This window comes from Motilimonas sp. 1_MG-2023, assembly GCF_030547455.1.
GTDB lineage: Bacteria > Pseudomonadota > Gammaproteobacteria > Enterobacterales > CBDFNC01 > Motilimonas.
Genome location: NZ_JAUOPX010000001.1, coordinates 115,343 through 173,013, shown reverse-complemented (window position 1 = coordinate 173,013; position 57,671 = coordinate 115,343). Strand labels below are relative to the sequence as shown.

The following is a 57,671-nucleotide window of genomic DNA, read 5'->3' as shown; positions in this document are numbered from 1 at the left end:
TATATTCCATGCGTAGCGATGGGTCAGTTCAAGGGCTTCAATATTAAAGCCATTCAGCATCAGCAAGCTTTCTAACTGTTTATATACTTCTAACACTTCTACCGAGCTTTGGTTTGGCCCGTATAAATACACCAACTGCTCAGTAATTTTATCTTGTGGTGCGTTGAAGACCTCACCTTGGTTATTCAGCAAATCCTCTTCATTCCAATACGCACTTACTGTTTGCTCTTGTAAAAACACTTTTAATCTATCTGGCCAACGCTTACGTATTGACGCAGAATAGACCCAAGGCAGTGATTCTAAGTTTTCTTGCAATTGCGCCACATCTAAGGTGAAAAAGTTCTGCGACTCAGGGATTGCCAATAATACTTGGCGAACCTCATCATCACTCACGTATTGACGATCGCCCAACACAATAAGTTCACTCATTGGCAACCTTTTCTGGTCTGTCAACCAGTGTGCCACTGTTAATCCTGTCCAATACAACCCGGCAAGTACCAATAAAAAGAACAATAAGCCAGCGAAAAAAGCAGCACGACTTTGTGAATGTATGACCACTGAATCAGATTCATTAGCCACATCAGCACGGCTCTTTTTTTGCTTAGCGACAGGTTCAGCCACTCATTTCCCTTTTACCGATGTTATGAACAAAAATTACGCCTTGTTTCTACTTCAAAAAGCCGTTAAACGCTGCATTATATCGAGCATTATTCTGGGTTCAATGTAATTACTGCGTCAAAACACAACAAAACATTCAAATCTGAACAAACTATGAGTAACAGATGCTAATCTAACACTGCTGAGCGTTTCATTGCTGCAACATTTAACTCAAATTCAGCTAATTCTTTTACTGCACCACCAATATTGCCGGCTCCTTGCGTCAATACCAAATCGCCATCTTGCATAATATCAGCTAATACCGCGGGCAACTCTTGCACCGTGGGAACATGAATGGGCTCTCTATCACTACGTTGTCGTATGGTTCTGCATAAAGCGCGACTATCCGCACCCGGTATTGGTTGCTCACCCGCGGCATAAACATCAAGTAAGATTAACTGATCAACTTGCGACAACACATTAGCAAAATCTTCATATAAGTCACGTGTACGGGTAAAGCGATGAGGCTGATAAGCCATCACTAAACGACGCTCTGGCCAGCCCGCTTTTGCTGCTTTAATGGTCGCCAATACCTCACTAGGATGATGACCATAGTCATCCACCAGCATAACTTTGCCTTTGCCCGTTTCAAACTCGCCATAATGCTCAAAGCGACGGCCAATACCAGCAAATTTTTCCAGAGCAGCAAGGATCGCATCATCTTCAATATTGTCTTCGCTGGCCACAGCAATCGCCGCTGCCGCATTTAGAGCATTGTGACGACCCGGCAAGTTCAAGGAAATGGCCAATGGCTCTTTATCTTTACGATGAACATTGAACTGACAGGCACTTGCTGTTTGTACAAAATCCGAAATACGTACATCAGCTACATCCGAAAAACCGTAAGTAACATAGTGACGGCCAACACGAGGCAGTAAAGATTCCACCACTTCGTCATCAACACATAATACCGCCACACCATAAAATGGCAGATTATGTAAAAATTCAATAAAGGTATTTTTCAGTACCTCAAAATCACCTTGGTAAGTATCCATGTGGTCAGCTTCGATATTGGTCACCACAGAGACCATTGGCTGCAGGTGCAAAAATGAAGCATCGCTTTCATCAGCTTCTGCAATCAGGTAACGACTAGCCCCTAATTTTGCGTTAGTGCCCGCACTATTAAGCAAGCCCCCAATAACAAAGGTAGGATCTCGCTCAGCTTCACCATAAATACTGGCGATTAAGCTGGTTGTGGTGGTTTTGCCATGAGTACCCGCAATCGCAACACCATGGCGATAGCGCATCAATTCCGCCAACATTTCGGCGCGGCGCACAATCGGAATTCGTAGTTCTTGAGCGGCTATAATTTCTGGGTTTTGCTTATCAATGGCAGTAGACACCACCACCACAGAAGCGCCGGCAATATTATCAGCACCATGACCAATGGTAATGATTGCACCCAATCCGCGTAAACGCTGCACTACTTGGTTTTCACCTATATCAGAGCCGGTGATCTTGTAACCTTCATACAATAACACCTCAGCGATGCCGCCCATGCCTGCACCACCAATGCCAACAAAATGGATATGCTCGACACGGCGCATTTCAGGGATCATGGCTCTAATTTTATCTAGTTCAACGTTAATCATTACTTCTTCTCAGTTAATTCATTACATATTGCAGCAACACGCAAGGTCGCATCCACAATCCCTTGCTCACGTGCTTTAGTTGCCATTTCAAGCAATTGCCTTGGCTGCTGGGTCAATTTGTTTATTTCGTTAGCAAGTGAGTTTGCTGTTAGTTCAGTTTGTGGCATTAAAATAGCAGCACCACTGGTTACTAGGCTCAGTGCATTTTTGGTTTGATGATCGTCAACAGCATGGGGCAAAGGCACAAAAATAGCGGGCAATCCGGCGACCGCCAACTCCGAAACCGTTAACGCGCCAGCACGGCAGATAACTAAATCAGCCCAGTCATAAGCCTGCGCCATATCATCTATAAAATCAGACACTTCAATTGTTGGTATTGTTGCATCTGCCTGATAATTAGTTTCAGCATAAGCTTGCAACACCGCCGCACTGTTACCACGCCCTGTTTGATGGCGAATATGAACACAGGGATTAGCCAAATGGGCTAAAACCTGTGGCAAAGTGTCATTTAGTACTTTAGCCCCCAAGCTACCACCTACCACTAACAGATTTAACGGCAAGCTTGGCTCTGATAATGACAGCTTGCCTAGGGCGACCACTTCTTGACGCACCGGGTTGCCCACTCGCTCTGCTTTAGGTAAATTTACCGTATTGGCAAACGCAGCTAAAACCCGCTTGGCAAACTTCGCTAAAATGCGATTAGTCATTCCTGCCGCGGCATTTTGCTCATGAAGTACCAAGGGCACACCACTCAGCCAAGCCGCAATGCCACCTGGGCCACTAGCAAATCCGCCCATGCCAAGCACCACATCTGGCTGCTGTTCTTTTAATACCTGACGCGCTTGCAAGATAGATTTAACAATTCTAAATGGCGCTAATACTAACCGCTTTAACCCATTACCACGCACGCCCGCAATGTCGATAAAGCTGATGTCGTAACCGTGTTTTGGTACCAATTGCGCTTCCATTCTGTCGGCTGTGCCCAGCCAGTGTATGCGCCAACCTTGCTGCGCTAACTCTTTGGCAACCGCAATGCCAGGGAACACATGGCCTCCGGTGCCTCCAGCCATCACTAATAAGGTTTTGTTACCAGACTTATTTGTCATGCTTTACCTCTCGCGCTTGGCTAGTATCACGGCGAAACTCATAATCAATGCGCAGCAAAATAGCTACCGCCAGCGCCATCATTAACAAACTCGATCCCCCATAACTGACCAAAGGTAAAGTCAATCCTTTGGTTGGTAGAATACCGGCTGCCGCGCCAATATTTACTGCGGTTTGAAAACTAAACCAAATGCCAATCGCCATGGCTAAATAGCCACTGTAAAGCTGATCGTGCTGTAAGGCTTTTTTGCCGATTAATAGCGCTTTAATCGCCAACCAAAGTAATAAGCTCAGCACTACAACTACGCCAATAAAGCCCATTTCCTCGGCTAAAATAGCAAATACAAAGTCGGTATGAGCTTCAGGTAAATACTCAAGCTTTTGCACTGAATTACCTAAGCCTTGGCCAAACCAGCCGCCGCGGCCAAATGCCATTAAAGATTGTGTTAATTGATAGCCACTACCAAAGGGATCTTGCCAAGGGTCTAAAAACGAGGTGACACGGCGCATCCGGTAAGGCTCAAGCACGATCAACAAGATCACGGCTGACACCCCGGTGATAAAAATCGCGATGAATTGACCCAGCTTAGCGCCCGCCAAAAACAATAAACCGATAGTGGTTACCATCATCACCACCACCGAGCCAAAATCCGGCTGTGATAGTAATAAAACAGCTAATACAAACAGCACTATCAAAGGCTTGAAGAAGCCTTTTAGGGTTTCTTGTACCTCTTGCTTACGACGTGCCAAATAGCTTGCCAAGTAGGCAAACAAAGCAAACTTAGCAAATTCAGCAGGCTGAATATTAATCGGTCCGACGCCAATCCAGCGCACCGCCCCATTAACACTGCGACCGATAACCAACACCGCAATCAGCATCACAATAGCCAGCAACAAAAACCGGCCACTGTTTTCTTGCCAAAAACTCACTGGCAGCATTAATACCAACGCGCCAACCACTAAGGCGGCAAACGCAAAAATGGCATGGCGTTTTACAAACATCATCGGGTCGTTATTGATTGCAATACCTTCAGGGATCGACGCCGAAGCCACCATGATCATCCCAATCACAATTAAACTGAGCGCCAACACCAACAACTGGCGATCATATAAGCTGCTTGTGGTCGCTGGAAAAAGCCAGCTTTTAAAGCTGCTTAGTGACATGGCAACTCCTCGACCAACGCGCGAAAGGCATCGCCGCGAGCCATGTAGTTAGTAAACATGTCTAAACTGGCACAGGCTGGCGATAACAATACCCAATCTGCTGGCTGTGCCACTTTGGCGCAATAAGCCACCGCCTCAGCTAAATCATCCACCACCGCACATTTACTGTTCAAGCTGGCGATTTGCTGCTTGTCTTGACCAAAACAAACAACACTGGCAATTTGTTGTTCAAAAGCTTCTTTTAACGGCGAAAAGTCACCGCCTTTACCATCACCACCGGCAATCAAGTGCAGCTTCCCTTGGATCACTGGCGCTAAGCCATCAATGGCCGCTAACGTCGCTCCAACATTAGTGGCTTTCGAATCGTTGATCCAACGAACGCCATTCACCTCTTTAATAAATTCACAGCGATGCGCCAATCCAGTGTAGGTTTTCGCGGCGCGAAGTGCGGCTTGACGATCAACACCCGCAGCATCGACAAGGGCCAACGCCGCCAGCACATTGGCGATGTTATGAAGGCCTGAAAGAGCTAATTCATCAGCATAAAGCAATACCTCACCACAATGAGTCAAACCAAGTCCACGCTCAGTGGCGCGCAGACCATAATCTGACTCGGCATCGGTACCAAAAGACACTAACTGTGCTGATGTTTTTTCCGGGAATGTCAGTGGGTCATCACGGTTAATTAATACTTGCTGCGCCCCTTGATAGATGGTTAATTTAGCTTGGCGATAAGCATCAAAGGAATCATAACGGTCCATGTGATCTTCGGTCACATTCAATACCGTAGCGATGCAAGGCTGCAAACTATGAGTAGTTTCGAGTTGAAAGCTAGACAGCTCTAACACATACAAGTCGCAATCTTGCTCCAACAACGATAACGCAGGCACCCCAATGTTACCGCCAACGCCCACTTTTACACCGGCTTGCAACGCCATTTCACCCACTAAGCTGGTCACGGTACTTTTACCATTTGAGCCAGTAATGGCGATAACTGGCGCTTTCACGGCGCGAGCAAACAGCTCAATATCACCGATGATTTCAACGCCCGCCGCAGCTGCTTCTTTGAGTGCTGCTGAGGCCAACGCTATTCCTGGGCTTGCCACAATTAAATCGGCTTGATTAAGAATACTTTGCGGGATTTCTCCTGCATGAAGGGTAACATTATCAGGCAGTTTATCTTGCCCAGGAGGCTGAGCACGGGTATCAATCACAACAGGCAAAATACCTTGTTTTAGGCAATAGTGAACACAGGACAATCCTGTTATACCTAGACCTAAAATAACTACATTTTGCTGCTTCATATTCAACTTCCGTTAACCTTTATTGATTAGCGTAACTTCAACGTTACTAAGCCTACTAACACCAACACTAAGGTGATAATCCAAAAACGCACTATCACACGCGGCTCAGGCCAACCTTTTAACTCATAATGATGGTGGATTGGCGCCATGCGGAAAATTCGTTGGCGGCGCAGTTTATAAGAGCCAACTTGCAAAATCACCGACAGCGTTTCCATGACGAATACCCCGCCCATGATCACTAAAAGAATTTCTTGACGCACCAGTACCGCGATGGTGCCAAGCAATGCACCTAAGGAAAGCGAACCAACATCCCCCATAAACACTTGCGCGGGATAAGTGTTAAACCATAAAAAGCCTAATCCTGCCCCCACGATAGCCATACAAACAACCAATACCTCACTCGCTTGCGGAATGTGAGGAATAAATAAATAGGAAGAAAAATTCGCGTTGCCGGTAAGATAAGCAATAATACCAAACGCTGCCGCGACCATAACAGTTGGCATAATAGCAAGGCCATCAAGGCCATCAGTTAGGTTGACCGCATTACTACTGCCAACAATAACAAAGTAAGTCCAAATAATAAAAAACAAGCCTAGCTGCGGCATTACCTCTTTAAAAAAAGGTACAACAAGCTGAGTTTGACCATCACTATTCGCGGTGAAATATAAAAAGGCTGCCACCGAGATCGCCGCGGCAGAAAGCCAAAAATACTTCCAACGCGCAATTAATCCATCGGTATTTTTGTGTACTACCTTACGGTAGTCGTCAACAAAGCCGATAGCCGCAAAACTAAACAGCACAAAAAGCAGCACCCAAATGTAGCTATTATCAAGTCGAGCCCAAAGCAAGGTGGAAACGGCGATCGCCGCAACAATTAACACCCCGCCCATGGTAGGCGTTCCACGTTTACTAAAATGCGATTCAGGGCCATCGTGACGAACAACCTGTCCAATTTGCATCATTTGCAATCGACGAATCAATTTAGGTCCCATCCACAATGACACCACTAGCGCCGTTAATACACTCATCACTGCACGAAAAGTCAGGTATGAAAAAACATTAAAAAACGAAAATTGGGCAGTTAACTGCTCCGCCAACCAAACTAACATGCTTGTGCCTTCTGACTTTGATTTAAAAATGCCACGACTTCTTCCATATGGGCACTACGTGAACCTTTCACCAATATGCTAATGGTTTGATCTTGAGCGTTTAGCTGAGCGTCTAACCAAGTATATAAGGCTGACTTCTCGGAAAAATAATGGCCAATACTGCCCGCACCTTCAGCGGTGTTTAAGCTTAAAACCCCTACCGCGGCTACCGCAGTAATGCCTTTTGCTAGGGCATATTTACCTAGCTCTTGATGATAGATACGCGCTTCATCGCCTAGCTCTCCCATGTCGCCAACCACAAAAATTTGCTTACCAGGGTAAATACTAAGTAAATCGATAGCCGCCTTAGCCGAGGCTAAATTAGCGTTGTAGGTATCATCGATAACAGTTAAGCCATCGCGTACTTGCAACACATTTAGCCGGCCTTTGGCACATTGCATATGACCAAAACCTGTCGCGATGGTGGCCAGACTAACGCCCAACTCTAAACACAAACTAGCTGCAGCAAGGGCATTGGCTACGTTATGTAAGCCCGGCACAGGTAGGCTAATTTGCTGCTCGCCTTGCGGGGCATGCAACATAAAGGATGCTAAGCCTTGCTGATCAAGCTGAATATTAGTGGCAAATACATGTGCATTTTGATCTTGAGTTGAAAACCACTTCAATGGTTTATCTTTAACTCTTTGTTGCCAATAGCCAAGGTATTCGCTGTCGCCGTTAACAATGGCAACGCCGTGCTCTTGTAAACCAGAAAAAATTTCACTTTTAGCTTGCGCCACGCCTTGAATAGAACCGAATCCTTCAATATGGGCCGGCATCACATTATTAATCAAGGCGACATGAGGGCGAACCAATGAACTGGTGTAGGCGATTTCACCTTTGTGATTCGCGCCTAATTCAATCACAGCAAACTGATGTTCATGAGTAAGACGAAGTAAGGTTAATGGCACCCCAATTTCATTGTTAAAGTTACCTGCCGTTGCCAGCACTTGGCCTTCACAGCCTAAAATAGCAGCTACCATTTCTTTCGTGGTGGTTTTACCATTACTGCCCGTAATGGCGATGGTCTTCGGATTCACTTGCGCTTTCACATAAGCGCCTAAGGCACCTAAAGCATGCTGCGTATCCGCCACAATAACCTGCGGTAAACCGCAATCCACTTCACGTTCAACAAGCAATGCCGCAGCGCCTAACGCCTTAGCTTGTGAGGCAAACTCGTGGCCGTCAAAAGAAGTGCCTACCAAGGCAATAAATAAATCACCTACGCTAATATTTCGCGTATCGGTAGTAACATTGCTAATTGAGCAGTTGTCACCATTTAGCTGCCCATCAACCGCAGCAGCTATCTCAGCAAGATTTAAACGGATCATGCTTTACCTACTAATAAATAAGGGGCGAAATGAGTTAAACAGTACATGAGTCGCCCACCAATAAGGATTCGATCGCTTCGCGATCACTGTAATATAAGGTTTCGTTACCAATAATCTGGTACGTTTCGTGGCCTTTCCCTGCCACTAAAATCACATCTGTTGCATCGGCATGGGCCAACGCGTAAGCAATAGCTTGTTTACGATCGTGGATCACTTGAACATTTTCTGTCGTGGTAAAGCCTGTCAAAATATCTTCAACAATAGCCGCAGGACTTTCAGTTCGTGGGTTGTCATCCACCACGATAACCTGATTGGCGTAAGCTTGCGCAGCCTGAGCCATTTCTGGTCTCTTGCCCTTGTCGCGATCACCGCCGCAGCCAAATAACAACCAAAGCTTGCTCTCGCAGTGTAGCTTTAAGCCTTGTAGCGCTTGTGCGAGTGCATCAGGGGTATGCGCGTAATCCACCACAAAAGCAGGTTTATTTGGCGCAGAAATATATGCCATACGACCATCGACAGCCTCTAATTCCGGCGCCTGCGCCACTAGTTCAGATAATTCATAGCCTTGGCATAACAACGCCACTAAAGCACAAGCTAAATTAGACACATTAAATTTGGCGTAAAGTGGTGCACTGATTTGCCCTTCGCCCCAGCTAGAAACAAAAGTAAACCGGATGCCATTATTCAAGTATTGCGCATCAAGAATGTGCAAAAAGCGGCCTTGATGAGCAATCGGCTTATGGAAGCCAACGCTAATGGCATCAGGCATTTGCGCTAACCAAGCTTGGCCTATTGCATCATCCGCATTAATAATTTTGTGCTGTAAGCTAGTAAACTCAAATAACTGCTTCTTCGCTTTGCCGTAAGCATCCATAGTGCGGTGATAATCTAAATGATCACGGGTTAAATTAGTAAAAATTGCGGTATTAAATGGCAGCGCCGCCACTCGGTTTTGTACTAATCCGTGAGAAGAAACCTCCATTGCGACATGAGTTGCACCTTGCTCGTGCATTTTTTGCAATTCATGCTGGATTTCAATTGGGCTTCCCGTGGTATTTAAACCTTGGCAAAGCTGACCAAACAGACCATTACCTAATGTGCCGAGCATGCCAGCTTTGGCGCCAAGTAAAGTCAGCCAATTAGCGATAAGCGCACAAATAGTGCTTTTACCGTTGGTTCCCGTGACACCAATTAATGACATATTCTCCGCAGGCTGCTGGTAATAACGCCCAGCAATGGCCGATACTTGCCGGCCTAACTGATAAATATAAATAACTGGCTCAGCCTGCTCTTTGTTCACCTGCTGTCGATCAAGCTCAGGTTTATCTGTTTCAACCAATGCCGCGATTGCCCCATTGGCAATGGCTTGTGGCACAAAGGCTGACGCATCTTGCTGCGATCCAGTTATCGCGATAAACACATCGCCTTTGGTCACCTTGCGGCTATCTAGGCAGATCCCTTTAATGTTGAGCATGGCCAACGAATCAGGAAGTGAATGTATTAAATCAGATAATTGCATATTATTGCTCCTGCGCCATTGGTTGATGACGACTTAAACGAACTTCTTTATCGTCGGGGGCAACATTCAACAGCTGTAACGAACCATCCATTACTTCTGCAAACACTGGCGCAGCAACGTCGCCACCATAATAGCGATCGCCTTTTGGCTCATTCACTATCACCGCAATCGCTAGTTTCGGATTAGATACCGGCGCAACACCTGCAAATACCGCGACATAGTCATCACCGTAACCACCGGCCACCGCTTTACGAGAAGTACCGGTTTTACCTGCTACACGATAACCTTCAACCTGAGCTTGAGTCCCCGTGCCACCCAATTTAGTCACGCTTTCAAGCATGCTAACTACTTGTAATGCCGTTTCTCTTGGTATGACCTGCTCACCTTGCGGTTTTTCATCACGTTTGATAATTGAAAGGGGATAGCTCACGCCGCCGCTACCTAAAATTGCATAAGCTTGCGCTAGTTGCAGTGTGTTAGCTGTAAACGCATAGCCAAATGACATAGTGGCTAATTCAAAATCAGACCAACGACGGCGTACAGGTAGCACCCCAGATGTCTCACCAATTAGCCCTATTCCCGTATCCGAGCCAAAACCAAATTCAGCAAACGCTGCCTGTAATCTCGGAGCTGTAAGCTCCAGCGCTAATTTACTCACGCCGATATTGCTCGATTTTTGCAATATCATGGTCAAATCCATCTTGCCATAATTGCGGTGATCAGCCACACGACGCCCACCAATGCGCATCCAGCCCGGCGAGGTATCAATAATTTCATCAGGCTCAACAACGTTATTAATCAAGGCTCCCGCAATAACAAATGGTTTCACCGTAGAGCCCGGTTCAAAAGTATCAGTGATAGCGCGATTTCGCACCCGAAAGCTTTGATATTGACCGCGATTATTAGGATTAAATGAAGGCGAGTTAACCATGGCCAACACCTCACCATTAGTCACATCGATCACTACCGCGGATCCCGATGTGGCTCTATTTAGCTTGACGTATTTTTTCAAGGCTCGATATGCGATAGATTGAATACGCTGGTCAATACTTAAGGTGATATCCTTGGCCTGCTGCGCTTCTTTGACAACGGCAATGTCTTCAATTACTCGACCATGGCGATCTTTGCGAACTTGACGTTGACCAGGGATACCCGTCAGCCAATCATCATAAGCCTTTTCGATGCCTTCTTGGCCTTTATCATCAATATTAGTAAAGCCAATAATCTGTGAAGTGATCTCACCAGCGGGGTAAAAGCGACGTGACTCAGGTTTAAGATAAACCCCCGGCAAAGCGAGCTGTTTAACATATTGCGCCATTGCGGGACTCACCTGACGCTGAAGATAAATAAAACGTTTTTTGGGGTTTTTAACCTTATTAATTAACTTATCGGTTTCTACTGACAACACATCAGATAAGGCCTGCCAAGCCTTGACATTGCTTAGGCTGCCTTTTTCATGAATCACTTTAGGATCAGCCCATACCGCTTGTACAGGTACACTGATAGCAAGAGGTTGGCCATTACGATCACTAATAATACCTCGCTGCACCTGGGTTGAGGTGGTGCGAAGACTACGCAAGTCGCCCTCTTTTTGTAACCGATCGGGTTCAATAATTTGGATATAAGCAGCACGCGCCAAAAGCGATGAAAACACCAACACGATCACCACCGACACCGTCATAAAACGCCAGTTGATAAAGTTAGGCTTAGCTTTCGGATTTCGTTTTATCATGGTAATTCAACCACTTGTTCAAACTTCCCTGTAGCACGATGCATATTCAGCTGTTCATTAGCAATGCGACGAATGCGACTGTGCTCCACTAAAGCGTTTTGCTCTAACAATAAATTACGCCATTCAATATCTAACTTATCTTTTTCTCCGCGCAGCATTTCACGCTTTGCGGTCATCAATCTCGTTTCATGGGTCGCCAAAATCACCGAAAAAGCGCTGACGACCACGGCAACGGCAATTAAGATGGTGAACTTATGTTTAAGCAGGTCTTTAACGACTATCTGCAATAAACTTGGCTTAAATATCATGCTAACCTTTTAGCTACGCGCAACACTGAGCTTCTTGCACGAGGATTGTGTTCGATTTCTAATGGGCTCGGTTTTAATGCCTTACCCACCGATTTTAATGTTCTGTCGCGATTTAACTGATCTTCCGTCAGAGGTAGCCCTGCCGGTACTTCTGGGCCTTTTTCTTGATTACGAATGAAACGTTTAACCATACGGTCTTCTAACGAATGAAAACTGATCACAGATAAACGCCCCTCAGGTTTTAATACTGCCAATGAGCCCATTAATGCTTTATCTATTTCTTCTAGCTCACTGTTAATATAAATGCGGATAGCTTGGAAGCTGCGTGTGGCGGGATGTTTGTTTTTTTCTTTACTGGGATTCACCCTTGCAATCATCTCTGCCAATGGTTTAGTACGGGTATAAGGTTCGCGCTCTACTCGGTCCATCACTATCGCACTAGCAATTTTACGGGCGTGGCGCTCTTCACCAAAGGTTTTTAATACCCAAGCAATATCATCAACGTCCGCTTTGGCTAACCAATCAGCCGCACTGATCCCCGAAGTAGGGTCCATACGCATATCCAAAGGGCCATCACGTAAAAAACTAAAACCACGTTCAGCATCATCAAGTTGTGGTGATGAAACACCTAAGTCCATCAGTACGCCATCAATTTGCCCAGTTAAACCAAGCTCTTCGATATAATCCGCTAAACCTGAAAATGGGCCATGAACAATTTGAAAGCGCGGATCTTCTGCAGCCAGCGCATTACCAACGGCAATCGCCTGTGGGTCACGATCGATTGCAATCAAACGGCCCTTATCACCAAGTTGCGATAATATGTGACGCGAATGACCACCGCGACCAAAGGTACAATCCACATAAATACCGCTTGGGTGAATATTCAAACCCGCAACGGCTTCATCTAATAAAACGGTGGTATGGGCAAATGCAGTTGTCATTAAAGAGAAAATTCCTGTAATCCTTCGGAAAGCGCTTCATTACTGAGTTGCTGAGCCAACAAATCTTGTTCAACTTGTTGCTGCCACTTAGCGTCATCCCAAAGTTCAAATTTATTGAGCTGGCCGACTAACATCATCTTTTTATCGAGGCCAGCGTACTGTCGTAGCGGTGCTGTTAACAATATCCGCCCTGATTTATCTAGTTCGCAATCTGTGGCATATCCCAACAGTAAACGCTGCAGTCTGCGCTCTTGAGGGTTCATGCTCGACAGCTTGCTTAGTTTCTTTTCTATTTCTAGCCATTCATTAAGTGGGTAAAGTAATAAGCTCGTTGAATTAATATCCACTGTGCATACCAATTGCCCTTGGCATTCATCAGAAAGCCAATCTCGATATTTGGTTGGAATCGCAAATCGTCCTTTTGAATCAAGGTTGATTGCATGGGCACCCCGTAGCACGTGTTATATACCCCTAATAAATCAATTTTCCCACAAAATGACACTTTTCCCCACAAAGACTAATTTTAAGGCTGTTTTCAACCAATGCAAGCAGGGATCGTGATTACATGTCGCATTATTTTGCTTAAAATCCAAGCAAGTTCAGGAAGCCTCTGATTTAGATGAATTAAAATGACAAGTAAAAGATAAAAAATATCTTGGCATTCAAGTTTGTGAAAAATAATTCATCTTCAACAAGGACTTAGAATTGAGCACTGTTGATTTTTAAGCATTTTTTAGCCACAAAAAAAGCCAGGTAGATTTTCATCTACCTGGCTGAATTTGGTGAGTTGACCGATAAGCCGGGTTCTGTCGTGAACCGTCATTCGTCTAGGCCAGCAATCACTCACTGGCTCAAGCAACCTACCCGCTTCCGATATGGGCCATACCTTAAGGAAGCCTATTTGGTCTTGCTCCGGGTGGAGTTTACCCTGCCACAAACTGTTACCAGCTGCGCGGTGCGCTCTTACCGCACCCTTTCACCCTTACCGGCGCTTACGCGCTTAGGCGGTTTGCTCTCTGCTGCACTTGTCGTAGGCTCGCGCCTCCCAGCCGTTAGCTGGCACCCTGCCCTGTGGAGCCCGGACTTTCCTCCCCTCATTTATTCGAAAATAAATAAGCGACGACGGTCTAGTCAACTCAGGGCGCGGATTATAGCGAGGTGGTGCACAAATAGCAATGCCATAGCAACAGCTGAAATATTGTGGTTTTTACAAGTTATCCAGCCCCCATTTATAGAGGGCATTTTTCTTCACTTGATGGATTTCAGCGGTAAGTGCAGCCGCTTTTTTCAGTGGGAGCTCTTTACTTAACAAGGATAAGGTTTGCAAAACAGCTTGCGATAACGCATTGGGATCAGCTTTAAAACCCGCTATTAATAAAACAAACTCACCGCGACGACGATTTTCATCTTCTAATAACCAAGGCAATACTTCACCTGCTGGGCCGCCATGAATAGTTTCAAAAGTTTTACTGAGCTCTCTTGCCAGCACTATTTTCTTGTCAGCTCCCATCACGCTAATAATTTTCTCTACTGTATCAAGCACACGGCGCGGTGATTCATAGAAAATCATCGTCCGCGGCTCTTCCAGTAATGCCGTTAAGGTATCGGTTTTCGCCTTATCTTTGGCTGGTAAAAAACCTTCAAAAGAAAAACGATCAGAAGGCAAGCCAGATGCACTTAACGCGGTAATAGCTGCACATGGGCCAGGCAATGGCACAATTTTTATTCCTGCCGCACGACAATCATTGACTAAATGATAACCCGGATCGCTGATCAACGGTGTTCCAGCATCTGAGACGAGCGCAATATTTTGCCCCTGCTGCATTTTAGCAATCAAGATGGCCGATTTTTGCTGCTCATTATGATCATGCAGTGCAAAGCAAGGTTTACTGATTTGATAATGATTAAGTAGTTTAGCAGTGTGGCGAGTATCTTCTGCGGCAATTAAATCAACTTGATTTAACACGGCAATGGCGCGCTCGGTAATATCTTGAATATTGCCAATGGGGGTTGGCACGATAAATAGAGTAGATGTTTCTAACATTTTATTGGTTAATCCTTTGAGCGCTGCAGCCCGGTCGCGATTGTTTTTACTTGAGTCAGATTATTCAAGCTTGAGCAAACCCATTAAAAACAAGCAAACATGAATAAATTCCCACTGTTATCGTCGCAATCATTGTTAAAAAAACATCAGACGATTAAACTATGCACACATTTATAGTGGAAAGTGAGCTAATGGTTTTGAACCCTTTTTTTAAGTCTTTTAGTGTAACACGCACCAGCCTTTGTTTAACGACTCTTCTTGTATTAAGCGCCTGTACCAGTACAGACCAGTCCAAGACAGCCAATGAACTAACGCCGCCTGCTGTCATGGCGCCATTAACGGCAACCTCAGACTACTACTTAGAACAAGCAACCAAGACTGCCGGGGCCAATAGCGTTAACTGGCAATTACTCGCGGCTCGTTCTTTTCTTGCTGGTGGCCACACACAACAGGCTCTAGCGGTGTTACAACAGCTTGAGAAGCTGCCTCTCTCACCCAAACAACTGGCAGAAAAGAACCTGATTCAAGCGCAAAGCTTTGCGGGCGAGGGAAATCTCGAGCGAGCATTAACTCAGCTAAAGCAAGTTGATACTCAATATTTAGATCAATCTGCCTGGCCAAGTTACCTCACGCTGAAAGGTCGTGCTGAACAAGAGCAAGGTCAAATCACTGCTGCTATGTTCAGTCAAATGCAGCTTGCAGAATACCTAACAGATGCTGAGCAAATCCAAGCCAATAATGACACTATCTGGCAACTGATGACGCTCCATAATCAAGCCCAATTACGTGAATTGTCACAACAAACTGTCGATAGTAATATTCTAGCTTGGTTAGAGTTAGGCCTGATCAGCAAGCAATATAGCATTCAGCCTGAGGTGCTGAAACAACAAGTTGCATTCTGGCAAAGCCAATTTGTGGCACACCCAGCATCGCTATATTTACCAACAGCTCTGTTACAAGACTTCAACTCGCCACCCCTTACGACCGATAATGTAGCCGTTTTCTTACCATTAACTGGTAAATATGAAGTTCAAGGCCAAGCCATTCGTGATGGTATGCTCAAGGCATATACCGATAGCAATTCTATTTCAGTGGTTAACTTTTACGATACGAATGCCAACGATATGACTAGTTTGTACCAAACGGCACTGAACCAAGGCAGTAACTTTATTGTTGGACCGCTATTAAAAAGTAACGTGGAAAGCTTGGTTAAATTAAATACAGAATTGCCAATGCTAGCACTTAATCGTGTTGAGGGCATTCGCCAAAACAATCAACAGTTTTTCTTTTCTCTTTCACCTGAAGGAGAAGCAGAGCAAACAGCACAAAAAATGTTTGATGACGGCCGTACCTACCCTGTCGTAGTAGCCTCAAAAGGCAGTTTTGGCTCTCGTATGGCAACAGCATTTAGTGATAAATGGCAACAGCTCACGGGCAATACGCCAGAAATCCATTACTTTTTGAATCGCAATCAACTGCAAAAATTCGTACCTAGCTTAATGCATGGCGAACTGAGCAAAGGTCGCAGTAATCGCGTTAAGCAACAAGTATCGTTTAATGTGAAAAGCAATACTCGTCATCGCCAAGATATAGATGGTTTTTATGTTGTCGCTCAACCTATTGAACTGCGCATGTTTAAACCATTCTTAGATGTTACAGTTGACCCAAGGTTGCCGCCAATTCAAATTTACTCTGGCGCTCGCAGTCATCCTGAAAATATGAATCATTCAGAAAAGCAAGATTTAACCGGTGTTCTTTATAGCGATCTGCCTGTGATCCTAGAGCCAGACAATCCAGTATTAACCGAAGCAAAAATGCTTTGGCCAAATCGGGGTTTAGATGATTTACGCTTCTATGCAATGGGCATCGATGCTTGGCACCTTATTCCTGAACTGGCAGCATTACGCGCAGATCCTAATTATCAAGTGCAAGGTTTATCAGGTGCGCTACGCTTAGATGGTGATGCATTTATTGATAATTATCTTGCTTGGGCCAGCTACGAAAATGGTGAGCGCATATTAGTTTCTCCAGTGACTATCACCCAAGATGGAAACCACTATGGCACTGCTAAGTCTGTAACCGAGGATAGTAGTGCTAATCCCTTATTAGATGATGAGAGCCGTATTAGCTTTGACGAAGAGGTGTTAATTGAAGCACCTAATACTATAGACGAATCTGTATCAGCAGATGAGAGCAATTATTAAACGTCAAACCGGCGATCAATACGAGCAACGGGCCTGTGATTTTTTAATAAGCGCAGGCCTAAGCCTTGTCTGTAAAAACTATGTCTGTCGATTTGGTGAAATAGACCTAATCATGCAGCATGATGATACGTTAGTCTTCGTTGAAGTGCGCTATCGAGCTGATAGCGACTTTGGCGGAGCAATCGCTTCTGTAACAAGAAGCAAGCAGCGACGTATCATCAAAGCGGCTAAGGCTTATCTTATGCAACGTCCCTTCGAGGTTTACTGCCGCTTTGATGTGGTCGCCTTCGAGTCACAACACGATCCCATTTGGTTACAAAACGCATTTCAGGAGTAATTTAAGGTGCGCGACAAAATAAAAGAAAACTTTACCGAAAGCATTCAAACCAAGATCGCCGCGGCTGAAGCCCTACCTGAATATATAGAAAAAGCGGCACTTATGATGGTGCACAGCTTACTAAGTGGTAATAAAATTATTGTTTGTGGTAATGGTGGTAATGCCGCACTCGCGCAGATTTTTGCATCACACTTGCTGAACAAGTTTGAAACCGAGCGACCAAGTTTGCCAGCTATTTCAATCACACCGGATTCGACTCTAATTTCAGCGATTGCCACGGATACCCATTTTGATGAAATTTATGCCAAACAAGTAAGAGCCCTAGCCCAAGGTGGCGATATCTTATTGGCCATTTCCCATGGCGGCAACAGCCGTAACGTTATAAAAGCTGTTGAAGCGGCAGTGAGTCGGGATATGAAAATTGTCGCACTGACTGGCGGTGACGGCGGTGAAATGGCTGGTTTACTCAGTGAGACAGACGTTGAAATTAGAACCCCTTCACCGAAGGGCTGTCGAATCGAAGAAATGCATTTATTTGTCTTAAACTGCATTAGTGATCTAATAGATCAAACCCTTTTTTCTACCGATAGATGAGTATAGTTAAATGAAAAAACGCCTAAGTTTCGCTTTGATTGCCAGCTTAAGTTTAGTTCAAGGCTGTGCTGGCCTTTTTGTTGCAGGCGCTGCAACTACAGCCGTGGTGGCAAATGATAGACGCAGTGTCGGTACCCAACTTGATGATCAAAACATTGAGTTAAAAGCTATCAATGCGTTAGCAAAAAATGAGTTACTTTATAAAGCATCGCGCATTTCAGCCATTGCTAATAATGGTAATGTGTTATTGGTCGGGCAAACACCCACTGCTGAATACCAAAAGCAAGCTGAAAAAATAGTAGATGACATTTCGGGTGTACGTCGAGTATTTAACGAATTACGCCTCAATAAACCAATCAGTTTGGGTCAACAAACCTCTGACACTTGGATCACAACCAAAACTAAGTCACTTATCTTAGACGATCCAGCAATCAATACATTGAAGCTAAAAGTGGTGACTGAAGATGCCGAGGTCTTCTTGATTGGTCTCGTCACCGAGAAAGAGGCCGAGAAAGCAGTGGAGATTGCCCGTCATGTAAAAGGCGTTAAACGGGTAGTGAAAGTGTTTGAATACGTTGCCGAGTAGCTTAATATTTATGTTGAAAAATAAAAAACCGCTTTTCAGCGGTTTTTTTATTTAACGACACGTAAACCCGGTTTCCCTTTAGGTGGGGGCGTCGGCTCTGGAGCTTCTGTTGGCGTTTCTTCAGTCAACTGAGCGTCGTAAAAAGGCTCTGCAGGAAACATAGTTCCCGCGCCATTTTCACGCGCATAAATCGCCTCTACCGCATACATAGGAATGTAGACCTGGAACGGGGAGCCAGAAAATCGAGCATTAAAGCTAACCGCTTCTTTACTCATGTCAAAAGCAGTCACCGCTCCCGGAGCAATATTTAAGACAATTTTACCATCTTTAATAAATTGCTCAGGCACATTTACATGGGGTAGAAATGCACTGACCACTAAATGAGGGGTCATGTCATTATCTAAAATCCAGTCGAAAAATGCCCTTAATAGATAAGGGCGATTAGGTGTCATTTCACTCATAATTAGATAAGTACGCGAATGTCGCGCTCTGTCTCTGTTAATGCCGCTTGGAATGATTCACGATCAAAAATACGGATCATGTAACCCTTCATACCTTTCATTGCTGGGCCATTTAGCTCAATACCCAATTCTGGCAAACGCCATAACAGCGGAGCCATATAGCAATCAACCAAAGTAAACTCTTCACTCATGAAGTAGTCCATTTCATCAAACACAGGTGCAATTGTTGTTAGCGACTCTTTCAATTTTGCGCGCGCTGCGGTTGCTTGCTCGGCCGAGCCTTTCATGATCAGGTCAACTAAAGAGTACCAATCATTTTTGATGCGATGCATCATAAGACGACTGTTACCACGAGCAACCGGATAAACAGGCATCAATGGTGGATGAGGAAAGCGTTCATCCAAGTATTCCATGATAATGTGTGATTCATAAAGAACCAGTTCACGGTCTATCAGAGTAGGAACTGAATTGTATGGATTAAGCTCCACGAGTTCAGTCGGTAAATTGTCTGGATCAACTTGTGTGATTTCGACACTTACGCCTTTTTCAGCCAGCACAATGCGAACCTGATGACTGTATAAATCTGATGCACCTGAAAACAAGGTCATCACAGAGCGTTTATTAGCAGCAACTGCCATTTAATCCTCCAACTCTTCAAAAACATAAAAAGGCAATGAGGGTAAAACCCCCATTGCCATTAATAACACATTTTATTATCGATTCGTCTAATGATGAACGTCGCGCCAGAACTCTTTCTTCAGTAAATAAGCAATAATGAAGAAGATAAATATAAAGCCAAGGACAAACATCCCTAAGCGTTCACGCTCAACGCGCATCGGCTCACCCGAATAGACCAAGAAGTTTACCATATCTAGCACAGCTTGGTTATATTCATCTTTACTTAGTTCACCGCTACCATCAGCTTCGATTGAAACTAAGGTTTTATGCTCAACGCCATCAACCATTTCCGTTTCGAAAACTGCATTCGGCACACCTTGTAATTCTTCTAGTACATGGGGCATCCCCACATCTGGAAAAACCGTGTTATTCACGCCAAATGGACGGCTTGGATCAGCATAAAACGAACGTAAGTAAGTATACAACCAATCAGCACCGCGCACACGAGCCACTAAGGTTAAATCCGGTGGCGCAGCACCAAACCATTTAGCGGCTTCTTTTTTGTGCATTGAGTTAGTCATTAGGTCACCAATTTTTTGATCGGTAAACACTAAGTTATCTAACATCAGGTCATTAGGGATATCTAAGTCATTAGCAACTCGCTCATAACGTTGATAACCCATGGTATGACAACCTAGACAGTAGTTGATGAACAACTTAGCACCGTTTTGCAGCGATGCTTTATTGGTTAAATCATAATTTGCCTTATCCAAAGGGATACTTGGACCTGCAGCAAACACTAAGCTCGGCAGCAGGGCAAATAAAGTAATCAGTAACTTTTTCATTATTTAGTGATCCTCTCTGGCACTGGCTTACATTTCTCGTTTTTACTGTAAATAAACAGCAAGGCAAAGAAGGCGAAATAACCAAATGAACATATTTGAGAGATCACTGTGTATAACGGTGTTGCTGGCAATGCACCAAGAATACCTAATACGATGAAACAAATAATAAACTGTGTAATATTCAGCTTATGTAGCGTACTACGGTAGCGAATAGAGCGAACCTTACAACGGTCGAACCAAGGTAAGAAACACAGAATAAGTACCGAGCTACCAAATACAATAACACCTATTAATTTGTCTGGGATCGCACGCAAAATCGCATAAAACGGTGTGTAGTACCAAACTGGCGCAATGTGTTCAGGCGTTTTCAGGCCATTTGCTGGCTCAAAGTTAGGTGGCTCAAGGAAATAACCGCCGCCTTCTGGCCAGTAAAATATAACCGCAGCAAACAAGAACAAGAACACCGCTACGCCCACTACATCTTTCACCACAAAATAAGGAAAGAAAGGTGCCGCATCTACAATGTCTTTTTTATCAGAGAATTGCTTATGGTATTTAAATGGACTTAATTCACTTTCAGGAACTGAGCCCTTCTTCTTCTTGATCTCGATACCTTCAGGGTTATTCGAGCCCACTTCATGCAGTGCCACAATATGCAAGAACACCAATACCACGAGTACTAGTGGTAAAGCGACCACATGCAAAGCGAAGAAACGCGTTAGGGTTGCCCCAGATATAACAAAGTCACCACGGATCCACTGTGTTAGGTCATCACCAATAATTGGAATGGCACCGAATAGCGAGATAATTACCTGAGCTCCCCAGAATGACATTTGGCCCCATGGCAGTAAGTAGCCCATGAATGCTTCGGCCATCAACACTAGGAAGATAAGCATACCGAAAACCCAAATTAGCTCGCGAGGCTTTTGGTAAGAACCATAAATCAAGCCGCGGAACATATGCAGGTAAACAACGATAAAGAAGAATGACGCGCCCGTTGAGTGCATGTAACGCAGCAACCAACCGTATTCCACATCACGCATAATATATTCAATAGAAGCAAACGCACCTTCAGCAGAAGGGTTGTAGTTCATTGTCAACCAGATACCTGTAAGAATCTGATTAACCAGCACTAGCATGGCTAAAGAGCCAAAGAAGTACCAGAAATTAAAATTAATTGGCGTTGGATATTGGGCTAAATGTTTATTCCAAGTGTCTGTCATGGGGATGCGTGCATCTACCCAATCAATCACACCTGTCACTAGTCCTTTAATCATTATGCATCTCCCTCTGATACGCCCACAAGCACGGTATTATCATCTTTGAAATGATAAGGAGGTATCACTAAGTTCAACGGTGCAGGTACGTTTTGGAACACTCTTCCCGCCATATCAAACTTAGAGCCGTGACATGGACAGAAAAAACCGCTCTTAACGCCTTCAACCAACTCTCCAAAACCATCTGGTAAATAAGTTGGCGAACACCCTAAGTGGGTACAAATACCTACAGCAACAAATATTTCAGGTCTGATTGAACGTGCGGGGTTAGCCGCATAATCAGGCTGTTGAGGCTCCTCAGAATTAGGATCTCGTAATTTGTCATCATGAGCTGCAAGATCTTTCATTGCAGCATCAGTACGGGACACAACCCATACCGGTTTACCTTGCCATTCAACACGAATTAATTGGCCAGGCTCTATTTTACTTACATCCACTTCCACCGGGGCACCAGCTGCTTTAGCCTTAGCACTCGGGTTCCATGATTTGATAAATGGCACGGCGACTCCCGCAGCTCCTACAGCTCCGACAACAGCTGTTGTCGCAGTAAGAAACATACGTCGGCCAGTATTCACAGGCGCATTGCTCATCCAAAAACTCTCCCTACGGACTCCGCGATTATTATTATTTCCCTTGCGGTAAATCAATTCTAGCGTTTAAGCAGATTTCTGCATTACGGGGTCGGTACAATTGTCACAGAAAAATCGTGTGAATTCTAAAGAAATAGGCGCAATTTGACAAGCTGATAATGTCTTTAACATTTTTTCAGCATCCAATTCTGAGAGTTGCCACGTTTGTTTACAATTTAACGAAATAACAATCAGAAAGTTCAATTAGCCTAAAACAAAAAAACCCGACATAAGCCGGGTTTTGCATACTCGATAAACGAAAATTAACGTTTTGAGAATTGTGGACGCTTACGCGCTTTGTGTAGACCCACTTTCTTACGTTCAACTTTACGTGCATCACGAGTTACGAAGCCAGCTGCACGCAATTCAGCGCGTAGTGTCTCGTCGTATTCCATAAGTGCACGAGTGATACCGTGACGGATTGCACCCGCTTGACCAGTAGTACCACCACCTTTAACTGTAACTTTGATATCAAACTTATCAGTTAGTTGAACTAGCTCAAGAGGTTGATTAACAACCATGCGAGACGTTTCACGACCGAAGAACTCTTCAAGAGTACGATCGTTGATAGTTAGGTTACCGCTACCCGCTTTTAGGAAAACGCGAGCAGTAGAGCTTTTGCGACGACCAGTGCCGTAGTATTGATTTGCCATTTGCCTGAATTCCGTATTAGATGTCTAAAACTTGTGGTTGTTGAGCCGAATGTTGATGCTCAGAACCCGCGTAAACTTTCAATTTACGGAACATTGCACGACCTAGAGGGCCTTTTGGCAACATACCTTTAACAGCTGATTGAATAACACGCTCTGGCGCTTTTTCGATTAGCTTTTCGAAAGAGATAGATTTCAAACCACCTGGGTAACCAGTGTGAGAGTGATAAATCTTACCTGCAGCTTTATTACCAGTTACGGCAATTTTCTCACAGTTTACAACGATGATGTAATCACCAGTGTCAACGTGTGGAGTGTATTCTGCTTTATGCTTACCGCGTAAACGAGAAGCGATTTCAGTAGCTAAACGACCTAAAGTTTTACCTTCAGCATCTACCACATACCAGTCGCGTTGAACGCTCTCTGGTTTTGCAACAAAAGTTTTCATTAAACTCTTACCCAAAAATTAAAAAATGTTACGAAATGACTACTTAATTCAAAGTAGCGATTAAATACCACCTTCGTACCCCTTCGAATACGAACACTTGGTGCCAACAAATCCACCAAAGTTGGTGATTGTAACTGGGGGTCGCAAGATTATACGGAAAAGCTTTTTAGAAATCATCCTTTTTTGCTGCTATTTTACCCACAGATAATTAAGCCAGATGTTCACGAGCCAAATATTCTGTACTTTGCATTTCTTGTAAGCGCGAAAGGCAACGTTGAAACTCAAAACTCAAGCGACCACCTTGGTAAAGTTTATCCATGGCCACTTCCGCGGAAATGATCAAAGTGACATGACGCTCATAAAATTCATCGACCATGGCTATAAAGCGCCGCGCGGCATCATCACTGTCTCCGCCCATTACGGTCACATTAGCCAACAGTATCGTGTGGTAAATTTTAGACAGCTCAATATAGTCAACTTGACTGCGCGCACTGACGCATAAAGCCAAAAACTCAATAAACAACACGCTATCGGCCTCTGCCCTTACCGGAATCTGACGATTAAGAATTTCAATATAGTGTTCATATTGCCTTGGTTCGAAAGAGAGCTGCTGGAAATAGCGATTGAGGTTTTCTTCCGCCTGTTGATCAAGAGGGAAGTGATAAATTTCAGCTTGCTCTAAGGTTCGCATACGGTAATCAATGCCGCTATCAACGTTGACGATTTCACAGTTTTCATTAATCAGTTTAATCGCAGGTAAAAAACGAGCGCGCTGCAAGCCGTTACGATACAGATCATCAGGAATAATATTTGAAGTGGCCACTAACACCACGCCACGTTCAAACAAAGCTTCGAACAAGGTGCCTAACAACATAGCATCAGTGATATCAGAAACGAAAAACTCGTCAAAGCAAATCACTCTTGCTTCAGCAGATAACTTATCAGCAATAATAAGCAAAGGATCTTCTTGGTTTTTTAATAAACCCAGCTCTTGATGCACGCGATGCATAAAGCGGTGAAAGTGCACTCGCATTTTTTGCGAAAACGGCAAGCAATCAAAAAATGTATCGACTAAATAAGTTTTACCTCGCCCTACTCCGCCCCAAAAATATAAACCCTTAATGGTTTCAACAGGCTCAGGGGACTGAAACTTTTGCTTAATCTTATCTAACCAGCTTGTTGATTTTACACTTGGCGCAGGCTTAACTAAATCTTGATAAAGGCGCTCAAGAGCAAACACGGCTTGCTCTTGCGCCGCATCATAGAAAAAATCATCTTGTTTTAGGTCGCTTTGGTACTTGAGTAATGGCGTCACAGGCTTTATTAATATCCATACAGGTTTATCAGGTATAAACTTGCACTTTGCATCCTAATGGGTTGCAAGCGCTATAAAACAATATTGCAACAGTTTAGGTTGCTTTGTATATACCCAAGTCACGCTAAAATCCCATGCCGTGCGTTTTGTGGTATATCAATGGTGTACCCGTATTTTCAGTGAGTTGGAGTAGATATGACAGAAATTACATTAATCAGTACTTTTATTTTTGCCCTTATTATTGGCTTTATGATTGGCCGTCGCTTCCCGAGTAATAAACAAGCCGCCCAATTTGAGAAACAGGTTACTTCACAGCAACAAAAAATGAATGACTACCAACATCAGTTGGATAAATGCCAAGCGCAAATAAAACAACAAACAAACGATCAAAGCAAATATCAGCAACAAGTATCGACCCACTTTGCGAAAACAGCCGATTTAATGGATAGCATCGCAAATCAATATCAAACCTTGTATCAGTACATGGCACAGCAATCAGAACAACTGTTACCTGAAGCAGAAGCCAACCGCAACATTTCAATTTTTAGACGTAACAAACGCGTCGATGACACAACTTCAACCGACTCCCAAGAGCTTGAGACAAAAGCCACTGAACTAAACACACAGCAAGATGGCGCATCTACTCAACATTCGGATAACGCTGATATCAAAAATCCCCTCGCGGTGAACCTTGAAAACCCTCAAACCGACCCTAGTCTAGTTGAGAAAGTAACACCGAAGTCGCCTGAAAAAGTGTCGTAGAAGTGCCTTACAGTGAAGCAATGTCAACTTGGGTAAAGTACTGTAAAGAGCTGAACAGATTGTTAATTTTAGACTCTATTAAAGGTATAAATTGAGTAACTTTGACTCTAGGAGAGCAAGATGAAAAAACCGATTTCTATTTTTACTGCTGTTGCCCTTTCAACTGCCTTAGCCTTAGGTAGTTTACCAGCACAAGCCGCTCACCCAGTGGCGATACAAGGGCAAGAATTGCCCAGCCTGGCACCATTACTTGAAGAAGTCAGCCCTGCGGTGGTTAATATTTCTGTTGCTGGTACCAAAGTTTCGCGGCAAAACATCCCTGAGCCTTTCCGTCATTTTTTCGGACCTGACGCCTTAGCTGAAGGAGCTAAACAACCGTTTAGGGGGTTAGGATCTGGCGTTATTATCGATGCCAAAAAAGGATACGTGATCACTAACTATCATGTGATCCACCAAGCTGATGAAATTAAGGTTACGTTAAACAACGGCAAAGAGTACACCGCAAAGAAAATTGGTGAAGATCAGCAAACCGATATTGCATTGTTACAAATTGATGCCAAAAACCTGACCGCCATTAAGCTGGCCAACTCAGATGAACTGCGCGTGGGTGACTTTACCATAGCTATTGGTAACCCTTTTGGCTTAGGTCAAACCGTCACCTCTGGCATCGTTAGCGCACTGGGTCGCAGTGGCTTAAATATCGAAAACTATGAGAACTTCATCCAAACCGACGCTGCAATTAATAGCGGTAACTCCGGCGGTGCACTGCTCAACCTACGCGGTGAGTTAATTGGTATTAATACCGCCATCTTAGGCCCTAATGGCGGTAACATCGGCATCGGTTTTGCTATCCCAGTGAACATGGTGAAAAACCTGTCGGCACAAATTTTAGAGTTTGGTGAGGTTCGCCGAGGCCTATTAGGCATTACAGGTGGCGAGCTGACCCCCGAGCTTGCCGAAGCCTTTGGTTATGACACCCAACACGGCGCTTTTGTTAACCAAGTCATGGCCGATTCAGCTGCCGAGGAGGCAGGGCTACAAGCCGGTGACATCATCATTAAACTTAACCAACAAAAAATACGTTCATTTAATGAGCTTCGCGCAAAAGTAGCCACCTTGGGTGCAGGTAAAGAAATCAACCTTACCGTTGTTCGTGACGGCAAAGAAAAAGATTTCAAAGTCATACTGCAAGAAGCTAAAGAATCCAATATCGCCGCTAATTCATTACATCCGGCCCTTGAAGGTGCCACGTTAAGCAGCACCGCACCCGGCGAGAAAGTGCAAGGGGTATTAATCAGTAAGATAGTGCCTAACTCACCTGCCGCGTTAGCAGGCTTAGAAGAAGGAGATATCATTTTGGGTATTAACCGCTTACGCACTAAAGATATGGCAGACTTACGTAAAATAATTGAAGATAAACCTTCGGTTCTCGCCCTCAATATCAAACGTGGCAACGCCTCTTTGTACCGCGTGATCCGTTAATTCATTGAAGTGAGGAGGTAAGCTCTTAATATAAAACGCGGCAATTTCCTTTCGTTATCGCGAAATCCGCTAAATATAGCTACCTCTGTCAAACGCCCGCAACGCGGGCGTTTTTTTTTGCTACATTTTTGTTATTCTGCTCCTTTATCTTAATGTAAATATTTAACATGCCTTCTGCTCTCAGCTATTTAATAAAATCTATCAGTATTGGTGTTCTCATTGCCGTATTTTTACTGATTTTCTTCCCTCCCCTGCGCAATAATCACGAACTGCCATTTGCGGAACAAATTGAAACTTACAGCAGCCAAGTCGAAAGCTACGGTAGTGCAGTGCGAAGAGCGGCACCTGCCGTGGTAAATATTTATTCACAGAACTATCAACGCTCGAACATCAATAGCCAGCCGGAGCTAAGACCGACCGGCCTTGGCTCCGGTATTATCATGAGCGCACAAGGCTATATCTTAACCAATATGCACGTGGTCGAAAAAGCAGATCAGGTACTCGTCGCTTTGCAAGATGGCCGCCTGCTTACCGCTCAGATGATTGGTAGTGACGCGGTTACTGATTTAGCCGTATTGCAAATAGAAGCGGAAAACCTACCGGTGATCCCACAAAACCCCGCTTACTTACCTAAAGTTGGCGATGTTGTACTGGCTATTGGTAACCCATACAACATAGGGCAAACGGTGACTCAAGGGATCATTAGTGCCACTGGTCGTACAGGCATAAGCTCTACAGGACGGCAAGACTTTTTACAGACCGATGCCGCTATTAATCGGGGTAATTCAGGCGGCGCACTGATCAATAGCCGAGGCGAGATGGTTGGGATCAATACCTCCGCATTTCATGTCACGCAAAACTTAGACAGTTATGGCATCAGCTTTGCCGTGCCCTATTTACTCGTTGCGAGGATCATGGATAGTTTGATCCGTGACGGCCGGGTGATACGAGGCTCAATTGGTGTCGTTGGTGGGCCAGTAAACCCTGTTATGGCGCGATTATGGGGAATTGAGGCGCAAAAAGGCATAATGATCACGGGTGTGATGGATGGTGGTCCAGCAGATTTAGCTGGCGTGAAAACATCAGATGTGATGTTGGCGATAAACAAAGTACCAGTGATAGGTGTTACCGATGTGTTAGATCGGGTCGCAGAAGTGCGCCCAGGCGAAAGAATAGCAGTAAAATTACTTAGAGAAGGCAAAGAAGTTGAACTTGAAATCGAAGTTGCTGACTACGACATACTAAAACAACAAGAATAGTCATTTACCTTGATAACCCGACAAATAAAAACGGCCGCTATTCAGCGGCCGTTTTTATTAATAGCTAACCTAAATGTTAGTAGCATGCTGTATCTAACTGCAGGCTTAAACAGAACAAAGTTCGTTAACCAGTGATGTTAAGCAATACGCTCCATCGTTGCACCTAGAGGAATGAGTTTATTTTCAATGCACTCATAACCACGATCAATGTGATAAATACGATCAACTATGGTATCCCCCTTGGCTACTAAACCAGCAATCACTAAACTAGCAGAAGCACGTAAATCCGTTGCCATCACTTGAGCGCCAGATAATTGCTTCGTGTAAGCGCAAATTGCCGTATTACCTTCAAGTTCGACGTCTGCGCCCATACGTTGTAATTCAGGCACATGCATAAAACGGTTTTCAAAAATAGTTTCCGTTACACGTCCAGCACCTTCAGCCACGACGTTAAGCACAGTAAACTGCGCTTGCATGTCAGTAGGAAAACCAGGGTAAGGCACTGTTTTAACATTCACTGACTTCAATGTCCTGCCACGCATATCACATGAAATCCAGTCATCGCCAGACTCCACTAAGGCACCCGCTTCTTCTAACTTAGCCAATACTGCTTCAAGTAAACGTGGGCTAGTCTTATGACAAGTGATCTTGCCACCTGTTACTGCTGCAGCAACAAGAAAAGTACCGGTTTCAATACGGTCCGGCTGCACTTCATATTGGCCACCCGTTAAGGCTTCAACACCTTCAATAGTAATGGTATCGGTACCCGCACCTGACACTTTACCACCCAGAGCGTTAATAAAGTTGGCAAGGTCAACAACTTCAGGCTCACGCGCAGCGTTATCGATTACCGTAGTCCCATCCGCGAGAGCCGCAGCCATCATAAGGTTCTCAGTACCCGTTACGCTAACCATGTCCATGACAATATGCGCACCTTTCAAGCGACCATCAACGCGTGCTTTGATATAACCATCTTCAACAACAATATTGGCACCCATTAGCTCTAAGCCGTGAATGTGTAGATTCACCGGACGCGCACCAATAGCACAACCTCCCGGCAAAGATACATCGGCCTTGCCGTACTTAGCAACGAGCGGGCCTAGCGCAAGAATTGACGCTCGCATAGTTTTAACCAGATCATATGGCGCTTTTTGATGATGCACGCCACCCGCGTTGATCACCACGTTTTCGTTTTGCTCTGCCGTTGCCCCTAACTCACGTAACAAAGCCAAAGTGGTTTTAATATCACGTAGCTTAGGCACGTTTGAAATCACCACTTCATGGTTTGATAATAAGGTGGCAAATAAAATTGGTAACGCAGCGTTTTTAGCGCCAGAGATGGTCACATCACCGTTTAAGGTGCAACCACCTTTGATTAAAAACTTATCCATTCATACCTCGATTCAGGACGGCTGATTAAATATTTTTTCTTTTTGCCATTGCTGCGGCGTAAAAGCTTTAATGCTTAAAGCATGGATCGTGTTGGCAGCAATTTCTTCCATCAAGGGAGCATAGATGGCTTGCTGTTTTTTTACGCGACTCATGTCTGCAAACATGTCAGAAACAGCGATCACTTGAAAGTGACTGCCTTCACCTTTGACATAACATGCCTCTAGTGGCAATGCGGCTAATAACTTCGCCTCTATTTCTTTTGGATCCATAGTAAAATCCTACTTTTATTCAGAAAAAATACGTGAAACTTTGGCTCGCTGACGGGAGATATCAGTCTGACAGGCCATAAAAGTCAGCTGTTTTATCACCAATTGCGTCTAAGTTAAACCGCTAAGGTGTGATTATTCTGGTTTTTGTTAACAATCACGCTTTTATCGATAGCTTACGCTGGCTCAAATAAGGGGGTTAATCCATATAAATCAGCAAGCTTACGTAAGCTTGAAGGTAAATTGATAAATTCACAGCTTAGGGGAGCATAAAACGTGACTAACCAAGCTAAGCCCGCTGAGTCAAAGTCACAGACACCTGATAAATCAATCTTTTCAAAATCGGCTGTGACACTAGGGGCAAGCCCAGCCACTTGTTCAGTGACTAAGGCGCCTGTAATAGAAAGGGTTTGCTGGTTTAATGTAAAATCTAACATTTACTTGTTTTCATTATTTTTAGCAATAAGTTGTGCGGTCACACTGTCGATGCCATCTTTACGAATTAAGCTGCCTAACTCAGACTGCTTGGTTGATAACAAGCTTACACCTTCCGCAACGACATCAAACACCCGCCATGATTGAGTCTTCTTATCTAAACGCAGCTTAAATGACACATTGATGTCTGGAGAGCCCGCTTGCACAAAGCGCACTGGCACGGTGACAATTTTTTTACCAGCAAAGCTTTCTCGCTTATCAAACTGTAACACTTGCTGATCATATTTAAACAACACGGTTGAGTAAGTTTTCACCATGTGTTCTTTAAATGCCGCGACAAAATTTTCTCTTTGTGCTGGCGTGGTATTTTTTAGCTCCGGCCCAACGACCTTATATGCCGAGTACTTTGAATCAACATAAAATAGTAACTCTTCACGAACAATATCCTCAGCATGGGCGGGATCTTTTTCCATTAAAGCTTTTTCATTTTTAACCCGATCAAATGCTTTACCCGCTACCTCTTCAATGAGTTGATAAGGGTCTTGGTATTCTTTCAGAGTGGCAGCAACCGCCATATTGCTAGAAAGCAGTAAACATAATGGCAACAAAAAGCGCAATAGCATGTTTTATTCCTTACTGTTGTCTTGAATTGAAAATAAAAATTGTCCGATTAAATCTTCGAGCACCAGTGCAGATTTGGTGTCATCAATAAAATCACCTTCACCGAGTAACTCTATGTCATCATCCATAAAACCAGGACGCAAGCCAATAAATTGCTCTCCCAACAACCCTGCCGTCAAAATCGCAAGAGAGCTCGTCTCTGGATAAAATCCATATTGCTGGTCCATTCTTAATGTCACAACAGGCGTATAACTTTTGGCATCAAGGGAGATAGCCTCAACACGCCCAACCACAACCCCGCCTAACTTAACTGGTGAGCGAACCTTTAAGCCACCAATATTGTCAAACTTCGCCTTCAAGGTATAAGAGCCTTGGTCTTGAGTAAAGGAAAAACCAGCCACTTGTACCACGAGTAAAACCAAAGCAAAGCAGCCTGCTAAGACAAAACTGCCAACCGCTAAATGTAATTTTTTTTCTGTCATTTTTGTTCCCTAACCTTAACCATACATCAAGATGGTTAATATAAAATCCAGCGCCAACACCAATAAAGATGCATTAACCACGGTTCGCGTTGTCGCCTCACTGATGCCTGCTGACGAAGGCTTAGCATAGTAGCCGTTGTATAAAGCCACCCATACAATTACAAAAGCAAATACGGTACTTTTAATAAAGCCGTAAAAAATATCTTGATGAACATCAACACTGGCTTGCATTACCGACCAAAAGCCACCGCTATCGATGCCTTTCCAATCAACGCCGACAAAACTACCGCCCCAAATGGCAATCAAAGAAAACATAAAAGCCAGTACGGGCATTGATAACACTCCGGCCCAAAAACGTGGCGCAATAATGCGTTTAAACGGGTCCACCGCCATCATTTCCATACTCGATATTTGCTCAGTGGCCTTCATTAGGCCAACCTCGGCGGTTAATGCCGAGCCCGCTCGGCCAGCAAACAATAATGCCGTCACCACAGGGCCGAGCTCGCGCAGTAAAGATAATGCGACCATAGTACCGAGGCTTTGTTCTGCCCCATAACTCACCAGCACATTATAGCCTTGCAGGCCTAACACCATACCGATAAATAACCCTGCCACCAGAATAATAGGTAACGAAAGTACGCCCAAGTTGTGAACTTGCCGACCGACTAAACGTAAAAATTTCCAATTTGGTTTGCTGAATAATGCACTCATCAGCATTAAACCGGCGACCCCAAGCTGGGTAACAAAGTTGACACTTCGCTCCCCTATTCGTTGAATTTGATTAATCACTGCGTGGCTAAATCCTTTAAAAAATCGCTAGCGGGATAATGGAAGGGCACCGGCCCATTGGGCAATCCATTAATAAATTGAACCAGCCTCGGGTCTTGATTAGACTTAATTTCATCAGCTGTTCCTTGGGCAATAATAGTTTTATCGGCTAGCACATAAACATAGTCGGCAATCTCCAGCACTTCTGTCACGTCGTGACTGACCACAATAGAAGTTAGCCCTAAGCTTTGGTTTAAATCACGGATCAGTTTTAACAACACGCCCATAGAAATCGGGTCTTGCCCTGCAAACGGCTCATCATACATCATTAGCTCAGGATCGAGTGCGGTGGCCCTTGCTAGTGCGACTCGTCGGCCCATACCACCAGAGAGTTCCGTGGCCATTAACTGCTCTGCACCACGTAAACCAACCGATTCCAACTTCATTCTAACTAACGTTTGTAACACAGGCTCTGTCAGCTGTGTGTGTTCACGAAGCGGAAATGCCACATTCTCAAACACCGTTAACTCAGGGAACAAGGCGCCACTTTGAAATAATAACCCCATTTTACGCCGCATTTGATATAGCTGAGCGCGCTTAGCACGACAGACACTTTCACCGGAAAATAAAATATCCCCCGAAGATGGCGTTAATTGCCCACCGATTAATTTTAGCAACGTGGTTTTACCTATACCACTGGGACCTAAAATGGCCGTAATTTTACCTTGTGCGATATCCAAATTGAGGTTATCGAACAATATCCGCTGCTCTCGAGCAAAACTCATATCACGGATCTGAACTAGCTGTCCCATTATATATTTCACCTTAAAATACAGCTCACTATTTTATGCTTAATAATAAACATACTCAAACGCTTCACATTTGAGACCAGAAACGGGAAAATACCTTTTTCGGATCACACTTTTAGAAAGGAACTATGGAAGCGAATATCCTTTGGCTTAATGTCTTAATACTCGTTGTTAGCCTAGCAGCATTAGTATGGAGCGCCGACAAATTTGTCTTTGGTGCCGCCGCCATCGCACGAAACTTAGGCATATCTCCTCTTATCATAGGCTTAACCATAGTCGCAATGGGATCATCAGCGCCAGAAATGATGGTGGCTGCGAGTGCTAGTTTAAATGACGCTCCTAACACAGCCATTGGCAATGCCATTGGCTCCAACATTACCAATATTACCTTAGTATTAGGCTTAACCGCATTATTGCGGCCAATGCTAGTCGCATCTTCCACCATGCGTCGTGAGCTGCCTATGGTCATGGTGACTAGCCTATTGGCGGCGTGGTTATTATGGGATCTAGAGTTAACGCGCGGTGAAGGAACGGTGTTAATTATTGGCTTCTTTGCGACGATTGGCGGCTTAACTTGGATGGCGTTAAAAAATCCAAACACCAATGATCCACTTGTTGAAGAGCTAGAAGATGAGATTCCCTCTGATATACCGTTTTGGAAAGCGGCATTTTGGTTGGTGTTTGGCTTAGGCTTATTAATATACAGCTCTAATGAACTCGTGGGTTCAGCGGTCGTTATCGCGAAACATTTTGGCATATCAGATTTGGTCATCGGCTTAACTATTATTGCCATTGGTACCAGCTTGCCAGAGCTAGCCGCTTGTATTGCCAGTGTATTGAAGAAAGAAGGCGATCTTGCATTAGGAAACATTGTCGGTTCAAATATTTTTAATATCTTAGCTGTGTTAGCTATTCCAGGTATTTTAGCACCAGGAACCATAGACGCTAGCGCAGCGGGGCGTGATATGTATTACATGTTAGGCGTCACCGTTTTATTATTAATAGTGGCAGGTAACGGTAAAATAAAAGAAATTACCCGCGTTGAAGGCGGATTATTATTAGCCTGCTTTATCGCGTACCAAGTTTTATTGTTTTACACTATGTAATTTTATTCAAACTTATGTAATTAGGGCTTTTTATGCTAAACACCCCATATGGCACCATTACCGCACAGCAACATCAGCAGCTGGTTCATACTAAGCTGCTTATTTGCGATATTGATGGGGTGTTCTCTGATGGCCGAATTTACATGGGCAACAACGGCGAGGAGCTCAAAGCATTTCACACCCGAGATGGCTTCGGTATCAAGGCCGTGCTTCATGCTGGTATAGAAGTAGCGGTGATCACCGGACGTAAGTCCACCATTGTTAACAACCGAATGAGCGCTCTGGGCGTTTCTCATATTTTTCAAGGCCAAGATAATAAGCTTATTGCTTTCCAGCAATTACTCACGCAGTTAAACCTTAACCCGGATGAAGTCGCTTATATCGGTGATGACGTGATTGATTTACCCGTGATGAATCAGGTTGGCTTAGCAGTAGCCGTAGCGGATGCACACCCAATAGTGCAGCAACAAGCTGACTATGTTACAACAATAAAAGGCGGCTTTGGTGCTGTGCGCGAGCTTTGCGATCTACTATTGCACGCTCGTGGAGAGTTGGCTCATGCACAAGGTACCAGTGTATGAAAAAGCTCAACATCTGGTTATCCGTACTATTTATGGTTTCTCTTGGCGCTTGGCAGTTTTTTAAACACACTGAAGCGCCTATTGCTGAGCGCGATCCTTCTGAAGCTTACTTTATCGCTAATGAAGTCAAAGGAGCTGTCTTTACCCAAGCAGGAAAAATTGACTACCGGCTTTTTGCCACCCAAATGCATTATTACCAACAAGACTTAAAGACAGTATTTGCGAAACCTGTTTTATTACTTTTTCGCAATGAAGATCAAACTCAGTGGCAAATTACCGGAGACGACGGCATTCTGTTCGATCAGCACACCTTTGAACTAAGTAACAACGTTACCATCACTAATTTGACCCATGACCAACACATAAATCTGATCACCACCGACAAGCTCACCCTAGATTTAATAAAGAATGAAATCCATTCAGATGACTTAGTCACCTTATATGGAGAGCAAATGCAACAAACAGGCACGGGATTATTTGGTCAACTATCAGGTAAAACCATCAGTTTATTAAACCAAGTAACGGCGACTTATTTAAATGAAAAACCTTAAATTATTACTAGCATCACTGGTATTACTAAGTGCTCCTACTTACGCGCTTAAGTCTGACTCAGAGCAAGAAATTGTTATCCGAGCCAATTCCAATACAGCCGACCTAGACAGTAACACCACCACTTTTTTAGGTAACGTCGTGGTGACACAAGGAACAATTAAGCTCACCGCCAATAAATTGGTTGGCATCCGCCATAAGCCCGGCGAAGAAGAAATGATTGCGACTGGCAATCCAGCGACTTTTTATCAAATGATGGATGATGGTAAACCAGTAGAAGCAAAGGCAAAAAAAATTCGTTACCTCAAAAAAAATAACCAGATAATCTTGAGCCAAAATGCCTCTTTAAAGCAGTTAGACAGTAACTACACCGCTGAAACTATCACCTACAACATTGAGACACGCCAGATTGAAGGTAAAAAAGGCGAGACTCAAACCCGAACCGTATTTTTACCCGCTCAAGTCGATAGCAAGAAAAACTCAAAGTCATCAGATAAATCAACAGATAAAGCGGCGCAATAATGGCATTACTCCAAGCAAAAGACTTAGCGAAAAGTTATAAGAATCGTCGTGTAGTAAATGGCGTTAGTTTACAAGTGAACACGGGGCAAATTGTTGGTTTACTCGGCCCCAATGGTGCAGGTAAAACGACAACATTTTACATGGTAGTCGGTTTAGTAAAGCGCGATGAAGGCCAGATATTTATTGATGATGAAGAAATTTCTAGCCAACCAATGCACGTGCGCGCGCAGAAGGGAATTGGCTACTTGCCACAAGAAGCTTCTATTTTTCGTCGCCTTACGGTCGCGCAAAATATCATGGCAATCCTAGAAGTTCGAGATGAGCTATCCACGGAACAAAAACAAGATAGACTGAACGAGTTACTTGAAGAATTTCATATTACCCATATAAAAAATAGTAAAGGGATGTCCCTTTCTGGCGGCGAAAGACGCCGCGTTGAAATCGCCAGAGCACTCGCAGCAGATCCTCAATTCATCTTACTTGATGAGCCATTTGCTGGGGTTGATCCTATCTCTGTAATAGATATAAAAAAAATCATAGAACACTTACGAGACAGAGGCTTAGGCGTATTAATCACTGACCATAATGTGAGGGAAACACTAGATGTATGTGAATATTCCTATATAGTGAGTCATGGAGAAATGATTGCCGCTGGCAAGCCAGAAGACATTTTACAAAACGAACAAGTAAAACGAGTCTACCTAGGCGATCAATTCAAGCTATAGTTTTTATAGGTAACAACCGTTATCTAAAGATTTATATCTAACAGGAATTTAATGAAGCCAACCCTACAGTTGCGTTTAGGTCAGCAGTTAACCATGACCCCTCAGCTACAACAAGCTATTCGCTTGTTGCAGCTTTCTACATTAGATTTACAGCAAGAAATTCAAGAAGCCCTTGAGTCAAATCCGCTGTTAGAAGTAGAAGAAAACGACCACGGTAACGAAGAGCAAAGCTACGATAACGACACATCTAGCCAACTCGAAACGTCGGAGGCCATGGCGCAGAATGACATTCCTGATGATCTTCCCACAGACTCAACATGGGATGACACCTTTACCACGGGCACAGGTTCAAGCACTTCAGGTGTCGGCTCAGGTGGCGATGATGCCGATTTTATTTATCAAGGTGAAACCTCAGCTAACCTACATGACCACCTCATCTGGCAAATGGAGTTAACCCCCTTTAGTGAAACTGATCGCGCTATCGCCTTTGCCATTATCGATGCCATTGACGAATCTGGTTATTTGACTGTCTCTAGCGAAGATATATTAGATAGTGTCTCCTCTGACTTTCTTGATGTTGAGCTCGACGAAGTTGAAGCCGTACTTAAACGATTGCAGCATTTTGATCCTCTCGGCGTTGGTGCTCGTTCCGCGCAAGAATGCATGTTAATCCAGCTGAATCAAATCGAAAAAGGCACTCTCTGGTTAGAAGAAGCCATAATGGTGATCAACGAGCATATGGATTTACTCGCTAATCGTGACTTTCGTACTCTAAGCCGTAAAACTAAGCTAAAAGAAGACGATCTACGCGAAGTCATGCGCCTGATCCATACCTTAGAGCCAAGACCAGGCAATGCGATTGTTGAAATGGACGCTCAATATATAGTTCCAGATGTCTCGGTGCAAAAAAAATCAGGTCGCTGGGTCGTCGAACTAAACCCAGATTGCATGCCCAAAATTCGCGTTAATGATCAATACGCTTCTTTTGCCAAACAAACTAAAAACACCGATGACAGTCAGTTTATTCGTTCACATTTACAAGAAGCCAAATGGTTTATTAAAAGCTTAGAAAGCCGTAATGACACCTTATTAAAAGTGGCCAACTGTATCGTACAGCATCAAGTTGCTTTTTTTGAATACGGCGATGAAGCAATGAAACCCATGGTATTAAACGATGTCGCGGAAGCCGTGGAAATGCACGAGTCCACTATTTCGCGTGTCACCACGCAAAAGTTCATGCACACGCCGCGTGGCATCTTTGAGTTGAAGTATTTCTTCTCTAGCCATGTTGCAACAGAAAGTGGTGGCGAATGTTCATCCACCGCCATTAGGGCCTTAATTAAAAAATTAGTGGCAGCAGAAACCCCTGCTAAGCCCCTAAGTGACAGTAAAATTACTCAACTGCTTGCTGACCAAGGCATAAAGGTTGCGCGAAGAACCATCGCTAAATATCGCGAGTCTTTGAACATCCCGCCTTCCAACCAACGTAAGAGCCTACTTTAGGCTGCAACAGGAGAATGTTTATGCAAATTAATCTATCTGGCCACCATATCGACATCACCGATTCAATGCGCAGTTACGTTGAAACTAAGTTATCTAAATTAGAGCGTCATTTTGATAGCATTAACTCAGCACAAGTGATATTAAACGTCGAAAAGTTGAATCAAATAGCTGAAGCCAAGTTACACCTGTCAGGCGGAGAAGTATTTGCTAACTCCCAAGACACAGATATGTATGCCGCGATTGATTCGTTAGTTGACAAACTTGATCGCCAAGTGATCAAACACAAGGAAAAGCTGAAACAGTCTTAAATTTAAATATGGATATAAAAGAATTATTAGCCCCAGACTGCACCTTGAGTGCAGTCTCTTGTTCAAGCAAGAAAAAAGCACTGGAAATCATCAGTGAGTTAGCAGGACAAAAACTCAATATTGACCCTAAAGTAGTGTTTGAAAACCTACTAACGCGTGAGCGCCTTGGCACCACAGGTGTTGGAGCGGGTATTGCGATCCCCCACGCTCGTATCAGTGATGATTACCCTGTTACCGGCGTTTTCATCCAATGTGAGACCGCGATAGACTTTAGTGCCATCGACAATCAACCCGTTGATTTATTGTTCGCCGTTCTCGTCCCAGAAAGCCAGTGTAGCCAACATTTAAAAACCTTGTCACTTATCGCTGGTAAACTTTCTGATAAACAAATTTGTCGCCAACTTCGCGCGGCTAAAACAGATGCGGAGTTATTCGAACTCATTTGCGTGTCATAACGGGAGCAATATGAAACTCACCATCGTCAGTGGCCGCTCCGGATCAGGCAAAACCGTTGCCTTAAGAGTATTGGAAGACCTAGGCTATTACTGCGTCGATAACCTGCCATTACCCTTACTACCCGATTTAATTACTAGTCTTAAAGATAATTACGATGCCGTGGCGGTTAGCATCGATGTGCGTAACCTGCCCCTTGACCAAAATGAATTACACCACGTCATTAAGGATCTCAAAGCATCGGTTGATCTCACCACCTTATTTCTTGATGCCAGTAGCAGTATTTTGGTACGTCGCTACAGTGAAACCAGGCGTTTACATCCACTAGCAAAAATGCAGCTATCGCTATCTCAAGCGATAGATCAAGAAACCACCTTGCTCGAGCCTATCTCTGAGTCGGCCGATTTACGCATTGATACCAGTGATATGTCAATCCATGAGCTGAGTGAGTTGGTAAAACAACGAGTACTCGGCCAAAAAAGTCATGAATTGGTATTAGTCATTGAATCATTTGGTTTTAAAAATGGCTTACCAAAAGATGCAGACTATGTGTTTGATGCGCGCTTTCTACCTAATCCACATTGGATCCCCGAGCTTAAACCACAAACCGGACTCGATGCTGAAGTTCAACACTACTTAACAGAGCAGCCATTAGTGATGAAGTTTATCTGGCAAATAGAGAATTTGATTGGCACTTGGCTGCCTCATCTTGAACGCAATAACCGCAGCTATGTCACTATCGCTATCGGTTGTACGGGCGGCCAACACAGATCGGTATTTATCGCCGAGAAAATCGCCGAATTCTTTCGCCACGAACAACAAGTGCAAGTTCGTCATCGCACCTTGGAAAAACGTTAAATGTTACAGCTAGAGCAACATATCACCATAAAGAACAAATTGGGCTTACATGCACGAGCGGCTGTAAAACTGGCAGAGTTAGCGCTAAAATTTGACGCGACAGTTACCTTAGTCCACGGCGACAAATCCGCCTCTGCAGCCAGTGTGATGGGCTTACTCATGCTAGAAACCTGTCAAGGCCAACAAATCGTCATTCAAGCCGAAGGGGCCGATGCCAAATGCGCATTAGAAGCAGTAAGACAACTGATAGAAGATAAATTTGAAGAAGAAGAATAATAAATAAAATTAATTAGTTATCGCCTATTGATAACGGCAAACAAGGGGAAAAGCGGATGCTAGATAATCTAGTCAACTTGAGCACACATGAGCGCCTAGTCGAAGTTAACAAAGCGTTAAGCAGTGGTATGTTTGTTCATGTTCGCCGCATGTTACAGCAACTCCCCCCTGAAGATATTGCCTTACTACTTGAATCCTGCCCCCACGCTGAGCGTAAAAATATTTGGCAACTCACCGACTCAGAGCAGCAAGGTGAGATCCTAGAAGAGCTAAATGAAGATGCTCGAGACAGTATCCTCGCCCTAATGGATACGGAAAACCTGGTTGCCGCAACCGAAGGCATGGACACCGACGATCTTGCCTACGTTCTTAGTGGTCTAAACGACTCGGCCTATCAAGACGTACTATCGCAAATGGATGCGCAAGACCGACACCGTCTAGAGCAAGCCTTAGGCTATCCTGAAGATACAGCAGGTAGCGTGATGAACACCGACACCATCACACTCAGACCTGATGTCACTATCGATGTGGTGTTACGCTATTTGCGTTTGAAAGGTGAGCTACCAGAGGCCACCGATGCCCTCTATGTGGTCAATAAACACGATAAGCTCATTGGTGAAGTTGCATTAGCCACCTTGCTCACGGTCGATCCCGCATCCACCGTAATGGACGTGATGGATAACAGCCGTAAAAGCATCCCCGTTGCCATGGCAGAAATCGAAGTGGCCAAAATATTTGAACGCCGAGATTTAATCAGTGCGCCCGTGGTCGATCAAGATGATCGCCTACTTGGACGTATCACTATCGATGACGTGGTCGATATTATCCGTGAAGACGCCGACCACAAAATGATGGGGATGGCGGGGATGGATGATGATGAGGATACCTTTGCGCCTATTTTAAAAAGTACCAAGCGCCGCACCATTTGGTTAACCGTTAATTTAGGCGCGGCATTACTGGCCTCGTCTGTGTCTAATATGTTTGAAGCCACCTTATCTGAAATCGCCACCCTAGCCGTGTTAATGACCATCGTCCCCAGCATGGGCGGTATCGCCGGCAATCAAACCTTGGCACTGGTTATTCGCGGCATGGCGGTTGGCCACATCGGTGACTCGAACGCCCGCACTTTGATTATGAAAGAAGCCGCCATCGGTTTATTAAATGGCTTAATTTGGGCGCTACTTGTGGCTGTGGCGGTAGTTATTTGGAAAGGCGATGTGAATATTGGTTACGTGATCGCAGGAGCCATGTTCATCAACTTATCGGTAGCAGGCTTGGCCGGCGTTTGTATTCCACTGATCATGAACAAACTTAAAATAGACCCTGCCCTTGCGGGCGGTATGGCGCTCACTACGGTAACCGATGTCGTCGGACTGTTTTCATTTTTAGGCATGGCGACGATCTTTTTACGAGCCTAGAATTCAACCTCTCCTGTAAATAAAAAGGCCGTCACGAGTAACGCCACGGCCTTTTAATCTCAACCCAGTATAAATCTGAGGATGTTGTTCAGTTTTATTTACGCTTCATTTAAGGCGAGCGATAACAATTAACTGCCCGCGATCTTCATATTATCAATCAGCACCGAGCCTGTTTGCAGACTGCTGCGCGTATCGATATCACTGCCAACGGCCTGAATCCCCATAAACATGTCTTTCAAGTTACCTGCAATAGTGATTTCATGAACCGGGAAAGCCAGTTCACCGTTTTCAACCCAAAAGCCCGCTGCGCCACGAGAGTAATCACCCGATACAGCGTTAACCCCTTGCCCCATTAGCTCAGTCACATACAAACCCGTGCCTAACTGGCGCAACATGTCTTTAAAGTCACCTTGGTTACTTTGGACAAACCAGTTATGAATACCACCGGCATGGCCAGTCGTCGTCATGCCAAGTTTACGAGCGGAATAACTGGTTAGCAGGTAAGTATTTAAATCGCCACCTGAGATAATCTCACGATCTTGAGTTTTTACCCCTTCAGCATCAAACGGTGAGCTAGCAAGGCCTGATTTAATATGAGGACGCTCGCTGATATTAAACCAACTTGGAAATACCTGCGTGCCTAAGCTATCTAATAAAAACGACGATTGGCGATAAAGGCTACCACCACTAATGGCATTAACTAAATGGCCAAACAAACTTACCGCACTATCGGCAGAAAATAGCACCGGACAGTTACAGGTGTCGATTTTCCGTGCTCCTAAGCGCGCCACTGTACGTTCAACGGCTTCTTGTGCGACCCGCTCTGGACGCCACATATCCGCAATATTACGGGTCATGGTGTAACTATAATCTCGCTGCATTTCATCGCCTTGTTGCGCGATTAACATACAACTTAAACTATGGCGGCTAGACAAATAGCTTTGTACGTAGTCATGACTATTACCATAGACTTTAATGCCTAAATGGCTGCTAAAACTGGCGCCATCAGAATTAACAATGCGGCTATCTGCCGCCAGCGCGAATTCTTCACACTGCTTAGCAAGGGCTAAGCCTGATTCGGGATCGAGTGAAGCAGGATGAAACAAGTCTAAATCTTGCGGTTGACGTTCAAGTAAATCGGCATCAGCCAACCCTGAAAAGGGGTCTTGGCTGGTATGTTTAGCAATGTCAATTGCCGCCTCAACGGCACGCGCTATTGATTCCTTGCTGATATCTGAAGTGGATGAATTACCTTTACGACCATCGACATAAACACTAATGCCCAGTGCGCCATCATGGTTAAATTCAATGTTTTCCACTTCTGCCATTCGGGTATTGACCGATATTCCCGTTTGACGACTAACTGCGACCTCTGCTTGGTCCGCCCCGAGTTTTTTTGCCATCAAGACCGCGTCAGCAACTGCTTGTTCTAACTGGTCTTGTTCTTGTGCAATCAGACTTGTTGGCTCCATGTTATTTCTTCTACTCCGATACATTTCTGCCAAGCATATCATGACATGAGGAGCTTGCGACAATTTGCTGGTAAGATAGTCATATCAAACCTACAAGAATGAACCAATATGCATCCAGAAGACGAAAACGACATCATCAGTAAAACGCAACTTAAGCAAGAAAGTGAAGCACTGCAAAAGCTCGGGGCCCGCTTGGTTAGCTTGAGCCCGAGTCAACTCAAAAACATTCCATTGTCTGATAATCTATCTGACGCTATCAAGCTGGCACATAAAATCAGTAATAAACACGAAGCATTGCGCCGCCAATTACAATACATTGGTAAGCTAATGCGCTCAGAAGATCCGGAGCCTATCGAAGCAGCGCTAGACGTATTAACCAATAAACACCAAGCCGCAACTCACGCTTTTCATCAACTTGAATTGCTGCGCGATGAATTAATCAGTGAAGGTGATGAGGCTATCTCGCGTTTAATGGAGCAGCAACCTAGCTTTGAGCGTCAAAAGTTACGCCAGCTAGTGCGCCAAGCCAACAAAGAAGCGGCGGGTAATAAACCACCAAAATCCTCACGTGAATTATTTAAATACTTGCGTGAAATTATGGTCGATAAGCAGGGCTAAATCGTTTAATGGCAACATAGACACTGGTTAAATGGTTTAAAGAAAGCGCTACACAACAAAAAGCAGTAATGCTTTTTGTTGTGTTACTTTAATTTTCTCAGTTAGTAACTACCTAATTAAAAATAGCTTTCTCTGCTAGTTAGTGCCACCAATGGTTAATTCATCTAATTTCAATGACGGCTGTCCAACCCCCACTGGCACACTTTGACCATCTTTGCCGCACACACCGACACCGGGATCTAACGCTAAGTTATTCCCTACCATCGACACTTTCGACATGGCTTCTGGGCCATTACCAATCAAGGTTGCACCTTTAATCGGCGTAGTCACTTTACCATTTTCGATTAAATAAGCTTCAGATGCAGTGAACACAAACTTACCTGAGGTGATATCTACCTGACCACCACCAAAATTAGGCGCGTAAATGCCTTTTTTCACACTGGCAATCAATTCATCATGCTCATACTTGCCTGGCAACATATAAGTGTTAGTCATGCGTGGCATTGGTAGGTGCGCATAAGACTCACGGCGACCATTACCGGTTGGCGCTACGCCCATTAAGCGCGCATTGAGCTTGTCTTGCATGTAACCTTTTAAAATACCGTTTTCGATTAATACTGTGTATTGCCCCTCGGTACCTTCATCGTCAACACTTAACGAGCCACGACGATTAGCAAGGGTAGCATCATCAACGATAGTACAATGTTCAGAAGCGACCTTTTCACCAATGCGACCAGAGAAAGCCGATGCACCTTTACGGTTAAAGTCACCTTCTAATCCATGGCCAACGGCCTCATGAAGTAACACGCCGGGCCAACCTGAGCCCAATACCACAGGCATCGCGCCGGCGGGAGCATCAACCGCTTCTAAATTGACCAAGGCTTGACGCACCGCTTCTTTAGCATAACCAAACGCGCGCGCTTGGCCTTCAACTTGCTCGGTAAAGTACACCATGCTGTAGCGACCGCCGCCGCCGGCACTGCCGCGCTCACGGCGGCCATTTTTTTCGGCTAATACTGAGCAATTAAAACGGATTAAAGGTCGTACATCCGAGGCAAAAGTACCATCGCTAGCCGCCACTAACATTTCTTCATACACCGCAGCCATACTCACAATCACTTGCGTGACGGCAGGATCTAAACTACGTGCATAAGCATCTACCGATTTCAGCAAGTTGATTTTGGCTTCTTTTTCAAGACAAGCAAGGGGATCTAATTCTGGATAAATAATCTTGCCGTGAGTGGGGGTTAAAATTTTAACTTTACCCGATTGGCCCGCGCCAGCAATGCCTCGTGCGGCATTAGCTGCTTGTTGCAAAGCGGCAAAACTCAGTTGATCTGAATAAGCGAAACCGGTTTTTTCACCACTAACAGCACGCACGCCCACGCCCTTTTCAATGTTAAAACTACCTTCTTTGACAATACCGTCTTCAAGCACCCAACTTTCATGGCGACTTGATTGAAAGAACAAATCAGCGTAATCCAAATCGTGCTGATACATACTCGCCAATACTGCTTCTAATTTGTCGCTATTTAATTCGGTTGGCCCTAACAAATGCTGGCAAACGGTTTCAAAGCTCATTCTTAATCCTTTTCGTTGAGTCTTTGCCCAACTATACGTTGATGTTCCATAACAGGCATACGACGGCGAATATCATCCAGTTTAGTCAGGTCAACAGCGGCGCTTAGCCCCCCTTCACCTAGCTCTAATTGATCAACTATTTCACCCCAGGGGTCAATAATACAGGAATGACCCCAAGTTTGTCGCTCCTTGCTATGATCGCCACCTTGGTTGGCAGCAACAATATAACACTGAGTTTCTATCGCCCGAGCCTGTAACAGAGGCAACCAATGCGCTTTACCCGTAACATAAGTGAACGCCGCTGGGACAAATATCACTTGTGCTCCCGCCTGCCTTAGCTGCTGAAACAAAGCTGGAAAACGTAAATCGTAACAGATAGTCAGGCCAAGGGTTAGGCCGTTTTCATTAAGGTAAGCCAGCTGATTACCAGGTTTGAAAGTAGCAGATTCTTGATAACTGCCTTTTCCATCAGCCACTTGAGCATCAAATAAATGCAATTTATGGTAATGCTTAATGAGCTGCCCTTGCGGCGAAAAAACTAAACTTGAGGTGTAAACTCGATCCGCTTCCTCACTCTCTATCGGAAAACTGCCACAGACTAGGTAGATATTAAAACGCTGAGCGAGCTTTGCTAAAGCATCTTGTAACGGCCCATCGCCTAACTTTTCTCTGGCAGCTAAATAGTCTTGTTTAACACCGAAAATAATCGCATTTTCGGGGAGTAACACCCATTGTTTCGGTTTAGGCGCTAATTGATATAAGAGTTGTTCAATCCGAGCGAGGTTATCAGCGGATTTGCTGCAGCTTATCAACTGAATCAGTGATACGTTGTTCATAAGACTCCTTAATTTCTTTCGGTAACTCTACCACCCCTTTTTCACGACCAATCTCGCTAATTTCAGGATTAGAAATGTCTCCTTTAAGGCTAAAATTGACCTCTGCGATAACATCGACCACAGGTTCAAAAATTTTCGATAGCAGCAATACATACAATCCTGTTACCGGCGTTAATGTGAAAGCCGCGAGCACCGGTAAGCTTGAGGTTACGTCAGGGTAAAATGACATCCGATAATCCATTTGCCAACGATTAAGATCAAGCTGACCTTTTCCTTGTAATCGCCCAGCCGCAGCATCTAAGGTAAAATCATCACTGTTCACTAAGCCATTGGTGATATTTGCGGTGGTTTTAATCGAGTCAAAATATAAACCATCAACAAATACGTCACGAAAATCCAAGTTCAACTTTCGACGAATGGAATCTAGGCTCAACAAGCTAAATAGCCGTGCACCTTTGTCACTCACATCAGCAATATAGCCCGTGTTAGTTGCAAGCTTAACCTTGCCATTTAAGCTCTCAGTATTAAACATATTTGGACTGCCTAGCCAACTCAACTCAAAGTCAGCTACGCCAGAAGTCTCTTTCATTGGGCTATCATAGCCCTGCGTTTGTGCAAAGCGAGCAATATTCCGACTCTGTATGGCAATATTTAATTGCGTTTTCTGCTGGGATTCCCCCGACCAGTCGCCAGTCATATGTACATCTGAATGACCATATAACAAGCTTAAGTTATCGAGCTTAATGCCCTTGCTATGACGGGTAAACTGCCCTTGCACCTGACCTAAGTTAATATTGCCTATTTGACACTTTTGGCAACTCAGTTGCGTGTTTTTCAGGTGTTGCCAAGACCAAGGTGATGGCGGATCATTTTTTCCCGCGCTAGGCACCACCAAATCAGGTAAATAAAGACGCTGTAAATCTACCAAAAGTAAATTGGGCGTATCGACTATTTTGCCCTTGCCTTTACCGGATGCCAGGTTTAACGACCACTGCTGCTGATCACGACGCGCACTTAGCGACAAACCATGTATAGCTTGTTGCCAAAACTGCATCTCATTGATGTTCACTTTAATAAAATCAGGTATCCAATCGCTCTGCGATGTGCCCGATTGAGGCCAATTTTGTTGCTGCGCCCAAGCTAACCAAGGATCTAAATCAAGTTGATTCAATGCCACACTCACAGCTTTAGCACGCTCAGGCATTTGGCTCGGTAGCGTTTGGCCTAGGTGTAACCACCAGCGACTTTCTGTTGCATTTTTTGCATTCACCGAGGCGCGGATAAAGAGCTTACTATCTAACTCAGCGTCTAACTCTGTGCCTTTCTCACTACCTGCTAGGTTAATCGACAAAGGCCAGCCTCGGAGGCTGTTTTTATTCATTGGTGCAGGTAATCCAATCCCTAAACCTAGGGTGTCAGAAGACAACTGTAAATCGTAGCGATAACCACCTTGCGCAAAGCTTTGATAATTGAGGTTAGCTTGCCAGCTCAACTTGCCACTTAAATCCAGTTGCTGTAACGCAGGCCATTGCTTATCCAGCTTATTAGCAGGCCAGTCGGCAAGTACATTAACCTTTGCGAGGTAAGTATCGGCTTGCTCTTCACCGCTAAAACGCACTGTTACTGGTTGCTGCTGCCAATTTGCCTTAAAAGAGCCGTTACTCAAGTTCCCTTGATCAAATTCAAATTGTCCGGTCACTTGGCTAAGTGACAAAACGGTTTCGGCGTCGGCACTTAATGGAATATTTACCTTATTGTCATTTAATGCTATCGCGCCAGCTACCTTAGCGGGGTCTCCATTAAGAGGGATTTCAAGCTTGAGTTCGCCAGTAATCGGCCCTGCAACAACTACTTTCTTTAATGCAGCGCCCACTGAATCAGCTAAGGGAGACGCTTGTAGGTATTCACTAATATCACGACTAAACCCTTGTACTTTTGCGTTAATGGTTAAATTGGCATCCGGTGCAAAGCGCGTTATGGCACCAGTGATCTGATTAGAGCGCGCCTTCATTAACGTTGCATCAGAGCTTTCAAGAAATAGGCCCGCGTTTTGAAAGAGTAAATTAATCTTCATTTCACTTAAGGGTGGCCAGCCAGGGTAAAAGTGAAACTCCGTATTGGTTAATGGCACCCAAGCTTGAAACACTCCTTCACCTTTCTCATAAGGATATTGATCGAGCCGACCATGCCAAAGTATTTTAGCGGTTTCTACCTCACCAGCAGCAATCGTGGGTTGTAAATAGTCATACACATTTTCCCCCATCAGTTGGATCGGAAAGTATTTATCAGCCTCACTGGCTCGCTTGAGATTGGCCTCACTGTATAAAGATAAATAGGGTGAGCCGCCATCAGACCAGTCCAGCTTGAACCGTCCCTGCCAAGCTAGGTCTTGGTTACTGAATAGCGCACTATCACTGCTTAATATCGGGCCGTTAACACCATACGTCCAACGCAACGGCACGCTTATGCGGCCAACTTGGATTGGTGCTTGAAATTGCTGCGCAAAATCGAGTTGGGTATCGGCCAGTGACAATGAGAGACGGCCACCTAACTCTGACCCCAACAGTTGCACTGTCGCGTCTTGTAAGCTGGGCAAGCCAGCATTCGCTTTTAGGTTAATATCAGAAATAAGACTATGGGCGAGATACTGATTGGATTTCATTTGGTATAAGACTTGAGAGCTTGTCGCTTTCGCCATCGGCTGAGCATTAACCCACCAATTATCCCGAGTGGATATAGAATCAGCAAACAGCGAGCCCAAGGTTAAAAACGGGGCAAACTCAATCTCACCTAATGACCCAACTAAAAAGTCATCATGTTGATAAAGCTGAAAATTGAACCTGGAATTAAGTAAACTTGATGTATCTTTTAGCGGCGTAGCGCTTATTTCGCTTTCGGTAGCGTTGTCGCGCGGCGCAGCCATGGATGAGACACTAAACTCACTGCCGTCTATTTGCCAGCCAGCTGCTGTTGGCCACCATTTGATGACACCAGAGTTAACCGTTAGCTGGTGCGCTTGTTGCTGACTTTGCCACAATAATTGCGAAGGTTGGATATGTAATTGAGCGCTGTTTATGCCTTTAAATGAAAAATCAGCCCAGCCTTTAAAGTTAACATTAGCAGCAAGCAACTCACTATGCTCTGCCACCCTACCCGCTAACAGCGGCGCTAAATTCAGCTGTTCGCCTTCCACAAACAGCTGCCCCAACCAATCACTAAACAAAGGAGACGACGTCTCTTTTATGTCGAGAATAAAATTAAACGAACTATTTTCTCCAGCCTCACCTATTCGCCCTTTTCCCACTCCTTGATGGCGCTCCCCGAGATTAAGCCAACTCAGCTGCGCGATGTTAAAAACGGTGCTGGGGGAAAGCTCAGAGTGTAAGACGACTTGGCTATCCAAAATAACAAAGTCTTGAATTTTCTCTAACAGAACAGATTGCCAAACTTGGCTATTTAAAGGGGCAGGCGAAGAGTCAGTTGCACCTAGGCGATCAAGGTATAAGTTTAGTTTTACGCCAGAAAGAGCAATTCTGCTAAAAACCCATTGCTTTTGTTGCACACTTTTCAGCAAATCCACTCGAATGCGAGTTTGTGCGATAGTGACATCAAAAGGCTCATCAGATGTCGGTAACCAAGTGGTATCCAGCACCACTAAAGCGGGGCCATAATTGTCCCAAGTGGCATCAAGGCTATCGAGTTGGATATTAAGTTGGTGCTCAGTCAGAAGCCAAGCACTCAAATCGTCTTTGTAGCTGTTGAGCATGGGCAACATGGCCCGAAATAAACTGATGGCAATGGTAAAGAGTACAAGAACAATGGCAAACCCCAGCCAAAAGCGGCGCAACCAACGTAAGCTAAACTGCCTCACTCCTGCACCTACATCATCACTACGTCAAACTGCTCTTGAGCATAAAGTAGCTCAGGACGAACTTTAACCTGCTTGCCAATAAAGACCTCTAGCTCTGCTAAGCTATGAGACTCATCACCGAGTAAACTTTCGGCAACCGCACTTGAGGCATACACCAAAAACCGATCTGAATCATAAGCCCGATTAACCCGCATGATCTCGCGTAAAATTTCATAGCTAACGGTTTCTACTGTTTTCACCCTGCCTCGGCCGTTACATTCAGGGCACTCTGAACACAAAATATGCTCTAAGCTCTCACGTGTGCGTTTACGCGTCATTTCAACTAAACCAAGCTGAGAGAAGCCACTAATATTGGTTTTAGCGCGATCTTTTGCTAGCGCTTGCTCTAAGCTATGTAATACACGACGCTGATGCTCTTCTGACTGCATGTCGATAAAATCAATAATGATAATACCGCCTAAATTACGCAACCTAAGCTGACGGGCGATGGCCTGAGTCGCTTCGGTATTGGTATTAAAAATAGTTTCTTCTAGGTTTCGATGGCCAACAAAAGCACCAGTATTAATATCTATGGTGGTCATCGCCTCTGTTTGATCAATAATCAAATAGCCACCAGATTTAAGCTCGACTTTGCGATCGAGGGCGCGTTGCGTTTCATTTTCAACATCGAAAATATCAAAGATTGGCCGATCGCCGGGATAGTACTCTAGTCGCGTGGTGAGTTCTGGGACAAATTCACGGGTGAATAAGGTTAACTCATCAAAGGTTTGTTTTGAATCGATGCGAATACGCTCGATTGTCGTGCCGACAAAATCGCGTAATACACGAAATGCCAAGCCTAAATCTTCATATAAAATGCTGCAGGCTTTATGACTGCTTTTACGGCTTAAAATTTTACGCCACAAACGTTGTAAAAACTCGGCATCTTGTCGTAACTCTTCTGCGCCCGCCCCCTCAGCGGCGGTGCGGATGATAAAACCACCGAGTTCGTTAACATGACTGGATGTAAGCTCTTTTAAGCGCTCACGCTCCGTTTCACTTTCAATGCGCTGTGACACACCAACATGCGCACTGCCGGGCATAAATACTAAATAACGAGAAGGAAGAGTGATATCTGTGGTTAACCTAGCGCCTTTAGTGCCAAGGGGATCTTTTACCACTTGCACCATAATGTCTTGGCCTTGACGCACTAACTCAGCAATATTACCAGCTTGGAAGTGTTCCTTTTCTACCTTAGCGACACACTCAGTATGAGGGACTATATCTGAAGCATGTAAAAAAGCCGCTTTATCTAAGCCAATATCGACAAAAGCAGCCTGCATACCGGGCAAGACACGACTCACTTTGCCTTTATAGATATTACCAACGATGCCTAACTTAGCTTGGCGCTCAATATGCATTTCTTGCAAGATGCCACTTTCAACAATGGCGACGCGGGTTTCACTTGGGGTCACATTGATTAATAATTCAACATTCATAAGGCATTCCATGGTCTGGTCATCACAGTCAATGTCACCCCAGCTCGGTTAAAAAAATTAAAATCGGCTCAAAATCTAATACCAATCAAGGTCAATATTCTATTCATCATACTGGTTGCCAGCCTGTTTATATTGTCATCAACATGGCGATTACTGGCACAATCGCAACCATCGCAACCATCGCAACCATCGCAACCATCGCAATTAAAACCTAGCGGGCGATATTTTGCCTGCATAACAAGCTAAATTGTCATTTTTAGATTGGTTTAAGCTATTGAATAAACTGTTTAATTAAAGCCTTTGTTTGGTGCAAAGGCAAGCCAACAACGGCACTGTAGCTGCCATTAATGGCCACCACAAATTGGCCACCTAGCCCTTGAATGCCATAAGCACCGGCTTTGTCTTGGGGCTCTCCAGAATGCCAATATTGCTGCATATCTGATTCCGATAAGTGCGCAAATTCTACTTCAGTTATCACGCAAACAACTTGTTCAAGATCACCGTGAACTAAAGCAACAGCTGTCATAACCTGATGTTTTTGACCAGACAACTGACGCCAGATTCGACATGCATCATTAAAATCGAGGGGTTTTTCTAGTACATTTTCCCCCATCACGACTATGGTATCTGAGCCTAATACGGGCTTATCGCCGGCCGTTAATGCCTCGCCAGCGCGAGCCTTAGCCAATGCTAAGCGTCTAACATACTGCTCAGGATCTTCACTGCCTAAGCGCTGCTCAGGAATGTTAGGCAATACTAATTCATAGCTCACTCCAAGTTGAGTCAACAACTCGGCGCGACGTGGCGATGCCGAAGCAAGATAAACCTGTGCCATTAACTCACCCCAAAGTGGCGTCGTGTACGCCGTAAAATCAAAAATACCCAAGGCCAAATTAACATGGTTGAAATAATCGACCAAAAGTATTGTGGTACCAGAATAATGTCCGATACTAAATGCTCTGCCCAAAATATCAACAACTTACAACTCACCGTCAATACGCCAATCACCACAGCTTGTTGCCAAACAGAAAAGTTACGGATCAATTGATAATTCATGGCGCAAACATAAGTGATCACCGCCAAGCCTAATGCGCGCACGCCCAAGGTTGAACCTAATAAAATATCTAAGATAAGCCCCGCCACCCAAGCAGTGCCAACATTAACCCGATGGGGTAATGCCAGTACCCAATACAGAATAACCAAGGTTAACCAATCCGGTCTAAACGCATCAAGCTGGGCTGGTAGTGGTAAAATCGCTAGCATCATGGCAACAATGATTGATAAATAAATCATGCCGCGGCTGTTTGCTCTATCCATTGGTAACCTCCGATTTAGCTGGCGCATTATCTGGCTCAGGCGATACAGCGGGTTCAGGGGTTACAACTGGATCTGGCGACTCACTGGGCCACAGCAGCAGCAAATAGCGAATTCGGTCAAGGGATACGACTGGTTTAGCATCCACACGCGCATAAGGCATGCCTTCATCGTACTCAAAGCGGTCAATCACAGCGATAGGGTAACCTTCAGGAAAACGCCCACCTAAGCCTGACGTCACCAACATGTCGCCTTCCTTAATATCAGTACTATGTGGGATAAATGGAATATCTAAACGTTCTAAGTCACCAGTGCCGTTGGCTAAAGCGCGAATATCATTACGCTGGAAGCGAACCGGAATACCGTGACTGTTATCGGTAATCAGCAGTACTCGACTAGTGGTACTGCCCACCCGTAATACTTGACCAACCACCCCTTGATCATTAACCACAGGCTGGCCTTCAAACACGCCGTTTAACGAACCTTTATCGATCACCACTTGGTGGGTAAAAGGGTCTGAATCCACTTCCATGATTTCAGCCACCATTTTGCGCGCATCTTGACGCACAGGAGAGCCTAATAATTGACGCAAGCGATTGTTTTCTTCTTTCAAGTTTTCCATCTGCAGCAAATCACTGCGGATCAAAAACACTTGCTGCTCTAATTCTTGGTTTTTTGCTTGCAGTTGCTCACGACTGATCACCTTTCCAGCCACAGTATCAAATAGCTGACTTGGCGCGTTGGCCATGTACTGCAGTGGACTAACCAAAGAATTGAGAAAAACTCGATAGGGGGAGAATAGATCTAATTTACTGTCCAGAAAGATCAACGAAACGGATGCTACTACCGCGAGTAGCAACCTAAGTTGTAGAGATGGCCCTCGGCCAAACATAGGTTTCATGAATTATCGCTAAAAAACAAGGTCGCTCCAAAATACACGAAGAGATCGCGACACGAAAAAAAAGGGTAAATCATCATCGCAGCATTGAAGACAAAAAAGATAGCCGCGCACTAATGCATTACCTAACTTGTTTTGATTTAAGGCGTTCCAATCACCTGCACCATTTTGTCAAACTAAGTTGACACATTAACGAGGAACGTCCTGTTCCTCGGATTTACAGCAATGTTAATGGTGAATCACAGCTTTATAGTTTATTCGTAATTGAATAAATCGCCACCGTGCATATCAATCATTTCAAGAGCTTTACCACCACCACGCGCCACACAAGTTAGCGGATCGTCTGCTACCACTACAGGAATACCGGTTTCTTCCATTAATAAACGGTCAAGATCTTGCAATAAAGCGCCACCGCCAGTTAGCACCATACCACGTTCAGAAATATCCGACGCTAATTCAGGCGGAGATTGCTCTAAAGCCACCATGACAGCACTGACAATACCCGTCAATGGCTCTTGCAGTGCCTCTAAAATCTCATTACTGTTCAGCGTAAAACTTCTTGGTACACCTTCTGCTAGGTTACGACCGCGCACTTCAATTTCTTTTACTTCATCACCCGGATAAGCGCTACCAATAGAGTGTTTAATACGCTCTGCCGTTGCTTCACCAATTAAGCTGCCATAGTTACGACGGACGTAGTTAATGATAGCGTCATCAAATTTGTCACCACCAATACGCACAGATGAAGAATAAACCACGCCGTTTAACGAGATAATGGCCACTTCTGTGGTGCCACCACCAATATCAACAACCATCGAGCCTGTTGCTTCAGAAACCGGTAACCCCGCACCAATCGCAGCCGCCATTGGCTCATCGATTAAGTACACTTCGCGCGCACCAGCCCCTTGAGCTGATTCACGAATAGCACGGCGCTCTACTTGCGTTGAACCACAAGGTACACATACCAGTACACGAGGGCTAGGGCGCAGAAAGTTATTATTATGAACTTGCTTGATGAAGTGTTGCAGCATTTTTTCGGTCACATAAAAGTCGGCAATAACCCCGTCTTTCATCGGACGAATCGCTTTAATATTACCCGGTGTACGACCTAACATTTGCTTGGCATCACTACCCACAGCAGCAACACTCTTAGGACCACTGCCATTTCTTTCTTGACGAATAGCAACAACGGAAGGCTCGTTCAGTACGATGCCCTGATCTTTGACATAAATTAATGTATTAGCCGTTCCCAAATCGATAGACAAATCGTTGGAGAAAAGGCCTCTAAGTTTCTTAAACATGGAGATCCTGCAAAAAAATGGCGGAATTGCGCTAACTTTACCAACCCATTAATTATTCAGCAAGCGCCGTATCGTCTATCTTTGGTGATAGTGTGAGTAATTACCCATTAAGTTGATTTTGAATTAATAAAACCCCTATTAAGGCCGTGTAAAAGATAGAAAATATGACTTTTTAATGCTTTTTGTTAATTATTCTTCATAAAGCTTCAAAAGGTTAATTATTCACTTCTAAGCGATAAATAATGCGATCGTTCCCACGATACAAACCAAAGGTCACTTCACCCCTTGCACAATCATTAGATCGCGCAGAGGTAACACCACTGATCATCTCGTCAGAACAGCTATTGCTATTCCCAATGCCACAGCTATTGGTTATTTCACCTGAGCCACTCCAATCGAATCTCAGCCAGCACAAAGAATTGCCAGACGCAGGGTTAAGATCTATGGCATAAGAGAATTGTCCACGCGCCAACGGCGCGCCAAATAACATATTCATCTCGCCATTGACTCCTTGGGCATTTAGCATCTTTATTGCGCTGCTTTTGCTAGCGATGGGGATCGGTGTTTCATTGCCGCCCTGATTTAATGAACCATCATCATTACTATCAACCGCCCAATTGAACTCAGCCACCGGAATGGAAGCGGCTGGCTGATAAGTTAACGCTGTACAACTGTCTAGGGTATTGGGCTCAAATTGACTGCCGTTGTACCGTTCAAGCACCAAAGGCACCCGTAAATCTGCCAATTCACTGCCATGGCGCGACTGGGCCGCAAGACGGCCATAATAAATACTACCTAAATTGCCTAATTCGCACACGCCTGCTGCGCCGCCATTATTGCAAAGGGTATTAGCATCTTGTTGCAGCTGCTCACCGTCTTTACCCATCACCGCCAGCTGCAACGCCGCCTGCGAATAAGACGCGTCATTAACAAAAGGCCCATCAACAGCATGAGGATTAAGCTTAGCCAAACCAATCGGCTCGGCTGATAATCTAAACTGACCTAATTGCCAGTCAAAAGGATGCGGATTAATCATTAAACGCGAGCTTGAATCAGGCTGAACAAGCTCTCCTAAATTATTAGCGACAGCCCAATCCCAATGTTGATTGGTATCACTAGCAGTCGGGTAACCTTTAGCGGTGTCATAATTACTAACCACATTCGGGCTCACACCTTGGTTATAAGCCTTCAAGGTAAGGGTAAGCGCGATGGCTTGCTGATCAAGGTAGCTAAATCCGCCAGCTTGGCAGGCAGGCAGCGCCAGCACACTGTCAGCCAGTAAAAAAGCAGGATAAAAGCGGCCTATTTGTTGCGTAGCCGTGGTAATGGGGGTTGCTGATTGTGCTAAAGAGTCATTTAAATATGCTTTTGCATCTACCTGCAATGACAAATTACCCACTTCACTCCATGCCAAGTGCTGAATACGCGCCGAGCCTAGCTCTGCAGGCGCCATGGCATAACGTTCAGTGCTAATGTTTCGTCCTCTGAGTGTTACTTCGCCAAGCAATGGCGAGGTCGGGAAAATAACGTCATGGGAGATCTGTAAGTCATGATAAAAGCTGCGTGCAATTGGCTGAGTAGCACAATGATTATTTGGATCATCACTGCAATCAATTAACGCATCCACTTTCAGTTCAAAAGTGTCATAACTACGTTGCGTGGTAAAATCGATTCCGTCTGGTGGCAAAGCCGCGCGAATAAAGCCATCATCCGTTGCTACACCATTGGCCACGCTGGTTTCACCGCTACCATCACGTAAATAACCAATAACCGAGTCAGTTTTAACCCTAAGCTGCCTTGGGCTAAAGGTGAACAGCTGACCGCCTTGAATAATTTCATCATCAACGCCTATGGTCGGCGCGCCCAATCCCACATCATCTCGAGCCGACAGTAATATTCGCCCAGCATCAGGATAATTGACCGTAATAGGTGCACTCACTCCTGCATTGAAGTTAATCGTCTGTTCGATGGCACTAGCGGCACTCTTGGCGATCGCAACTTGGTTAACTTCAACCTCTGTTCCGGCCACTTGTACGGGAGCGTCATAACTAGACCAAAACTTAACCTGTTGATCGTCGGTGTATTCCGCGATAACACCGCAGCTACCAGTATTAGGATCTTTGCCAATTGCCGTTAAGGTGACTTGAAACGGCTTATTACTGTAATGATATTGACCCGCACCAGGCCCAGACGTGTCAACAGGCTTAATTTGATAGCCATAAGGCCTAAAATCAACATTCGCACTGGCTAGGGTGCCGTTACCGATATTCTCAGCGGTGACTGTAACGCTGCCGCCTTGTTGATGGAAAAGACTTAATTCCACCTCGCCACTATCACCCGTGACAAACTGATAACTGGCTAAACCGTTATCTAAGGTCGGATTGGGTAACAAAGTACCCGCCCCACTGACCAACTGCCAGCGACCTAAACCACTGCTGGTGCTTAACTGCACTAGGCCGTTATAAAGGGTATTTAAACGACCATCCTTGAGGGCTCGCACCTTAATACTATGAGCATCACAGGTCAGCGCATCCACTTCGGTAATAACCTCCAAGGTCTCATTAACAACTGGCGTCGTATTGGTAATCGCAAAATAGGAAAAATTCTCTTGGAAATGAGTTCGCTCAAAATCACGGAATTGATCTTCATCTACCGTAATACCAAATTGATTGCGGCTAATATCGCAACGACGCGCCCAGCCGCCATCCCCACCATTGCGAGTGCGTTTATTGCTGACAAACAACGGAGGCGTAATATAATCTTGCTTAAAGTCATTAAAGTTACGACACTGCTGAGTTAAGTTAAGGGTACTTGAACCGGAGCCATGGTTATCACCAAAACCAAATTCATAGCGGATCTCCTCTCCGCCTTGCATAAAGCTGCCCACCCCGGTACCAGCCAACCAATTAATATCTTCTG

Annotated in this window: 57 protein-coding genes and 1 other RNA gene (2 of these 58 running past the window's edge); 19 read left to right on the top strand and 39 right to left on the bottom strand. The window is 44.6% G+C overall.

Going from position 1 to position 57,671, the window contains the following annotated elements:
• The 14 genes from Q4519_RS00800 to rsmI form a co-directional block, all read right to left on the bottom strand.
• A protein-coding gene (locus Q4519_RS00800; RefSeq protein ID WP_303508458.1) for a cell division protein FtsQ/DivIB crosses the window boundary here: on the bottom strand, positions 1 to 621 show its 5' portion. Its footprint begins 186 nt before the window's first position; only the first 621 of its 807 coding nucleotides appear in the window; its start codon is at positions 619 to 621; the stop codon falls past the left edge of the window.
• Between the two features lie 164 nt (positions 622 to 785).
• Entirely contained in the window at positions 786 to 2,249 is a 1,464-nt protein-coding gene (murC, locus tag Q4519_RS00795; protein WP_303508455.1) for a UDP-N-acetylmuramate--L-alanine ligase, read from the bottom strand.
• Positions 2,249 to 3,355, bottom strand: coding sequence for an undecaprenyldiphospho-muramoylpentapeptide beta-N-acetylglucosaminyltransferase (murG, locus tag Q4519_RS00790; protein ID WP_303508453.1), 1,107 nt, complete (start codon positions 3,353 to 3,355; stop codon positions 2,249 to 2,251). Before murG ends, murC begins: the two co-directional genes overlap by 1 nt.
• Entirely contained in the window at positions 3,345 to 4,517 is a 1,173-nt protein-coding gene (ftsW, locus tag Q4519_RS00785) for a cell division protein FtsW (RefSeq protein WP_303508450.1), read from the bottom strand. Before ftsW ends, murG begins: the two co-directional genes overlap by 11 nt.
• A complete protein-coding gene (murD, locus tag Q4519_RS00780) occupies positions 4,508 to 5,821 on the bottom strand; it encodes a UDP-N-acetylmuramoyl-L-alanine--D-glutamate ligase (protein WP_303508447.1) in 1,314 nt (437 codons plus the stop codon). Before murD ends, ftsW begins: the two co-directional genes overlap by 10 nt.
• Before the next feature lie 26 nt (positions 5,822 to 5,847).
• Positions 5,848 to 6,930: a phospho-N-acetylmuramoyl-pentapeptide-transferase gene (gene mraY, locus Q4519_RS00775; protein ID WP_232799905.1), complete on the bottom strand. Its 1,083-nt coding sequence runs from the start codon at positions 6,928 to 6,930 to the stop codon at positions 5,848 to 5,850.
• Complete coding sequence (gene murF, locus Q4519_RS00770; RefSeq protein WP_303508443.1) at positions 6,924 to 8,300, bottom strand: UDP-N-acetylmuramoyl-tripeptide--D-alanyl-D-alanine ligase; 1,377 nt, start codon at positions 8,298 to 8,300, stop codon at positions 6,924 to 6,926. Before murF ends, mraY begins: the two co-directional genes overlap by 7 nt.
• A gap of 34 nt (positions 8,301 to 8,334) precedes the next feature.
• Positions 8,335 to 9,819, bottom strand: a complete 1,485-nt coding sequence (murE, locus tag Q4519_RS00765) for a UDP-N-acetylmuramoyl-L-alanyl-D-glutamate--2,6-diaminopimelate ligase (protein ID WP_303508441.1) — start codon at positions 9,817 to 9,819, stop codon at positions 8,335 to 8,337.
• Between the two features lies 1 nt (position 9,820).
• Complete coding sequence (locus tag Q4519_RS00760; RefSeq protein WP_232800042.1) at positions 9,821 to 11,500, bottom strand: penicillin-binding transpeptidase domain-containing protein; 1,680 nt, start codon at positions 11,498 to 11,500, stop codon at positions 9,821 to 9,823.
• Between the two features lie 47 nt (positions 11,501 to 11,547).
• Complete coding sequence (gene ftsL, locus Q4519_RS00755) at positions 11,548 to 11,859, bottom strand: cell division protein FtsL (protein ID WP_232799908.1); 312 nt, start codon at positions 11,857 to 11,859, stop codon at positions 11,548 to 11,550.
• Positions 11,856 to 12,800, bottom strand: coding sequence for a 16S rRNA (cytosine(1402)-N(4))-methyltransferase RsmH (rsmH, locus tag Q4519_RS00750; RefSeq protein ID WP_232799909.1), 945 nt, complete (start codon positions 12,798 to 12,800; stop codon positions 11,856 to 11,858). Before rsmH ends, ftsL begins: the two co-directional genes overlap by 4 nt.
• Positions 12,800 to 13,258, bottom strand: coding sequence for a division/cell wall cluster transcriptional repressor MraZ (gene mraZ / locus Q4519_RS00745; protein WP_232799910.1), 459 nt, complete (start codon positions 13,256 to 13,258; stop codon positions 12,800 to 12,802). Before mraZ ends, rsmH begins: the two co-directional genes overlap by 1 nt.
• Before the next feature lie 321 nt (positions 13,259 to 13,579).
• An RNA gene (gene rnpB, locus Q4519_RS00740) (RNase P RNA component class A) lies at positions 13,580 to 13,939 on the bottom strand.
• A gap of 68 nt (positions 13,940 to 14,007) precedes the next feature.
• Positions 14,008 to 14,844, bottom strand: a complete 837-nt coding sequence (gene rsmI, locus Q4519_RS00735) for a 16S rRNA (cytidine(1402)-2'-O)-methyltransferase (RefSeq protein WP_303508435.1) — start codon at positions 14,842 to 14,844, stop codon at positions 14,008 to 14,010.
• Between the two features lie 191 nt (positions 14,845 to 15,035).
• On the opposite strand from rsmI, the gene Q4519_RS00730 reads away from it, so the two are divergent.
• Genes Q4519_RS00730 through dolP form a run of 4 tightly spaced genes read left to right on the top strand, consistent with a single transcriptional unit; the run spans position 15,036 to position 18,565 of the window.
• Positions 15,036 to 17,048, top strand: a complete 2,013-nt coding sequence (locus tag Q4519_RS00730; protein WP_303508433.1) for a penicillin-binding protein activator — start codon at positions 15,036 to 15,038, stop codon at positions 17,046 to 17,048.
• Positions 17,032 to 17,385, top strand: coding sequence for a YraN family protein (locus Q4519_RS00725; RefSeq protein WP_232799913.1), 354 nt, complete (start codon positions 17,032 to 17,034; stop codon positions 17,383 to 17,385). Before Q4519_RS00730 ends, Q4519_RS00725 begins: the two co-directional genes overlap by 17 nt.
• Before the next feature lie 6 nt (positions 17,386 to 17,391).
• Complete coding sequence (locus Q4519_RS00720) at positions 17,392 to 17,979, top strand: SIS domain-containing protein (protein WP_232799914.1); 588 nt, start codon at positions 17,392 to 17,394, stop codon at positions 17,977 to 17,979.
• 10 nt (positions 17,980 to 17,989) lie between these two features.
• Positions 17,990 to 18,565, top strand: coding sequence for a division/outer membrane stress-associated lipid-binding lipoprotein (gene dolP / locus Q4519_RS00715; RefSeq protein ID WP_303508430.1), 576 nt, complete (start codon positions 17,990 to 17,992; stop codon positions 18,563 to 18,565).
• 47 nt (positions 18,566 to 18,612) lie between these two features.
• On the opposite strand, the gene Q4519_RS00710 is transcribed toward dolP, so the two are convergent.
• The 8 genes from Q4519_RS00710 to zapE all read right to left on the bottom strand — a co-directional run bounded on the left by Q4519_RS00710 (position 18,613) and on the right by zapE (position 24,808).
• Positions 18,613 to 19,017: a ClpXP protease specificity-enhancing factor gene (locus tag Q4519_RS00710; RefSeq protein ID WP_232799916.1), complete on the bottom strand. Its 405-nt coding sequence runs from the start codon at positions 19,015 to 19,017 to the stop codon at positions 18,613 to 18,615.
• An 11-nt stretch (positions 19,018 to 19,028) separates the two neighbouring features.
• The gene (gene sspA, locus Q4519_RS00705) at positions 19,029 to 19,664 is read right to left on the bottom strand and encodes a stringent starvation protein SspA (protein WP_232799917.1); all 636 of its coding nucleotides are present in this window, start codon (positions 19,662 to 19,664) and stop codon (positions 19,029 to 19,031) included.
• Positions 19,665 to 19,751: 87 nt separating this feature from the next.
• Positions 19,752 to 20,489 (bottom strand): cytochrome c1, encoded by a 738-nt coding sequence (locus Q4519_RS00700; protein ID WP_232799918.1) that lies wholly within the window; start codon positions 20,487 to 20,489, stop codon positions 19,752 to 19,754.
• Complete coding sequence (locus Q4519_RS00695) at positions 20,489 to 21,766, bottom strand: cytochrome bc complex cytochrome b subunit (protein ID WP_232799919.1); 1,278 nt, start codon at positions 21,764 to 21,766, stop codon at positions 20,489 to 20,491. The genes Q4519_RS00700 and Q4519_RS00695 overlap by 1 nt, the downstream gene beginning before the upstream one ends.
• The gene (gene petA, locus Q4519_RS00690; protein ID WP_232799920.1) at positions 21,766 to 22,356 is read right to left on the bottom strand and encodes a ubiquinol-cytochrome c reductase iron-sulfur subunit; all 591 of its coding nucleotides are present in this window, start codon (positions 22,354 to 22,356) and stop codon (positions 21,766 to 21,768) included. The genes Q4519_RS00695 and petA overlap by 1 nt, the downstream gene beginning before the upstream one ends.
• Positions 22,357 to 22,658: 302 nt before the next feature.
• Positions 22,659 to 23,048, bottom strand: coding sequence for a 30S ribosomal protein S9 (gene rpsI / locus Q4519_RS00685; RefSeq protein WP_232799921.1), 390 nt, complete (start codon positions 23,046 to 23,048; stop codon positions 22,659 to 22,661).
• Between the two features lie 16 nt (positions 23,049 to 23,064).
• Entirely contained in the window at positions 23,065 to 23,493 is a 429-nt protein-coding gene (gene rplM, locus Q4519_RS00680) for a 50S ribosomal protein L13 (protein ID WP_232799922.1), read from the bottom strand.
• Positions 23,494 to 23,701: 208 nt separating this feature from the next.
• Positions 23,702 to 24,808 carry a cell division protein ZapE gene (gene zapE / locus Q4519_RS00675; RefSeq protein WP_303508424.1) on the bottom strand — a complete coding sequence of 369 codons (1,107 nt, stop codon included), beginning with the start codon at positions 24,806 to 24,808 and terminating at the stop codon, positions 23,702 to 23,704.
• Positions 24,809 to 25,003: 195 nt separating this feature from the next.
• Between zapE and Q4519_RS00670 the strand changes: the two genes are divergently transcribed.
• The 3 genes from Q4519_RS00670 (at position 25,004) to degS (ending at position 28,311) form a co-directional block, all read left to right on the top strand.
• Positions 25,004 to 25,570 carry a YhcB family protein gene (locus Q4519_RS00670; RefSeq protein WP_303508422.1) on the top strand — a complete coding sequence of 189 codons (567 nt, stop codon included), beginning with the start codon at positions 25,004 to 25,006 and terminating at the stop codon, positions 25,568 to 25,570.
• Positions 25,571 to 25,690: 120 nt separating this feature from the next.
• Positions 25,691 to 27,052 (top strand): Do family serine endopeptidase, encoded by a 1,362-nt coding sequence (locus Q4519_RS00665; RefSeq protein ID WP_232799925.1) that lies wholly within the window; start codon positions 25,691 to 25,693, stop codon positions 27,050 to 27,052.
• A gap of 167 nt (positions 27,053 to 27,219) precedes the next feature.
• A complete protein-coding gene (gene degS, locus Q4519_RS00660; RefSeq protein WP_303508419.1) occupies positions 27,220 to 28,311 on the top strand; it encodes an outer membrane-stress sensor serine endopeptidase DegS in 1,092 nt (363 codons plus the stop codon).
• A 137-nt stretch (positions 28,312 to 28,448) separates the two neighbouring features.
• Here degS and murA read toward each other — a convergent pair whose 3' ends face one another.
• The 7 genes from murA to Q4519_RS00625 all read right to left on the bottom strand — a co-directional run bounded on the left by murA (position 28,449) and on the right by Q4519_RS00625 (position 33,087).
• Positions 28,449 to 29,702: a UDP-N-acetylglucosamine 1-carboxyvinyltransferase gene (murA, locus tag Q4519_RS00655; protein WP_303508416.1), complete on the bottom strand. Its 1,254-nt coding sequence runs from the start codon at positions 29,700 to 29,702 to the stop codon at positions 28,449 to 28,451.
• A 12-nt stretch (positions 29,703 to 29,714) separates the two neighbouring features.
• Positions 29,715 to 29,972, bottom strand: coding sequence for a BolA family protein (locus Q4519_RS00650; protein WP_232799928.1), 258 nt, complete (start codon positions 29,970 to 29,972; stop codon positions 29,715 to 29,717).
• Positions 29,973 to 30,145: 173 nt separating this feature from the next.
• On the bottom strand, positions 30,146 to 30,406 hold the full coding sequence (locus Q4519_RS00645) for a lipid asymmetry maintenance protein MlaB (RefSeq protein WP_303508414.1): 261 nt from the start codon (positions 30,404 to 30,406) through the stop codon (positions 30,146 to 30,148).
• Positions 30,407 to 31,027, bottom strand: a complete 621-nt coding sequence (locus tag Q4519_RS00640) for a phospholipid-binding protein MlaC (protein ID WP_232799930.1) — start codon at positions 31,025 to 31,027, stop codon at positions 30,407 to 30,409.
• A gap of 3 nt (positions 31,028 to 31,030) precedes the next feature.
• Positions 31,031 to 31,507 (bottom strand): outer membrane lipid asymmetry maintenance protein MlaD, encoded by a 477-nt coding sequence (gene mlaD, locus Q4519_RS00635; RefSeq protein ID WP_232799931.1) that lies wholly within the window; start codon positions 31,505 to 31,507, stop codon positions 31,031 to 31,033.
• A gap of 15 nt (positions 31,508 to 31,522) precedes the next feature.
• Positions 31,523 to 32,296: a lipid asymmetry maintenance ABC transporter permease subunit MlaE gene (gene mlaE, locus Q4519_RS00630; RefSeq protein ID WP_232799932.1), complete on the bottom strand. Its 774-nt coding sequence runs from the start codon at positions 32,294 to 32,296 to the stop codon at positions 31,523 to 31,525.
• Positions 32,293 to 33,087, bottom strand: a complete 795-nt coding sequence (locus tag Q4519_RS00625; RefSeq protein WP_232799933.1) for an ATP-binding cassette domain-containing protein — start codon at positions 33,085 to 33,087, stop codon at positions 32,293 to 32,295. Before Q4519_RS00625 ends, mlaE begins: the two co-directional genes overlap by 4 nt.
• Positions 33,088 to 33,212: 125 nt before the next feature.
• On the opposite strand from Q4519_RS00625, the gene Q4519_RS00620 reads away from it, so the two are divergent.
• The 11 genes from Q4519_RS00620 to mgtE are packed head-to-tail and all read left to right on the top strand — an operon-like array spanning position 33,213 to position 41,383.
• Positions 33,213 to 34,190 (top strand): calcium/sodium antiporter, encoded by a 978-nt coding sequence (locus tag Q4519_RS00620; RefSeq protein WP_303508410.1) that lies wholly within the window; start codon positions 33,213 to 33,215, stop codon positions 34,188 to 34,190.
• A gap of 32 nt (positions 34,191 to 34,222) precedes the next feature.
• Positions 34,223 to 34,771: a 3-deoxy-manno-octulosonate-8-phosphatase KdsC gene (gene kdsC / locus Q4519_RS00615; RefSeq protein WP_303508409.1), complete on the top strand. Its 549-nt coding sequence runs from the start codon at positions 34,223 to 34,225 to the stop codon at positions 34,769 to 34,771.
• Positions 34,768 to 35,322: an LPS export ABC transporter periplasmic protein LptC gene (lptC, locus tag Q4519_RS00610; RefSeq protein WP_303508408.1), complete on the top strand. Its 555-nt coding sequence runs from the start codon at positions 34,768 to 34,770 to the stop codon at positions 35,320 to 35,322. Before kdsC ends, lptC begins: the two co-directional genes overlap by 4 nt.
• Entirely contained in the window at positions 35,309 to 35,842 is a 534-nt protein-coding gene (gene lptA, locus Q4519_RS00605) for a lipopolysaccharide transport periplasmic protein LptA (RefSeq protein ID WP_303508405.1), read from the top strand. The genes lptC and lptA overlap by 14 nt, the downstream gene beginning before the upstream one ends.
• On the top strand, positions 35,842 to 36,567 hold the full coding sequence (lptB, locus tag Q4519_RS00600) for an LPS export ABC transporter ATP-binding protein (RefSeq protein WP_232799938.1): 726 nt from the start codon (positions 35,842 to 35,844) through the stop codon (positions 36,565 to 36,567). Before lptA ends, lptB begins: the two co-directional genes overlap by 1 nt.
• A 51-nt stretch (positions 36,568 to 36,618) precedes the next feature.
• Complete coding sequence (locus Q4519_RS00595) at positions 36,619 to 38,070, top strand: RNA polymerase factor sigma-54 (RefSeq protein WP_303508401.1); 1,452 nt, start codon at positions 36,619 to 36,621, stop codon at positions 38,068 to 38,070.
• Positions 38,071 to 38,090: 20 nt separating this feature from the next.
• Complete coding sequence (gene hpf, locus Q4519_RS00590; protein ID WP_303508399.1) at positions 38,091 to 38,378, top strand: ribosome hibernation promoting factor; 288 nt, start codon at positions 38,091 to 38,093, stop codon at positions 38,376 to 38,378.
• Between the two features lie 8 nt (positions 38,379 to 38,386).
• Positions 38,387 to 38,833, top strand: a complete 447-nt coding sequence (gene ptsN, locus Q4519_RS00585; protein WP_232799941.1) for a PTS IIA-like nitrogen regulatory protein PtsN — start codon at positions 38,387 to 38,389, stop codon at positions 38,831 to 38,833.
• 10 nt (positions 38,834 to 38,843) lie between these two features.
• The gene (gene rapZ, locus Q4519_RS00580; protein ID WP_232799942.1) at positions 38,844 to 39,689 is read left to right on the top strand and encodes an RNase adapter RapZ; all 846 of its coding nucleotides are present in this window, start codon (positions 38,844 to 38,846) and stop codon (positions 39,687 to 39,689) included.
• Entirely contained in the window at positions 39,690 to 39,965 is a 276-nt protein-coding gene (locus Q4519_RS00575; protein ID WP_232799943.1) for an HPr family phosphocarrier protein, read from the top strand.
• A 56-nt stretch (positions 39,966 to 40,021) separates the two neighbouring features.
• The gene (gene mgtE, locus Q4519_RS00570) at positions 40,022 to 41,383 is read left to right on the top strand and encodes a magnesium transporter (protein WP_232799944.1); all 1,362 of its coding nucleotides are present in this window, start codon (positions 40,022 to 40,024) and stop codon (positions 41,381 to 41,383) included.
• A gap of 128 nt (positions 41,384 to 41,511) precedes the next feature.
• On the opposite strand, the gene pmbA is transcribed toward mgtE, so the two are convergent.
• Positions 41,512 to 42,855, bottom strand: a complete 1,344-nt coding sequence (gene pmbA, locus Q4519_RS00565) for a metalloprotease PmbA (protein ID WP_303508391.1) — start codon at positions 42,853 to 42,855, stop codon at positions 41,512 to 41,514.
• A 108-nt stretch (positions 42,856 to 42,963) separates the two neighbouring features.
• Here pmbA and yjgA point away from each other — a divergent pair, with 108 nt between their 5' ends.
• Positions 42,964 to 43,473: a ribosome biogenesis factor YjgA gene (gene yjgA / locus Q4519_RS00560; RefSeq protein WP_232799946.1), complete on the top strand. Its 510-nt coding sequence runs from the start codon at positions 42,964 to 42,966 to the stop codon at positions 43,471 to 43,473.
• Positions 43,474 to 43,608: 135 nt separating this feature from the next.
• Here the strand turns inward: yjgA and tldD are convergent, their stop codons facing one another.
• The 9 genes from tldD to Q4519_RS00515 all read right to left on the bottom strand — a co-directional run.
• Positions 43,609 to 45,054, bottom strand: a complete 1,446-nt coding sequence (gene tldD / locus Q4519_RS00555) for a metalloprotease TldD (RefSeq protein WP_232799947.1) — start codon at positions 45,052 to 45,054, stop codon at positions 43,609 to 43,611.
• A gap of 2 nt (positions 45,055 to 45,056) precedes the next feature.
• A complete protein-coding gene (locus Q4519_RS00550; RefSeq protein ID WP_303508387.1) occupies positions 45,057 to 45,890 on the bottom strand; it encodes a carbon-nitrogen hydrolase family protein in 834 nt (277 codons plus the stop codon).
• A complete protein-coding gene (locus Q4519_RS00545) occupies positions 45,841 to 49,761 on the bottom strand; it encodes a YhdP family protein (RefSeq protein ID WP_303508385.1) in 3,921 nt (1,306 codons plus the stop codon). Before Q4519_RS00545 ends, Q4519_RS00550 begins: the two co-directional genes overlap by 50 nt.
• A gap of 8 nt (positions 49,762 to 49,769) precedes the next feature.
• Complete coding sequence (rng, locus tag Q4519_RS00540) at positions 49,770 to 51,239, bottom strand: ribonuclease G (RefSeq protein WP_303508381.1); 1,470 nt, start codon at positions 51,237 to 51,239, stop codon at positions 49,770 to 49,772.
• A 271-nt stretch (positions 51,240 to 51,510) separates the two neighbouring features.
• Complete coding sequence (locus tag Q4519_RS00535) at positions 51,511 to 52,074, bottom strand: nucleoside triphosphate pyrophosphatase (protein WP_303508378.1); 564 nt, start codon at positions 52,072 to 52,074, stop codon at positions 51,511 to 51,513.
• Complete coding sequence (gene mreD / locus Q4519_RS00530; RefSeq protein WP_232799952.1) at positions 52,074 to 52,556, bottom strand: rod shape-determining protein MreD; 483 nt, start codon at positions 52,554 to 52,556, stop codon at positions 52,074 to 52,076. The genes Q4519_RS00535 and mreD overlap by 1 nt, the downstream gene beginning before the upstream one ends.
• A complete protein-coding gene (gene mreC, locus Q4519_RS00525; RefSeq protein ID WP_303508375.1) occupies positions 52,549 to 53,454 on the bottom strand; it encodes a rod shape-determining protein MreC in 906 nt (301 codons plus the stop codon). The genes mreD and mreC overlap by 8 nt, the downstream gene beginning before the upstream one ends.
• A 251-nt stretch (positions 53,455 to 53,705) precedes the next feature.
• Positions 53,706 to 54,752 (bottom strand): rod shape-determining protein, encoded by a 1,047-nt coding sequence (locus Q4519_RS00520; RefSeq protein ID WP_232799954.1) that lies wholly within the window; start codon positions 54,750 to 54,752, stop codon positions 53,706 to 53,708.
• Between the two features lie 214 nt (positions 54,753 to 54,966).
• Positions 54,967 to 57,671 carry the 3' portion of an H-type lectin domain-containing protein gene (locus Q4519_RS00515; protein ID WP_303508371.1) on the bottom strand. The gene runs 1,948 nt beyond the window's last position, so only the last 2,705 of its 4,653 coding nucleotides appear in the window; the start codon falls outside the window, past its right edge — the gene reads right to left on this strand; it ends in the stop codon at positions 54,967 to 54,969.

What these genes read in the sequence shown, in the direction of transcription:
- Q4519_RS00575 (WP_232799943.1), top strand. Translation starts at nt 39,690, where the DNA reads ATGTTACAGCTAGAGCAACATATCACCATAAAGAACAAATTGGGCTTA.
- lptA (WP_303508405.1), top strand. Translation starts at nt 35,309, where the DNA reads ATGAAAAACCTTAAATTATTACTAGCATCACTGGTATTACTAAGTGCT.
- rsmI (WP_303508435.1), bottom strand. Translation starts at nt 14,844, where the DNA reads ATGTTAGAAACATCTACTCTATTTATCGTGCCAACCCCCATTGGCAAT.
- sspA (WP_232799917.1), bottom strand. Translation starts at nt 19,664, where the DNA reads ATGGCAGTTGCTGCTAATAAACGCTCTGTGATGACCTTGTTTTCAGGT.
- hpf (WP_303508399.1), top strand. Translation starts at nt 38,091, where the DNA reads ATGCAAATTAATCTATCTGGCCACCATATCGACATCACCGATTCAATG.
- ptsN (WP_232799941.1), top strand. Translation starts at nt 38,387, where the DNA reads ATGGATATAAAAGAATTATTAGCCCCAGACTGCACCTTGAGTGCAGTC.
- mlaD (WP_232799931.1), bottom strand. Translation starts at nt 31,507, where the DNA reads ATGACAGAAAAAAAATTACATTTAGCGGTTGGCAGTTTTGTCTTAGCA.
- Q4519_RS00620 (WP_303508410.1), top strand. Translation starts at nt 33,213, where the DNA reads ATGGAAGCGAATATCCTTTGGCTTAATGTCTTAATACTCGTTGTTAGC.
- mraY (WP_232799905.1), bottom strand. Translation starts at nt 6,930, where the DNA reads ATGTTAGTTTGGTTGGCGGAGCAGTTAACTGCCCAATTTTCGTTTTTT.
- murD (WP_303508447.1), bottom strand. Translation starts at nt 5,821, where the DNA reads ATGAAGCAGCAAAATGTAGTTATTTTAGGTCTAGGTATAACAGGATTG.
- Q4519_RS00640 (WP_232799930.1), bottom strand. Translation starts at nt 31,027, where the DNA reads ATGCTATTGCGCTTTTTGTTGCCATTATGTTTACTGCTTTCTAGCAAT.
- pmbA (WP_303508391.1), bottom strand. Translation starts at nt 42,855, where the DNA reads ATGGAGCCAACAAGTCTGATTGCACAAGAACAAGACCAGTTAGAACAA.
- Q4519_RS00645 (WP_303508414.1), bottom strand. Translation starts at nt 30,406, where the DNA reads ATGTTAGATTTTACATTAAACCAGCAAACCCTTTCTATTACAGGCGCC.
- murA (WP_303508416.1), bottom strand. Translation starts at nt 29,702, where the DNA reads ATGGATAAGTTTTTAATCAAAGGTGGTTGCACCTTAAACGGTGATGTG.
- kdsC (WP_303508409.1), top strand. Translation starts at nt 34,223, where the DNA reads ATGCTAAACACCCCATATGGCACCATTACCGCACAGCAACATCAGCAG.
- yjgA (WP_232799946.1), top strand. Translation starts at nt 42,964, where the DNA reads ATGCATCCAGAAGACGAAAACGACATCATCAGTAAAACGCAACTTAAG.
- rplM (WP_232799922.1), bottom strand. Translation starts at nt 23,493, where the DNA reads ATGAAAACTTTTGTTGCAAAACCAGAGAGCGTTCAACGCGACTGGTAT.
- murG (WP_303508453.1), bottom strand. Translation starts at nt 3,355, where the DNA reads ATGACAAATAAGTCTGGTAACAAAACCTTATTAGTGATGGCTGGAGGC.
- Q4519_RS00670 (WP_303508422.1), top strand. Translation starts at nt 25,004, where the DNA reads ATGACAGAAATTACATTAATCAGTACTTTTATTTTTGCCCTTATTATT.
- rapZ (WP_232799942.1), top strand. Translation starts at nt 38,844, where the DNA reads ATGAAACTCACCATCGTCAGTGGCCGCTCCGGATCAGGCAAAACCGTT.
- Q4519_RS00625 (WP_232799933.1), bottom strand. Translation starts at nt 33,087, where the DNA reads ATGGGACAGCTAGTTCAGATCCGTGATATGAGTTTTGCTCGAGAGCAG.
- Q4519_RS00520 (WP_232799954.1), bottom strand. Translation starts at nt 54,752, where the DNA reads ATGTTTAAGAAACTTAGAGGCCTTTTCTCCAACGATTTGTCTATCGAT.
- Q4519_RS00700 (WP_232799918.1), bottom strand. Translation starts at nt 20,489, where the DNA reads ATGAAAAAGTTACTGATTACTTTATTTGCCCTGCTGCCGAGCTTAGTG.
- Q4519_RS00595 (WP_303508401.1), top strand. Translation starts at nt 36,619, where the DNA reads ATGAAGCCAACCCTACAGTTGCGTTTAGGTCAGCAGTTAACCATGACC.
- Q4519_RS00725 (WP_232799913.1), top strand. Translation starts at nt 17,032, where the DNA reads ATGAGAGCAATTATTAAACGTCAAACCGGCGATCAATACGAGCAACGG.
- ftsW (WP_303508450.1), bottom strand. Translation starts at nt 4,517, where the DNA reads ATGTCACTAAGCAGCTTTAAAAGCTGGCTTTTTCCAGCGACCACAAGC.
- lptB (WP_232799938.1), top strand. Translation starts at nt 35,842, where the DNA reads ATGGCATTACTCCAAGCAAAAGACTTAGCGAAAAGTTATAAGAATCGT.
- mgtE (WP_232799944.1), top strand. Translation starts at nt 40,022, where the DNA reads ATGCTAGATAATCTAGTCAACTTGAGCACACATGAGCGCCTAGTCGAA.
- lptC (WP_303508408.1), top strand. Translation starts at nt 34,768, where the DNA reads ATGAAAAAGCTCAACATCTGGTTATCCGTACTATTTATGGTTTCTCTT.
- mreD (WP_232799952.1), bottom strand. Translation starts at nt 52,556, where the DNA reads ATGGATAGAGCAAACAGCCGCGGCATGATTTATTTATCAATCATTGTT.
- rsmH (WP_232799909.1), bottom strand. Translation starts at nt 12,800, where the DNA reads ATGACAACTGCATTTGCCCATACCACCGTTTTATTAGATGAAGCCGTT.
- Q4519_RS00730 (WP_303508433.1), top strand. Translation starts at nt 15,036, where the DNA reads ATGGTTTTGAACCCTTTTTTTAAGTCTTTTAGTGTAACACGCACCAGC.
- Q4519_RS00665 (WP_232799925.1), top strand. Translation starts at nt 25,691, where the DNA reads ATGAAAAAACCGATTTCTATTTTTACTGCTGTTGCCCTTTCAACTGCC.
- dolP (WP_303508430.1), top strand. Translation starts at nt 17,990, where the DNA reads ATGAAAAAACGCCTAAGTTTCGCTTTGATTGCCAGCTTAAGTTTAGTT.
- tldD (WP_232799947.1), bottom strand. Translation starts at nt 45,054, where the DNA reads ATGAGCTTTGAAACCGTTTGCCAGCATTTGTTAGGGCCAACCGAATTA.
- petA (WP_232799920.1), bottom strand. Translation starts at nt 22,356, where the DNA reads ATGAGCAATGCGCCTGTGAATACTGGCCGACGTATGTTTCTTACTGCG.
- murE (WP_303508441.1), bottom strand. Translation starts at nt 9,819, where the DNA reads ATGCAATTATCTGATTTAATACATTCACTTCCTGATTCGTTGGCCATG.
- Q4519_RS00550 (WP_303508387.1), bottom strand. Translation starts at nt 45,890, where the DNA reads ATGAACAACGTATCACTGATTCAGTTGATAAGCTGCAGCAAATCCGCT.
- rpsI (WP_232799921.1), bottom strand. Translation starts at nt 23,048, where the DNA reads ATGGCAAATCAATACTACGGCACTGGTCGTCGCAAAAGCTCTACTGCT.
- mreC (WP_303508375.1), bottom strand. Translation starts at nt 53,454, where the DNA reads ATGAAACCTATGTTTGGCCGAGGGCCATCTCTACAACTTAGGTTGCTA.
- Q4519_RS00650 (WP_232799928.1), bottom strand. Translation starts at nt 29,972, where the DNA reads ATGGATCCAAAAGAAATAGAGGCGAAGTTATTAGCCGCATTGCCACTA.
- ftsL (WP_232799908.1), bottom strand. Translation starts at nt 11,859, where the DNA reads ATGATATTTAAGCCAAGTTTATTGCAGATAGTCGTTAAAGACCTGCTT.
- rng (WP_303508381.1), bottom strand. Translation starts at nt 51,239, where the DNA reads ATGAATGTTGAATTATTAATCAATGTGACCCCAAGTGAAACCCGCGTC.
- Q4519_RS00535 (WP_303508378.1), bottom strand. Translation starts at nt 52,074, where the DNA reads ATGGCACAGGTTTATCTTGCTTCGGCATCGCCACGTCGCGCCGAGTTG.
- murF (WP_303508443.1), bottom strand. Translation starts at nt 8,300, where the DNA reads ATGATCCGTTTAAATCTTGCTGAGATAGCTGCTGCGGTTGATGGGCAG.
- murC (WP_303508455.1), bottom strand. Translation starts at nt 2,249, where the DNA reads ATGATTAACGTTGAACTAGATAAAATTAGAGCCATGATCCCTGAAATG.
- Q4519_RS00695 (WP_232799919.1), bottom strand. Translation starts at nt 21,766, where the DNA reads ATGATTAAAGGACTAGTGACAGGTGTGATTGATTGGGTAGATGCACGC.
- degS (WP_303508419.1), top strand. Translation starts at nt 27,220, where the DNA reads ATGCCTTCTGCTCTCAGCTATTTAATAAAATCTATCAGTATTGGTGTT.
- Q4519_RS00710 (WP_232799916.1), bottom strand. Translation starts at nt 19,017, where the DNA reads ATGACACCTAATCGCCCTTATCTATTAAGGGCATTTTTCGACTGGATT.
- Q4519_RS00760 (WP_232800042.1), bottom strand. Translation starts at nt 11,500, where the DNA reads ATGACGGTGTCGGTGGTGATCGTGTTGGTGTTTTCATCGCTTTTGGCG.